We start from the raw sequence: 57,096 nt of genomic DNA on the forward strand, positions 1-57,096 counted from the left end.
GACGCTGGTCCTCTCGACGAAGTTCCGGCCCCTCCTGGTCTGGATCGGCGTCGGCCTCGCCTTCCTGGTGCAGACGTTGGTCGCCGTCGGGCTGGGAAAGGCGGCCTCGTTCCTGCCCGAGACGGTGGTGCACGTCGCGGCGGCCCTGATGTTCCTGGTCGGCGCGATCATCCTGCTGCGCGAGGCGCGCGCCCACGAGGCCGCCGAGGGCGAGGAGGAGGAGGACTACGCAGCCAAGGCCGGTGAGGCGCAGGGCTACAAGGTCATCCTCACCAGCTTCCTCGTGCTCTTCGCCGCCGAGTGGGGCGACCTGTCGCAGCTGCTCACGATCTCGCTGGTCGCGAAGTACGACGACCCGGTCGGCGTCTTCCTCGGCGCGTGGGGCGCCCTGCTCGCCGTCAGCGGCCTCGCGGTCATCGTCGGCCGGGTCCTGATCGCCCGCATCCGGCTCAGCCTGCTGCATTATCTCGGTGCAGGGGTGTGCGTGCTCATGGCATGTTTGACCGTGTGGGAGATGACGCGCTGAGCGCACTGCAGACCGTCCAGGACCGCTTCCGGGAGGTCAACGGGGAGCACCCGATGTCCGAGGCCGACGACGCCTACGCCCGCGAGCACTTCACCCCGGCCACGCCGGAGCAGCTCGCCGACATCGCGGCCGGCCGGCTGCCGCTGCCGGGCTACCTGCTCTCCGACGGCACACCGATGGTCGCCGACGTGTCGGAGAGCATCGAGTCCGCCGGTGGCGTCGAGCACCTGCACGACTGGTTCCTCGCCTTCTGGCCCGACGACCCGGAGACCGCCGAGTCCGAGTGGGCCGCCTTCCTGTCCGGGCAGTACGTCTGCCTGGCGAAGCTCAACCCGATCTCCATCCGCCGCAAGAACCGGATGGTCGAGCAGGCGCAGTCCGCGGTCGACGCCCTGCGCGCCGACCCGCGCGACGAGATCGCCCAGGGCGCGCTCGCGGAGGCCGTCGACGGCGGCCTCGCGGTCACCGGGCTCGACGAGATCCTCGCCCCGATGACCGGCTACGACCGGCTGCGCTTCGGCGGGCCGACGAGTCGCGACCTGTGGGTCGACGCCGTGCGCGCCGAGTTCCACGACCCGCAGCCGCCCGCCCTGCCGATCCGCACCGAGCGGCTCACCCTGCGCCGTACGACCCTCGACGACGCCCCCGCGATGGCGCGCGCGTGGGCCGATCCCGACTTCGCGCGCTTCCTCCTCCAGCCGCCGCAGAACACGGCGGAGGTCACCTTCGCGACCCTCGGCCGCTCCAAGCCGCCGGAGGGTCCGCACCGCTTCCTGGCCCTGGTCATCGAGCACGAGGGCGAGGCCGTCGGCGACGTCATCCTCTTCTTCCAGGGCGCGGGCCACACCTCGGCCGAGATCGGGTGGACCGTGCACCCGACGGCCGCGGGCAAGGGGCTGGCGACCGAGGCCGCCAGGGCGATGCTCGCTCTGGCCTTCGAGCACTACGGCGTACGCCGCGTGGTGGCCAACCTCGACGCCGCCAACGACCGGTCGGCGGCCCTCGCCGAGCGGCTCGGCATGCGCCGCGAGGTGCACCGGCTCGCCGACTTCTGGTCCAAGGGCCGGTGGACCGACTCCTACGAGTACGCGCTGCTGCGGTCCGAGTGGGAGGCTCAGCAGCGCTGAGCCCTCCCTCGGGGCGGTGCGTGAGCCACCTTCCGCCGCCCGCGAATGTGGGTGGGCCACCGCACGACGGGCAGACACCGTGTCGACCGAGCGCGGCGGTGCGTGAGCCACCTTCCACCGCCCGCGAATGTGGGTGGGCCACCGCACGACGGGCAGACACCGTGTCGACCGAGCGCGGCGCTGGGTGAGCCACCTTCCACCGGCCGCGAATGTGGGTGTGCCACCGCCACGGACGACGCAAGCACGGGCCAGAAGTCCTACACGTGTGCCGGCCGGCTCGCGAACTGTCCCCCGAAAGCCGTCCCGTCTAGGCTCACGCCCATGCCTCACAACCATGGCGCGGACAGCGAAGTCGGCACTCTCACCACCGTCATGCTGCATCGGCCCGGCAACGAGCTGAAGCGCCTGACGCCCCGCAACAACGACAAGCTGCTCTTCGACGGCATCCCGTGGGTCAGCCGGGCGCAGGAGGAGCACGACGCCTTCGCGGACACCCTGCGCCAGCGCGGGGTGGAGGTGCTCTACCTCACCGACCTGCTGACCGAGACCCTCGCCAGCGAGGAGGCGCGGGCGCACGCGATCAGCTCCGCGCTCAGTGGCCTGCACCTCGGCGACACCCTGCGCGCCTATCTCGCGGTGGCCCTCGCCGAGGCCTCGCCCGAGGAGCTGACCGGCCTGCTGACCGCCGGCATCCGCAACGACGAGGTCCGCGGCGGCCACGGGCTCGTGACCAGCCTGCTGAGCCCGTACGACTTCCTGATCGACCCGCTGCCCAACCTGCTGTTCACCCGCGACTCCAGCGTGTGGGTGCGCGACCGGGTCGCGATCACCAGCCTGGCCATGCCTGCCCGCAAGCGCGAGACGCAGCTGACCGAGCTGATCTACACCGAGCACCCGCGCTTCGCCGGCCAGACCCAGAAGATCCACGGCTGGCACAACGAGCACGTCGAGGGCGGCGACGTGCTGCTGCTCTCGCCGGGCGTCGTCGCGGTCGGCGTCGGCGAGCGCACGACTCCCGCCGGCGTGGAGCGCCTCGCCCGCCAGGTCTTCCAGGCCGAGCTGGCCCACACGGTCCTCGCGGTGCCGATCGCCCAGGAGCGGGCGACGATGCACCTCGACACCGTGTGCACCATGGTCGACGTCGACAAGGTCGTGATGTATCCCAACGTCGCCCACTCGCTGATGGCCCACGCGGTCACGGTGCGCGAGCGCGGCGAGACCGACACCGACCTGGTCCTCGACGTCGCCGGCGCCGAGCCCTTCCTGGTCGCCGCGGCCAAGGCGATGCAGATCGACACCCTCCACCAGATCGACACCGGCCTCGACCCGGTCACCGCGGAGCGCGAGCAGTGGGACGACGGCAACAACACCCTGGCCCTCGCCCCGCGGGTCGCGGTCGCCTACGAGCGCAACGACGAGACCAACGACCGCCTCGAGGCCGCCGGCATCGAGGTCGTCCGCATCGCCGGCTCCGAGCTCGGGTCGGGTCGCGGCGGACCACGGTGCATGTCCTGCCCGGTCGAGCGCCAGCCGCTCACGACCGACTGACCCATATCCTCAGCGGCTGCGGAGCGTTGATCGGGTCATGACGTCTTCCATCTTCGACGCGCTGTCCCCGGCCGAGGCTGCGCAGGTGCGGGCCGCCGGCACCCAGCTCACCCTGCCGGCGGGCTGGTCGCCGATCGGCGAGCGGACCCCCGCCGACAAGGCCTACATCCTGACCGCGGGCGAGGTGTCCGTGCGCCGTAACGGCACCGAGATCGCCCAGCTCGGTCCGGGCCAGATCATCGGCGAGGCCGCGATCGTCAACCACACCCTGCGCTCGGCCACGATCGTGGCCCTCACCCCGCTCGAGGCCATCCACTTCACCAGCGCGAAGCTGGAGGAGCTGGTGGCTCGCATCCCCGCCTTCGCCGACGCGCTCACCCGCGCCGCGGCCGAGCGCCTCGAGAGCGGTTCGGCACCTGAGTGAGCCCACGTGAGTGAGTCCGACCCGCTCGAGGCGATCGAGGCGTTCCTGCTCGGCAGTCCGCCCACCCTCACCCAGGGCGAGGTGGCCGAACGCGCCGGCGTGCCCCTCGACCTCGCCCGCGACCTGTGGCACCACCTCGGCTTCGCCCACGCCACCGACGACGCGCGGGCCTTCGCCGCGAGCGACGTGGAGGCGCTGCGCCTGAGCGCCGAGCTGGTCAGCATGGGCATCCTCGGTGCCGACTCGCAGGCTGCGCTGGTCCGCACCTGGGGGCGCAGCTTCGCACGGCTGGCGGAGTGGCAGGTCTCGCTGCTGGCCGGCCTCGCCGTCGAGGGCGCGGACCCGGACGAGCGCCTCACCGAGCTGACGACCGGCGTGCTGCCGCGGGTGGAGGCGCTGCAGTCCTACGTCTGGCGTCGGCACCTGACCAGCGCAGCCCACCGCCTGCTCACGACCGGCACGGCGCCCGACGAGCACACGACGGCGGTCTGCTTCGTCGACATCGTCGGCTACACCACCCGGAGCAGGTCCCTCGCCCAGGATGAGCTCATCGACTGGATCGAGCGCTTCGAGCAGGCCGCCACCATCGCCGTCGTCGACCACGGCGGACGGGTGATCAAGACGATCGGCGACGAGATCCTCTTCACCGTCGACGACCCGGTGGCCGCGGCCGAGATCGCGCTCGACCTCACCGAGCGGGGTCTCGACGAGGACGACGACTTCCCGGCCGTCCGGGCCGGGATCGCGTACGGCGCCGTCGTGGCCCGCCTCGGCGACGTCTTCGGGCCGACGGTCAACGTCGCGTCGCGGCTCACCTCCATCGCGCGCCCGGGCACGGTGGTGCTCGACCGCGGTGCCTACGCGGCGCTGTCCGGCGATCAGGACGAACCCGACGAGCAGGAGGAGATCGACACCCCCGACTACCGCTTCCGGCGACTGCGGCGCGTCTCGGTCAAGGGCTACGCCCGCCTCGAGGCGTGGCGGCTGCGACGGGTCAAGGAGTCGCGGGACGACTGACCCGCTACAACGGCAGGCAGATCTGCGAGGGCGGGATCGGCAGCGGGTTGGGGACGCAGACCGGCGTCGGCAGGACGGTCGGGAGGACGGTCGGGACCGGGGTCGTCGGCGTGCCCGTCGGGGTGGGCGAGCCCGTGGTTGGCGTGCCGGTCGGGTTCGGCGTGCCGGTGGTGGTCGGCGTCGCGGTCGGGTTGGCCTTCATGCACTGGTCGTAGGCGGACCGCGCGGAGGTGTACCACTCGAGCTGGAGGCGCAGCTCCTTCTTCGCCTTCCGCAGCTTCCTGGTGGCGGTCCTGACCTGGGCGGGCCGGTCGGCCTTCCTCGCCTTCCTCAGCACCTTCTTCAGGCGGGTGACCGTGCGGCCGGAGTCCTGCGCCGCCTGCGCGGCGTCGGTGAGCTCCTCGGCCTGGGCCTTGCAGGCGGTGCTCACCCTGCCCGAGGACGCGGTGGCGCTGCCCCCCGACCCCACCAGGACGGCGAGCCCGGCGACGGCCAGGACGACCGCGAGGGAGGTGGCGAGGAACGTGCGGAACGGGGTCGTCGACATGCTGCTCCTGGGTCCGGGCGCTCCGGTGCGCGGGTCGGGCACACGCTAGGCGCGGCCACGCGAGTTGGGAAGAGGCTCCGACCACCCGAGAGGGCATGGACGCGGGAGCGATCGTGGTGCACGCTGTCCCGACCATCCCGCCCGTCCGGTCCGGGACCTGAGCTTCGGGGGAAGTCATGGAGCGTTCTCGTCGGGGTCGGGTCCTCACCATCCTCCTGGTCGCCGTGCTGGGACTCGTCTCCCTCACCTCCTCGCCGGCCCTGGCGGCCGACGGCTCCGTCTCGGGAGTCGTCACCGGGACGGGTACGCCGATGGGCGAGGTCAACGTCTCGCTCTACCGCTGGTCCGGCAGCACGTGGGGATGGGTGGCCAACGACTTCACGGATGCGAGCGGGCGCTACGTCTTCGACGGCCGGGCCGCCGGCGACTACCGGGTGGGGGCGGAGCCCTCGGCGCCGTACGTGGAGACGTTCCATCCCGCCGCCGACCTCGTCACGAGCGGGACCACCCTCACCCTGGGTGAGGGCGAGGTCGTCGACGACGCGGACATCGCCCTCCTGCGGGCCGGCACGATCGAGGGCAGGGTCACCGACTCCGCCGGTGACCCGGTCGCGGGGCTGGAGGTGACCGCGACCGACACCAGGGTCGAGACCCGCATCGTCGAGGCCACGACCGACGGGGACGGTCGCTACGTCATCGACGGCCTCACCACCGCCGACTACGTGGTGCAGTTCGCCGGCCACCAGGCTGGGCTGCAGGGCGAGTTCTACCTGGACGCCGGGTCCAGGACCACGGCCACCCCGGTGCACGTCGTGTCCGGTGAGCCGACGCGCGACATCGACGCCGAGCTCACCGAGCCGAGCCGCCTCGACGGCACGGTGCGCGACCGCGACACCGGCGACCCCGTGCCGTACGCCCAGGTCTGGCTGTTCGAGAGGCAGGGCGCCTTCTGGCAGCCGACGAGCATCCGGGCCTACACCGACGCGCAGGGTCGCTACGCGCTCGACGGCGTGTTCGGGACCTACCGGCTCCTCGTCATCGACAGCTACGGCAACACGCACACCAACACCTACTACCCCGAGTCGCTGTCCGTCGATGACGCTGCGGACGTCGTGATCCCCCGGGGCGGCGGGGAAACCGTCGACGTCGCCATGCTCGGCGAGGCCAGGATCACCGGGACCGTCACGGGAGGCGGCGAGTCGGTGGCCGGCGTCCGGGTCGACGTCGACCTCCTGGACGGCGACCGGTGGGTGAGCTGGACCAGCCTCGACGTGGTCGGTGACGGGTCGTACGCCGCCGAGGTCGCCACCCCCGGCACCTACCGGGTCTCGTTCCGCGACCCCCAGCAGCGCTTCGCCCCGCAGTGGTGGGACGGCGCCGACAGCGCGGACACCGCCACGCCGGTCGTCGTCGACGTCGTCGGTGTCGACGCGACCGGGATCGACGCCGATCTCGACCTGCTGCCGGCCCTGACCAACAGCAGCCCACCGGGCATCACCGGTGACCCTGTCGTGGGCCGGACGCTGACCGCCACCACCGGCACGTGGTCGCCGGAGCCAGACCTCGTCCGCTGGGCGTGGCTGTCCGAGGGCGAGCCGATCCCGGGCGCCACCTCAGCGTCGTACGTCCTCCGCACGGCCGACCTCGGCGACCGGCTGAGCGTGCGGGTGACGGTGCGGGCACCGGGCCACCGCCCGACAGCGGTCGACAGCGCGCAGACGAGCGCCGTCGCCGAGGACGTCACACCGACGCCCACGCCGACCGTGACCCCGACGCCGACCGTCACCCCGAACCCGACCATCACCCCGACCCCGACCGCCACACCGACGACGAGCGCGCCGACGACGACCCCGACCGTGCTCCCGACCATCACCCCGGAGCTGCCGGCGCCTCCCGCGACCACCACCCCCCTCACCACCGCGACTGCCGACCCGGTCGCCGAGCCGGTCCATCTGGAGGTCGACACCCGCCCGCGCCTGCGCGGAGCACCCCGCGTGGGTCGCACGCTGCGGGTCACGACGGGCAGGTGGAGCGCCGACACCGCCGACATCTCGTTCAGCTACCGGTGGTTCGTCGACGGACGGCCCCTGCGCCGGCCGTCGCGGCCGCGGCTCGAGGTCGCGCCCCGGTTCGTCGGCGCGAGGATCGCGGTGCGGGTCACGGCCCGGCTGGACGGCGCACCGACGGTGACGCTGCGGACCCGGCCGACGCTGCGCATCGAGGCCTGAGCCCGCTCGCCCCAGAAATTGGAGCGCCCGGCCGATGTTGACGGGGGATACAACAACGGCCGGGCAGAGAGAAAACTACTCCCCAGCAACCTGCGAGACAAGACGCGGGGGGTGCTTCTTCAGCGAATGGTCACCTGACGGTTCGCCAGACCGGCCCGCGCGGACCGCTCGGCGGCACTCAGGTCGCCCGACTGAGACAGCGCCTCGGTCAGGTCGGCGGCGAAGGTGGCCGCCGGCCCCTCGAGCACGTCGGCACCCGTCCCGACCGGCAGGTCCCACACCGGGGCGAGCAGGCCGTGCGCGCGGAACATGCCCACGAAGCGCGACCCCTCGGCCACCGAGTCCTGGCCGGCGGCGTGCAGTCGGGCGAGCGCGCTGAGCAGCTCGTCCTCCTGGTGCGGCATCACCCAGCGCAGGTGCTCCTTCGGACCGACGTTGGTCCAGTACGCCGCCTCGACCCCGCTCAGGCGCACGGTCGGGTTGGCGGCGCCGTTGGCCTCCTCGAGCGCGGCGGCCATGGCGTCGTCCTTCACCTCGACGTCGTCGGCCCAGTAGCCGAAGCCGTCGTGGACGGTGATGTCGAGCGAGTCGTCGGTGATCAGGTCCTGCAGCCGCTTGCCCTCGCCGGGCGGGGAGGTGAGCCCCACGATGCCCGGCTCGGTGGTCGCGATCGCCGCCTCCAGCACCGCGCCGAGGTCGCGTGCCGGGTCGCCGTACTGGTGGGCGACCTGCAGCCCGAGCCAGATCGCGCCGCTGTCGCGGACCATCGCCGGCGCCGCCATCGGCAGCAGCGTGCAGAGCCGGACCTCGCGGTCGGTGCTGGGCACGGTCAGCGGCACGGTCGCCGCGGGGACGAGCTCGCGCAGCGCGATCACGTCGCACTCGCCGGGCAGGCCCTCGAACGGGCGGTTGACGAACACGGGGGCAGCACCGCCGGCGGCGCCGTGGCACGCCTTGTAGCGCTTGCCCGAGCCGCAGGGACAGGGCTGGCGGGGACCGACCTCGCCCTCGGCGGGAGCGGTGTCGCGGGCTTTGGTGCGGGACTTCTTGGCCATGCGGTGAGGCTATCCAACGCTCGCGCGCGCCGCCGCGCCGCGTCCGCTGGTCTGCGTACCCCGACAGCCGGTGGTCCGGTCGCGATGCACCACGACCGTTGACAGTCGATCGAACCCGGTCCTAGCGTGATGGGAATGGTGTTTGTTAGGTCGCTTAACTAATCCTCTCTCTCGGGCCTTGGAGGCCAACATGGAATCGACCCTCAGATCCGTCCGTCCCCTCGCCAACCCGGTCGTCGCCGCGGTCGTCGCGATGCTGGGCACCCTCGCCCTGCTGGTCGCGCTGGTCGCGATGCCACGCGGCGCGATCGAGCCCGCCGGCGCCGCCGTCGCCTGTCCGGCCAAGACGTGGACCGCCAGCGCCGTCTTCGTCGGCGGCGACAAGGTCACCCACGCCGGACACGCCTGGCGCGCCAAGTGGTGGACCCAGGGCGAGACCCCGGGCACGACCGGCGAGTGGGGGGTGTGGGTGGACGAGGGCGCGTGCACCTCCGGCCCGACCACCCCGCCCACCACGCCGCCCACCACCCCGCCCACGACTCCGCCCACGACCCCGCCGACGACCAACCCCCCGACCACGGGCCAGAAGACGGTCGGCTACTTCACCGAGTGGGGCGTGTACGACCGCAACTACGACGTGAAGAACATCGACACGAGCGGCTCGGCCTCACGACTGACGCACATCGTCTACGCCTTCGGCAACGTGCAGAACGGCGCGTGCACCGTCGGTGACTCCTACGCGGCGTACGACAAGTTCCACTCCGCAGCGGAGAGCGTCGACGGCGTCGCGGACACCTGGGACAACGGCGCGCTGCGGGGCAACTTCAACCAGCTGCGCAAGCTCAAGGCGAAGTACCCGAACCTCAAGGTCGTGTGGTCGTTCGGCGGCTGGACCTGGTCCGGTGGCTTCACCCAGGCCGCGCAGAACCCGGCCGCCTTCGCCGACTCCTGCTACAAGCTGGTCAACGACCCGCGCTGGGCCGGCGTCTTCGACGGCATCGACATCGACTGGGAGTATCCCAACGCGTGCGGCCTGTCCTGCGACGCGAGCGGCTCGTCGGCGTACCCCAACCTGATGCGGGCCCTGCGCCAGCGGTTCGGCAACCAGCTCGTCACCTCGGCCATCACGGCCGACGGCACGGCCGGCGGCAAGATCGAGAAGGGCGGCTACCAGACGGCTGCGTCATCGGTCGACTTCTACATGGTGATGAGCTACGACTACTTCGGCGCCTTTGCACCGCAGGGCCCGACCGCCCCGCACTCGCCGCTGACGGACTACCCGGGCATCCCGGTGGCCGGCTTCAACGGCGAGCAGGCGATCAACAAGCTCACCCAGCTCGGGGTGCCGGCCAGCAAGCTGCTGCTCGGCGTCGGCTTCTACGGTCGCGGCTGGACCGGGGTGAGCCAGGCGGCTCCGGGGGGCTCGGCCTCCGGGGCCGCGCCGGGCACCTACGAGCCCGGCATCGAGGACTACGAGGTGCTCGCGCAGCGCTGCCCGCCCACGGGCACGGTGGGCGGCACGGCCTACGCGAAGTGCGGCGACCAGTGGTGGAGCTACGACACCCCGGCCACGCTCCGCACGAAGGCGGCCTGGTCGAGGCAGAAGGGCCTGGGTGGCACCTTCTTCTGGGAGCTGAACGGCGACACCCCTGACGGAGTCCTGATCCGTGCGCTGACCAGCTGATCCCTCGACCCGGGCGAGCGCTCGGGGCAGGCGGGCCCGTGGGTGGGAGACCACCCGCGGGCCCGCGCTGCGTCAGGCGGCCGGACGACCGGACTCAGGCGACCGGACTCAGGCGTCCAGCAGCTCGAGCATGTAGGCCGGCTTGTCGCTGATCACCGCGGTGACGCCGAGGTCGAGGCAGATCTGCAGCTCCTCGGCCGTGTTGACGGTCCACACGTGGATCTCGCGGCCGGCCAGCCGCAGGTGCTTGCCGAGGCCTGGGTGGTCGCGCAGCTCGTCGATGCCGGGGCCGATGATCCAGTCCTTGCCGACGGCTCGCCGCAGCAGCGGCCAGTGGTGGGCCTTCTCGATCAGCATCACCACAGGGAGCTGGGGCGCCATCCGCTGCAACCGTTGCAGGGCGGTGAAGCTGAAGCTCATCACCCGCACCGGCGAGTCGGCGCCCGTCCACCCGAAGTCGGAGAGCAGCTCGACGAGCCGGCGCTCGACCAGGGAGCCGTAGCGCGTCGGGTGCTTGGTCTCGATCGCCATCTCGACCCGGCGCCCTGCGTCGGCGACGGTCTCGAGCAGCTTGCGCAGGGTGAGGACCTTGTCGTCCTCCGGGTCGGAGTCGGCAGCCTCGTCGTCGAGCTCGGCCCACGGGTTCTTCCAGGACGCGAAGTCGAGGGCGTCGAGGTCCTCGAGGTTCATCGTCGAGACGACGCCCCTGGTCGCCGCCGTCCGGCGCAGGTCGCGGTCGTGGACGCACACCAGGTGACCGTCGGCCGTCAGGCGTACGTCGCACTCGAGCGCTCCGGCGCCGACGGCGATCGCCCGCTTGTAGGCCCTGAGTGTGTGCTCGGCGTTCTCGTGGCTGGCGCCCCGGTGCGCGACGACCTGCGGCCTCATGCTGGCAGCGTAGGGCTCCCGGACCGGCTGGTGGTGGAGGCGACCGGCACTGCCCCCGAACTGGTGACGGGCGCCTCGTCGACGTGCAGGTCGCGTCCCCGGGTCTCCGGCAGCAGCCGCGCGCAGAGCAGCGAGAGGATCGCGATCGCCGCGTTGTAGGTCGCGACCCACCACAGCGTCCCGTCGCCCAGCGTGACGAGCCACGCGGCGATGAGCGGGGTGAGGCCGGAGGCGAGGATGCCGGAGACCTGGTAGAGCGTGGACAGGGCGGAGTAGCGGTAGCGCGTGTCGAACAGCTCCGACCAGAACGCGGCGAGCGGGCCGTAGATCACGCCGTACAGCACGCCGAGCCCACCGATGAAGGCGGCGGCGACCGACAGGGTCGTGCCGTGCTGCACGAGCCAGGCGGCGGGGAAGGCGAAGAGCAGGGCAAGCGTCGCTCCGGTCGAGAACACCCGCTTGCGCCCGAGCCGGTCGCTGAGGCCGCCGGCCACCACGACCAGCACCACGCCGAGCGCGGCCCCGACGAGGATCGCGTTGAGGGCGGTCGACTTCTCGATCCCGACGTTCTTCACGGCGTAGGCGAGCAGGTAGACCGAGAAGAGGTTGAACGTGAAGCCCTCGATGAAGCGGGTGCCCATGCCGAGCAGCAGCCGCCGCGGCTGGCGCCGGAACAGCTCCGTCACGGGCAGGGTCGAGATCTCCTTCTCCTCCGCCACGACCTGGAAGGCCGGGGTCTCCATCACGCTCAGCCGGATCCACGCGCCGATGCCGAGCAGCACGATGCTGATCAGGAAGCAGGCGCGCCAGCCCCAGGCGAGGAACGACTCGTCGGGCAGCTGGCTGGCGACGGCGAACGCGCCGCTGGCCAGGAACAACCCACCGGGCACGCCGATGTGGGCGAAGCTGCCGAAGAAGCCACGGCGCTGCGGCGGGGCGAACTCGACGGCGAGCAGCACGGCGCCGCCGTACTCACCCCCGACGCCGATGCCCTGCAGGATCCGCAGGACGACCAGCAGCACCGGCGCCCAGACGCCGATCTGGTCGTACGTCGGCAGCACCCCGATCGCCGCCGTGCCGGCGCCCATGATGAGCAGCGTCCAGATCAGCATCGTCTTGCGCCCGATGCGGTCGCCGAAGTGACCGAAGATCAGCCCGCCGATCGGGCGCGCGATGAAGCCCACCGCGAAGGTGCCGAACGCCGCGAACTGGGCGGCCGGTCCGGAGAGGCCGTTGAAGAACAGCTGGTCGAAGACCAGGCCGGCGGCCGTGCCGTAGAGGAAGAAGTCGTACCACTCGATGGTCGCGCCGACCGCGCTCGCGAGGGCGACGCGACGCGCCTCGCCGGGCGACGGCGTGCGCTGGTCCGCGGCGGGCTCGGTCGCCGCGTGGCGACCGGTGGCGGTGGTGCTCGACATGGGGGCTCCTGGGCAGCGGGCTGCCGGATCGACGACGACGAATCAATCTGCAGTAAACCACTACATTTTGTTCGTGTCGCATCCGGCGTCCGCCGACGGGTCCGTCGGGCTCAGCTCGCGGCGCTGCTCCAGGGCTGGATGAAGTCGTTGCCGGGGATGTCGTGGACGGCCATCGTCAGCTGGCCGGCCAGGGCGCCGTCGAGCTGCTCGCGGACGATGTCGGCGTGCCCGGCGTGGCGGGCGAACTCCTCGACCAGGTGCAGCGCCAGCATCCGGCCGGTGACCGTCGTGGGCTCCATCCGTCCGAACCACGGTGCCGGCGCCTCGACGGCGTCGGCGCCCGGGTCCATCGTGGCAACGGCGTCGACGAGCGCGGCGGTGGCGGCGTCGTACGTCGCGAGGACCTGCTCCAGCGTCTCTTCCTCGGTCAGCGCGAAGCTGCCGTAGAACAAGGCGTAGTCGTCCTCGGTCAGCTCCCACCCGCGCTCGCCGCTGGCGCAGGCCTCGCGGCGCTGCCAGGTCGGCCAGCCGCTGGCGAGGTGCTTGAGGATGCCGCCGATGCTGAGGTCGCTGCGCGCCGGGACCCGGCGCGCCTCCTCCTCGGTCAGGCCGAAGGCGGCGGTCCGGACAGCCTCGACCTGCTCGCGCAGGAAGGTGGCGAGGGCGGCTGCTTCGTCGAGACGGGCGGGCTGGATCATGGTGTGCTCCTGGGGATCTCGCTGGGTCGGTGAGACCACCCTCCCGCCCGAGGCGGACCGTTCGTGTCCGCTAGCCGCGGGCGTACACGACGACGTCCAGGTCGTGCATCACCGAGGTCCGGTCCAGCTCCAGACCGACCTTCTCGGCGACGCGGCGCGACGCCCGGTTGTCGGGTCGGATGATCGCGATCACCCGCTCGACGCCCCGGCTCCGGGCGAAGTCGACGCAGGCCGCGGCCGCCTCGGAGCCGAGGCCCTCGCCCTGGCGGTCGGCCACCACGTGATAGCCGACCTCGAGCTCGTCGACGCCGTCGAGGCGCTGCCAGGTCAGGCCGCAGTCGCCCACGAACCCGCCGTCGTGGTCCTCGATCACCCACAGGCCGAAGCCGTCCCGGGCGTAGCCCCGCCGGCACCACTCGATCCAGGCCAGCGCCTCGTCCCGCGTCTTGGGCCGCGGGTAGTGCGCCATCACCACCGGGTCGCCGAGCAGGCGGGCCATCGCGTCGAGGTCGTCCTCGACCATCCGGCGGAAGGTCAGGCGACGGGTGGGCGGCGGCACGTCGGTCACGGCACCAGTGTCGGTCACCGCTGCTCCGTCATCGCCCAGCGAGGAACCCCGGCAGCCAGTGGTCCTCCCACGCCGGGATCTCCTGCCGCTCGACCGGCGCCCGCTCGGGAGCCGTCGCGGCGACGCGGTAGGTGCCGTCGGCCCGCTCGAGGTAGCGGTAGTTCACCAGCTCACGACGCAGGTAGGCGAAGTCCTCGTGCACCCCGAGCAGCACCTCGTTGACCTGCTTCTCGGAGTAGTCGCGGCCCGGTTCGAAGCGGGTCAGCACCTCGAGCAGCGCGGCCGCCCGCACCTTCCGCTTCGCCGGCACCCGCGCGAGCCGGCCGTCGGTGAAGAGGCGCCGCACCAGCCGTTCCTGCTCGGTGCGCGCAGCGGCGTACGCCGAGGCCTCGCGCGCCTCGATCGCGGCCCGGGCCACCGTGTAGCTCTCGCCGGTGTCGGCCATCCGCGCACGGACGACCCGCTTGAAGTCGCTGTTCCTGGTCACTGCACTCACCTCGACTGCGATGCGTCCCCAGTCCGCCGCCGCAGTGCGTGAGACGTGACGGCTCGATCCACTCGCCCGAGGATCCGCTCCCCTTCGCCACCTCGCCCGGACTGGGGCCGACGCGCAGGCTGGGCGCTGGACGGCGCCGCTGGGAGAAGCGTGCCACGGCGGGTACGGCGACCGCGAACCGGTTTCAGCCGACGTGCTCGCGCAGGTAGCGCCCGAAGTGGGGCACGGTGAACGCAATGCGGCCGCGCTCGCCGGAGTAGATGAGGCCCTTCTTGAGCAGCGCGTCGCGGGCCGGCGAGAGCGACTGCGGCTTCTTGTCCAGCGCCGCGGCGACGTCGGCGGTGGGGACGGCGTCGACGTCCGGGTCGTCGGACGCGGCCGCGACGTCGGCCATCGCCCGGAGGTAGTCGCGCTCCCCCGGCGTCGCCCGCTCGTAGCGCGAGCCGAAGAAGCCGACCGCGAGCTCCGACTCGGCCTCGGGCGTCGCGACCAGCACGTCGTCGAGGGTGATCGGAGAGCGTGGGGCACGGTCCCAGACGGCCTTGCCGTAGGCCTGGATGAAGTAGGGGTAGCCGCCGGTCGCGGTGTGCATCGCGGCCAGCGCCTCGTCGGTGAACGCGGCGTCCTCGTCGGCCGCCGGCGCCGTCAGCGCGCGGTCGGACGCGTCGCGGGCCAGACGGTCGATGCGCTGGTAGCGGAAGAGGCGCTCGGAGTAGGACTTGCTGGCGGACAGCACGGCGGGCAGGTGGGGCAGGCCGGCGCCGACCACGATCACGGGCAGGCCGGTCTGGCTGATCTCGTGGCAGGCCGCGCAGAGGGCGGACACGTCGTCGGGTCCGAGGTCCTGCATCTCGTCGATGAAGATCGCGATCCCCTTGCCGACGTCGGCCGCCAGGCCTCCGAGGTCGGTGAAGAGCTCGACGAGGTCGATCTCGATGTCGCCCGAGTCGGCCCGGCCACGGACGGCCGGCACGTCGATCCCGGGGCTCCACTGGTCCTTGAGCTTCGCGTTGGCGCCGGCGTCGCGGTGGGCGAAGGCCTTGATCACCCCGAGCACGTGGTCGACGCTGTCGGCGTCGGTGTGCCCGAGCTCGCGCACGGCCTGGTGGAGCGCACTGCTCAGCGGGCGGCGCAGTCCCTGGTCGGGGCGGGCCTCGAGCTTGCCGGTCCCCCAGCGCCGACGGACGGCGGCCGAGCGCAGCGCGTTGAGGAGGACGGTCTTGCCGACGCCGCGCAGGCCGGTCAGCACGAGCGATCGCTCGGGCCGGCCCTTGACCACCCGCTCGAGCACCACGTCGAAGGCAGCCAGCTGCTCGTCGCGGCCGGCGAGCTCGGGCGGGCGCTGCCCCGCGCCGGGCGCGTAGGGGTTCCTGATCGGGTCCACGATCAGACGGTATCGGCGGGTCTAGCGAAAACCGTAGATTTGCTCAGCCCGCGTGGTGGTGGTGGAGCGGCATCGTGTCCTCGCGGGAGGCGGCGACGGCGTACGCCGCGTCGAGCCCGCGCCTCAGCATGTCGATCAGCGCCGGGACCTCGTCGACGGCGAGCCGGAACGACCCGCTGCAGACGTTGTCGCGCCACAGCGAGACCACGACCAGGTCGGCGTCGTGGTGCCACGAGACGCGAAGCGCACGGTCGTCGCCGCGGGCGTCGAAGAAGATCGACCCCGTCAGAGGCAACGGTCGGGCGAGAGCCATGCTCCATTCTCCCCGGTGAGTCAAGGTCCGGCGCCCTACACTCGGCGCATGCCCGAGCTGCCCGAGGTGGAAGCCCTGGCCCTCGACCTGAAGGGCCGGCTCCTCGACCGCGCGATCACCCGCATCGACCTGGCGGCCTTCAGCGCCCTCAAGACCTTCGACCCGCCGCTGCACTCGCTGCACGGCACGCTCGTCGAGGACGTCACCCGGCACGGCAAGTTCCTCGACATCACCGCGTCGGGCACCCACCTGATCATGCACCTGGCCCGCGCCGGCTGGGTGCGCTGGCGCGAGGAGGTGCCGGCCCTGCCGGCCAGGCCCAACAGCAAGAACCCGCTCGCCGCGCGGATCGTGATCGACGACGAGGCCGGGCTCGACGTGACCGAGGCCGGCACCAAGAAGAGCCTGGCGATCTACGTCGTCCGCGACCCGCAGGACGTGCCGGGCATCGCGCGCCTCGGGCCGGACCCGCTCGACGACGCCTTCACCATCGACGTGCTCGGCGCCATCCTGCAGTCGGAGGGGCGCAAGCAGATCAAGGGCGTGCTGCGCTACCAGGGCACGATCGCCGGCATCGGCAACGCCTACTCCGACGAGATCCTGCACGCGGCCCGCATGTCGCCGTACAAGCCGTCGAGCAGCATCGAGGGCGACGACCTGCAGACGCTGTTCGACGCGATCAAGGGGACCATCGGCGCCGCCGTCGAGCGCTCGCGCGGGCTGCACGCCAGCGAGCTCAAGGGCGAGAAGAAGACCAACCTCGCCGTCCACGGCCGCACCGGCCAGGCCTGCCCGGTGTGCGGCGACGTCGTGCGCGAGGTGTCCTTCGCCGACTCGAGCCTGCAGTACTGCGCGACGTGCCAGACCGGCGGGAAGCCGCTGGCCGATCGGCGGATGAGCAAGCTGCTGAAGTAGGTCAGCTCGTCGGCGTCGGGGTGCCGGTCGGCACCTCGGGGGCGCCGCAGGTGTCGAGGACGTACTCCTCGAACGACGCCCGCGCCTTCTCCTCGCCCGGTGTCATGTCCTGGTCGATCCTGTCGAAGTCCTCCGCGGTCGAGCCGTCCTTCAGCTCGGCGACCTCGCGGATCATCAGGTCGAAGGCCTCCCGCGCGTCCTCCGGCATGTCCTCGGGCGTGCCGACCTCCTCGAAGTCGCGGCCCCACTTCCGGATGACGTCGAGCGCCTCCTCCTGCGTCGTGCCGGACATGTCCGCGAGGTCGACCAGGAGGCTGTCGTGCTGCGCGCAGAACTCCTTCTCGGAGGCGTCGGTGGGCGAGGCGTCGGAGCACCCGGCCACCGCCAGCCCCAGCACCAGGAGCGACGTGGCGAGCGTGGTCTTCGCTGTCGGCATGGCTCCATGCTGCCCCAGCGACCTCAGCCGAACGCAGTCGGCAGCGGCGCCGAGGCGGCGACACGCAGGCGTTCGAGGTACGCCGCGCGGCTGATCTCCACCACCCCGAGCGTGGCCAGGTGGGGGGTCTGCCACTGCACGTCGAGGGTCCGCCGGTCGGCGTGCTCGTCGCGCAGCAGGTCGACGAGACCCATCAGCGCCACCTTCGAGGCGTCCCGCTCGTGGTGGAACATCGACTCGCCGGCGAACAGGCCGCCGATCGCGACGCCGTAGAGCCCGCCCGCCAGTCGGCCGTCGCGCCAGGTCTCGACGGAGTGCGCCCAGCCGAGGCGGTGCAGCTCGAGGTAGGCCGAGCGCACGTCGCGGGTGATCCAGCCACCCTCGCGGCGCCGGTCGCCGCAGGCGTCGATGACCTGCTCGAAGTCGGCGTCGACGCGGACCTCGAAGTCCCGCGCGGACCGGCGCAACGACTTGGACACGACCATCCCGCCGAGGGGCAGCACCCCGCGGCGTACGGGCGAGAACCAGCCGATCGGGTCGCGGGGCGAGCCGACCGGCATCGGGAAGAGGCCCTGCAGGTAGGCCCAGATCAAGGTGCTCGGCGCGAGGTCGCCGCCCATCGCGACGAGGTCGTCCTCGGGGTCCCACTCGGCCGGCTCCGGGAAGACCCACGGCGACGGGTCGGGCAGGACGGGCATGCAGGCGAACCTATCGCTGGGGACCCGGCTCTAGGCTTGGCGCATGAGTCTCAGGGGCAACGTCGGTCGTGCGCTGGCGCCGAAGATCACCTCGGCCGCGCCCGGCCTGACCACGTCGTTCGTGCGGGAGGCGCTCAACCGGGCCATCGACGGGGTCGGGCCGCTCCCCGGCGCGGCGGCCGCGGCCGACAAGCAGCTCGCGGAGCAGCGCGGCGACGTCGACCGCGCGATCCACGAGGTCATCGAGAACCACGTCCGCTACGCCGGCGCGCAGGGCTTCCTCACCAACGTCGGTGGTCTCGTCACCGCCGCCGTCACCATCCCCGCCAACGTCACCGGCCTGACGCTCGTGCAGTGCCGGATGATCGCGGGCATCGCCCACCTCCGCGGCCACGACCTGGCCGACCCGCGCGTGCGCAACGCGATCCTGACCACGCTCCTCGGCGAGGACTCCGTCGCCACGCTCGTGAAGAAGGGCAAGCTCCCCGCGCCGCCGATGGCGCTGGCGACCGCGCCCGCCCACGACGCCGGGCTCGACAAGATCATCCAGGCCGAGGTCGGCGCCGACCTCGTGGCCCGCGTCGCCGGAAAGCGGCTCGCCGTCACCGTCGGGCGCCGCGTGCCGGTCGTCGGTGGACTCGTCGGCATGGGCGCCGACGGGTTCGCGACGTGGAAGGTGGGGCGCTACGCCGACCGCGAGATCCTCGCCCGCCCGAAGCCTCGGTAGTCACGGCTCCTAGCGGCGGCGCGCCCTGCGGTACGCCGCGAGGGCGACGCGACCCGGTCGGCTGGTCTCCATCGACTGCACGGTCTTCTCGGCCACCGTGCGCCGGGCGAGGTCGAGCTCGCGGCGGGTCTCGTCGAGCTCGCGCGCCAGGTCGGCCTCGACCGTGCGCAGGCGCGAGCCCTCGACGAGCAGCGCCTTGATGACGTCCAGCGCGGGCGGCAGCAGGTCGGCCGCGGGGGCGGAGTCGGGGTCGGTGAACGACTCGGCGGGCTGGCCGACGAGGTCGGCCACGTCGCCCACGACGTCGTACCCCCGCTTCTCGATCTCCTCGACCCACGTCCGCGACAGCTCCTGCACCCACTCCTGCGTGGCCGGCGGGAGACCGAGCCGGGCCGACGTCGTGCGGCGCGACAGCGTCTGGTGGGCGAGCAGCTCGCGCACGAGCGGGCGGTAGTCGGGCGGGTCGACGACGGAGGTGACGCGCTTGTTGATCAGCCGCAGCAGCGCGGTCTCCGGGACGCCCAGCGAGGGGTTGGCGCGGTCGGGGGTGAGGTCGAGCTCGAGCCCGTCGAGGCCGAAGGTGTGGCTGAAGCGGCGCCACAGCTCGTCGGGCGCGGCACCCGGCCGCGGCACCGTCACGAGGTGCACCTGCTCGGGCGGCAGCGTCGCGCCCCAGCGGGACAGGATGTCGGGGATCTCCTGCGCGCCCCAGAACCACGACCCGATCCGGGTGTCGCGCGCGGGGTCGCGGATCATCTCGAGGAAGTGGGTATAGGAGACGAGGCTGCGGTGCTTGACGTTCTCCTGCCACTCCGCCGGGACCTGGCGGACGAGGTCGCGCACCGACACGATCAGGTGCACCTCGACGCCCGTTCCGAACGAGGTCATCGCCCGGTCGATCTGTGTCGGCGAGGCGGTCGAGAGGATCTCGTGGCTGATGATCGAGGTCCCGGGCCATGCACGCACCTCGGCGGCGAGCCGGTCCCACGCACCGACGGCCTGCGTCTCCAGCCCGCCCCACGTCAGGCGCATCAGGTCGAGCGCCGCCAGGAAATGGCCGTCGAACCGGTCCGCCGGATAGAGGATCCCCGCCTCGCGCAGGCCCTCGCGGTTGCGGAACAGCACGTCCTGCAGGTAGGACGTCCCGGTCTTCGGGGTGCCGACGTGGAGCAGGACCTTCTTCCTCACGGCTGCTCCTTCCAGGTGTCGTCGACCAGCATGCGTACGGCGAGGTCGAGCACCGCCTCGTCCGACGCCGGACCGGTTGCCTGGTCCGTCGCCTCGGCGGGGACCAGGACCGCCGGGTCGCCGACGACAGGGTAGCCACCTCGCCGGAGCTGCTGGACCATCCGCTGCGCCGCCGCGCTGACCCACTCGCGGTGCTCCGCGGGCAGGCCGACGGGCGCGTGCCCGGTGGCCGGCATCCGCGGCAGCAGGGTGTGCGTCATCAGGTCGGCACGCTCGTCCGGCGGCACCAGCAGCCCCACCACGGTGGCGATCCGGCGGGCCAGCTCGGCGGCGTCGGCCCCGGGCCGGACGACGGGCGGCAGGCGGCGTACGCCGAGCAGGTCGGGCAGCCGGTCGCGGTCGAGGACGACCTGCACGTCGCGGTGGCGCGGACGGTGCCGGTCGACCACGGCGGGCAGGTCGATGCGCGGCGGCAGCTCGCCGCGCTGCTGCCAGAACCGCAGCCACTCCAGCCAGGCCCCGGAGCCGCGCTCGAAGCACCGGCGCGTCCACACGTCGGCGAGCAGCTCGTCGAGCGGGGCGCCGATCACGAGAGCTCGGGAGCCGGGACCGCCCGGCGGCCGGCCGAGGCCCGCGAGGTGGTCGCGGAGGTGGGCCGCCTCGACCGGGTCGCCGGCGAGGCGGACCGCCCGGTGCCACGGACGCCGCAACCTGCGCGCGGGCGCCGGCACACCGAGGGCGACGACGTCCTCGGCCAGCACGCTGGTCGCGACCCGGACCAGCTCGTGGGCGGGCAGCTGCGCGGGGTCGACCGGTTGAGGCCCGTACGGCGACGCCTCGACCCCCACGAGCGGCAGGTCCGGCTTCCCACGACCCGGGGCCGCGGCCGTGAGCACGCGGTCGGCGAGCGCTGGTCTCGAGGCTCGCTGCGCTCGCACCTCGACCGGCGAGGTCGACGCATTGAGGCGACGCAGCAGCTCGAGCTGCTGGGCGCCGGGCAGCACCCGAGCGCTCGGCGTCGACCCACCGGTCCAGTCGGCCCACGGCGTGGCGCCGCCGTCGCGCAGGTGCGCGACCCAGCCCCACGCACGGGCCGCACCCACGCTGTCCACGGCCAGCGTGCTCAACGCTCGCGCAGCCTGCGGGCCTGGAGGCGGACGCGCCGGCGGATGCTGTCGGGGTCGGTGCGGTCGGCGGCTTCGCGCGTCATCGTGGTGAGAGCGTCGAGGGCCGCGCCGAGCTGGAGCCGGGGGCTGACCGCGTCGGGGTCGCGCCAGCGCTCGTCGGGGCCGGGGCGGCGCGGGCGCAGGTCCTCGACGTCGCCGATCACGTCGACCCCGGAGCCCTTGATCCACTCGATCCAGCGCTCGCCCTCGGCCTCGGCGTAGTCGTAGCGGTGCGGCGGCAGCCGGACCGGGATCGAGTCGCGGTTGGCCAGGACCTGCTGTGCGAGGAGCTGGCGGATCAGTCCGTCGTACGTCGCGTCGCGCCAGATCGGCATGTCGAGGCGGCGGTTGAGCCGGCGGATCAGCTGGGTCTCGGCGATCCCGAGCCCGCGGTTGTCGCGCTCGGAGTCGAGGGGCGCCCAGGAGGGGTCGATGCCGAAGGCCGTGCAGAAGCGCAGCCAGAGCTCGTCGCCGTGCGGACCGCGCTCGTGCGGGACGGTGACGACGTGCACCCGCTCTGGCGGCAGCTTCGCGCCCCAGCTCGACAACACCTCGGGCAGGTCCATCGCCGCGCGGAACCAGGTCTTGCGCCGCTCGACCATGTTGAGGAAACGGTCGAAGGACCACTTGCGGCCCTGCTTGACGCTCTCCTGCCACGCGGCCGGGAGCTGGCGGCCGAGGTCGCGGGCGGAGTAGACGACGTGCACCTCGCTGCCCTCGAGGTCGTTCATGGCCCGGGCGATCTTCTCCGGCTTGGCCGGCGCCAGGATCTCGTGGCTGATGACGACGGTCCCGTCGGCGCGGCGCACGCGCCGGACCATCGTGTCCCAGGCGCCCTCCGCGTGGCCGGGCCGGCCGCCCCAGTCCTGGTCGATCAGGTCGAGCGCGGCGCGGAAGTGGAAGAGGTCGGCGTCCACGAGCCGGTTCTTGGTCGGGAAGTGCACCCCGTGCCCGGCCAGCGTCGAGGAGTTGAGCATCAGCCGGTCCTGCAGGTAGGTCGTCCCGGTCTTCGGGGCGCCGATGTGGAGATAGACGCGGCGGCTCATGCAGGCGATTGTGCCAGCGCGCGCACCACCGCGCTGGGACTGGGCCGCCCGAGGTGGGAGGCCATCCACACGCTCGTCGACACCACGGCGTCGAGATCGACGCCCGTCTCGATCCCGAGGCCGTCCAGCATCCACACCAGGTCCTCGGTGGCGAGGTTGCCGGTGGCGCTCTTGGCGTACGGGCAGCCGCCGAGGCCGCCCGCGCTGGCGTCGTACGTCGTGATGCCCTCCTGGAGGGCGGAGAACGTGTTGGCCAGCGCCTGACCGTAGGTGTCGTGGAAGTGCATCGCGAGATCGTCGACGCGCATCCCCGCCGCGACGAAGCCGCCGATGAGGTCCTTGACGTGGCCGGCCGTGCCGACGCCGATCGTGTCGCCGAGGCTGAGCTGGCTCGCGCCGAGGTCGAAGAGCCGCTTGCCGACGCCGACGACCTGGTCGATCGGGACGGCTCCCTCCCACGGGTCGCCGAAGCACATCGAGACGTAGGCGCGGACGTCCAGGCCGGCGTCGCGGGCGCGCGTGACGGTCGGCTCGAACATCGCGAACTGCTCGTCGAGGGAGCGGTTGAGGTTCTTCTGCGCGAACGTCTCGGTGGCGCTGCCGAAGATGGCGATGTGCTGGAGGCCGAGCTCGAGCGCGCGGTCGAGGCCCCGCTCGTTGGGCACGAGGACCGGCAGGCCGCGACCCGACTCGCCCAGGGCGGTCATGACGTCGGCCGCGTCGGCGAGCTGTGGGACCCACCTGGGGTGCACGAAGCTCGTGGCCTCGACGACCGGCAGCCCGGCGGCCACGAGGCGCTGGATGAACTCGACCTTCACCTCGGTCGAGATCACGCCCTTCTCGTTCTGCAGGCCGTCGCGCGGGCCGACCTCGTAGATCGTGACCTTCGTCGGCATCATTCGGCGGCCTCCACCACGATCAGGGTGGCGCCGAGGGCGACCTGCTGGCCGGCGGCCGCGTTGACCTCGGTGACGGTCCCCGCGAAGGGCGCCTTGAGCGCGAGCTCCATCTTCATCGCCTCCATCACCCCCAGCGTCTCACCCTCGACGACGGCCTGGCCGACGGCGACGTTGACGGCGAGCACGGTGCCCGGCATGGGGGCGACCAGGGTGCCGTCGCCGGCCTCGGGACCGTGGTCGGCGAACGGGTCGGGCCGCTCCCAGACCCACCGCTGCCCGCGGTGCACGACGTCGACGAAGCCACGCTGCACGTTGAGCACGGCGTGCTCGGCGACCCCGTCCACCATCAGGTGGACCGTGTGGTCGGCCGCGGAGACGAGGCGTACGTCGCGGGTCCGGCCGTCGCTCTCGACGCGCCCGCGCGCCCGGTCGACCACCACGAGGTCGTCGCCGAGGACCACGGTCGCGGGCGCGGGGTCCGCGCCCATCCGCCAGCCGTCGGCCTGCCACGGACCCGGGCCGGCCCGGTTGGACATGGTCTCGAGGAGCACCTCGGTCCACGCACCGAAGACTCGCGCGAGCCCGGCGTCCGGCACCGGGACCTCGTGGCGGTCGAGCCACGCCGTGTCGATGGTCGCGTCGCGGAACTCCTCGGAGTCGGCGAGCGCCCGCAGGAAGCCGGTGTTGGTGGTGATGCCGAGGATGGCGGTCTCGTCTAGCGCCGCCACGAGCGCCGTCCGGGCGGCCTCGCGGTCGGGTCCGGTCGCGACCACCTTGCCGAGCATCGGGTCGTAGGAGGTGCTGACCTCCTGCTCGGCCTCGAGCGCGTGGTCGACGCGGACCGTGGTCGGCCACCGGACGATCGAGGTGCGGCCCGCCTGCGGCAGGAAGCCGTGGAAGGAGTCCTCCGCGTAGACGCGCGCCTCGATGGCGTGGCCCTCGAGCGCGACGTCGTCCTGCGCGAAGCCGAGGGGCTCTCCGGTGGCGACGAGCAGTTGGAGCTCGACGAGGTCGACGCGCTCCCCGCGGATCCGCGTGACCTCCTCGGTGACCGGGTGCTCGACCTGGAGCCGAGTGTTCATCTCGAGGAAGTAGAACTCGCCGGTCGCGTTGTCAAGGAGGAACTCGACGGTGCCGGCACCGGTGTAGCCGACCTGCCGGGCCAGGTCGACGCCGGCCGTCGTGATGGCCGCCTGCTGATCGCTCGTCAGCGTCGGTGCCGGCGCCTCCTCGAGCACCTTCTGGTGCCGACGCTGGGTGGAGCAGTCGCGCTCGAAGAAGTGCAGCACGGTGCCGTGGGAGTCGCCCAGGACCTGCACCTCGATGTGGCGGCCCGACTCGACGTACTTCTCGATGAGCAGCGTGTCGTCGCCGAAGGCCTTCGCCGCCTCGCGGGCCGCGGCGGCCATGGCCTCGGGCAGCTCGGCGGCCGTCCGCACGACACGCATGCCCTTGCCGCCACCACCGGCGGCCGCCTTGACCAGCACCGGGTAGGCCAGCGTGGCGGGGTCGTCGTCGAGGGCGTACGCCGGCACGACGGGCACCCCGGCGGTGACGGCGATCTCGCGGGCGGCGTCCTTGCGGCCCATCGCGTCCATCACGTCGGCGCTCGGGCCGACGAGGGTGATGCCGGACTCGGCGAGGGCGCGCGCGAACGGGGCGCGCTCGGAGAGGAACCCGTAGCCGGGGTGGACGTGGCTCGCGCCGCTCTCGCGGGCGGCGGCGACCACCTCGTCGACGTCGAGGTAGGACCCGACGCGGACGGCACGGTCGGCCTCCCGCACGTGCAGGGCGCCGGCGTCGAGGTCGGTGTGGATCGCGACGGTCTGCCAGCCGAGCCGGCGGGCGGTGCGGATGACGCGGCGGGCGATCTCGCCACGGTTGGCGATCATGACTGTGTTCATCTGGTCCATCACATCCGGAAGACGCCGTAGGAGGGCTCGGGCACCGGGACCGCGGAGGTCACCGAGAGCGCCATGCCGAGGATGCGGCGGGTGTCGGCGGGGTCGATCACGCCGTCGTCCCACAGCCGGGCCGAGGAGTAGTAGGGCGAGCCCTGCGTCTCGTACTGCTCGCGGATCGGCGCCTTGAACGCCTCCACCTGCTCGTCGGTCTCCAGGTCGGTGCGCACGGTGGCGAGCACGCCCGCCGCCTGCTCGCCGCCCATCACCGAGATCCGGGCGTTGGGCCACATCCACAGGAAGCGCGGGTCGTAGGCACGACCGTTCATGCCGTAGTTGCCGGCCCCGAACGAGCCCCCGATGACGACGGTGAACTTCGGCACGACGCTGCACGCGACGGCCGTGACGAGCTTGGCGCCGTCGCGCGCGATGCCCTTGTTCTCGTACTCCCGCCCGACCATGAAGCCGGTGATGTTCTGCAGGAAGACCAGCGGGATCTTGCGCTGGTTGCACAGCTCGACGAAGTGCGCGCCCTTGAGCGAGGACTCGCTGAACAGGATGCCGTTGTTGGCGACGATGCCGACCTCGTGGCCGTGGATGCGCGCGAAGCCGCACACCAGCGTCTCGCCGTACAGCTTCTTGAACTCGTGGAACCTGCTGCCGTCGACGACGCGGCGGATCACCTCGCGCACGTCGTAGGGCGTGCGGGTGTCGGTGGGGACGACGTCGTAGAGCGACTCGGGCGGCTCGTGCGGCTCCTCGACGGTCTCCGGGTCGATGCGCGACGGCTCGGGCGGCGGCAGGGTGTCGATGACGCTGCGCAGGATCGCGAGGGCGTGGGCGTCGTCCTCGGCGAGGTGGTCGACGACGCCGGACGTGCGCGCGTGCACGTCACCGCCGCCGAGGTCCTCGGCGCTGACGACCTCGCCGGTCGCAGCCTTCACCAGCGGCGGGCCGCCGAGGAAGATCGTGCCCTGGTTGCGCACGATCACGGTCTCGTCGGACATGGCCGGGACGTAGGCGCCGCCGGCGGTGCACGAGCCCATCACCGCGGCGAGCTGCGGCACGCCCCGGGCGGAGAGGTTGGCCTGGTTGAAGAAGATCCGGCCGAAGTGCTCGCGGTCGGGGAACACCTCGTCCTGCATCGGGAGGAACGCCCCGCCGGAGTCCACCAGCGCGATGCAGGGCAGGCGGTTCTCGGCCGCGACGGTCTGCGCCCGGAGGTGCTTCTTGACCGTCATCGGGTAGTAGGTGCCGCCCTTGACGGTCGCGTCGTTGGCGATCACCATCACCGGCCGCCCGTGCACGAGGCCGATGCCGGTGACGATGCTCGCGGACGGGACGGCGTAGTCGTCGCCGTCCTTGCCAGCTGCGTCCTTGCCGGCTGCGTCCTTTCCATACATGCCGTACGCCGCCAGCGGAGCCAGCTCCAGGAACGGACTGCCCGGGTCGAGCAGCCGGTCGACCCGGTCGCGGACCAGCAGCTTGCCGCGGCCCGTGTGCTTGGCCCGCGCGCTCTCCGACCCGCCCTGCCGGACGATCGCCAGTCGCTCCCGCAGGTCGTCGACGAGCTCGCGCATGGTCGGGGTGGCCGGTGTCTCGTCACTCACACCCGTGAGGTTAGCGATCGTTAACCTCGCGCGTCCAGTGCGAGACGCGCGGCCACGCCTTCCAGGTGTCGGCACACCGCGGCCTCGACCTCCTCGGACGTCAGCAGCGCCTGCCGCGCGGCCCGCGACTGCTCCTCGTCCTCCCGGTCCTCCCGGTCCTCCCCGTCCTCTCCGTCCTCCCCGTCACCCTCGACTGCCAGCCCCGGGACGAGCGCCGTCAGGCCGATGAGGAGCGCCCACAGGTCCGTGCCCTCCTCCGCGACCGCCGCGGCAGGGACGCCGCACTCCTCCAGGACGACCACGCAGAGCTCGCGAAGGCCGCCGAGGTGCGAGGCCACCGCCTCACCGACCCGCCTGTCGTGCCGACCCAGCGCGAGGAAGTCGACCTGCACGCCGACGAGCATGTCCGTGCTCCGGTCGAGTCCGAGGTGGCCGACCAGCAGTCGGGCCGCGCGCTCCGGGGTCAGCGGCTCGGGTGGGACCGGGCTGAGGATCCGGTTGCGTCGGCCGAGGAGGACATTGCGGAAGGCCCAGAGCTGGGCGCGGACGACGAGCTCGTAGGCGCAGGCCAGCATCACGCTCTTCGTGTCGTAGTAGTGGCGCATCAGGCCGACGCTGCAGTGCGCCTCGGCGGCCGCGGCCCGCACCGTCACCGCGGGCATGCCGCCGCGATGCACGAGTCGGACGATGGCCCAGAAGAGGGGTTCGCCCGCCAGGTCACGACCACCACCATTCGCCATGCTCGATGTCTACCCGGGATCGGCGCCGGACGTCGGGCGTCCTCCACAGGTCGACGTGCGTGACACAGGCGTACCGAAAATCTTCGCGCCACCTGAGCTCCGAATGACACAGGTGTGCTGGGATCCCGACACGCTTGTGTCGATCGCCCGCTCGGAGCGCCCGCCGTTTCGGCACATCCGTGTCGATCGCCCGTCCGGAGCGCCCGCCGTCTCGGCACACCTGTGTCATCCGCCGACCCGGTTCGGATCGTGGATCGACACGCCCGTGTCGGGTTAGCGAGCGCTAACCTACGAGCGTGACGCAGACCGAGCCCACGTCGAGCCAGCAGCTGGGTCACACGCCGCGGCGCCAGCAGATCCTCGACATCGCGGCCGACCTGTTCGCCCGGCGCGGCTTCCACGGCGTCTCGGTCGCCGAGCTCGGCGCCGCGTGCGGCATCTCCGGACCGGCGCTCTACAAGCACTTCCCGAGCAAGGACGCGGTGCTGGCCGAGATGCTGGTCTCGATCAGCGAGCGGCTGCTGGCGGAGGGATCCGCCCGGGCCGAGGCATCGGCGGACCCGCGGTCCGCGATCGAGGCCCTCGTCGAGTGGCACATCGAGTTCGCCCTCGGGCACCGCGCGCTGATCGTCGTCCAGGACCGCGACTGGTCGTCGCTCCCGGAGGACGCTCGCGAACGGGTGCGCGGACTGCAGCGGGCGTACGTCGACGTGTGGGCCGACCAGCTCAAGCGGGCGCACCACGGTCTGCGCACCGAGCGCGCCCACGCGATGGCGCACGCCGCCTTCGGGCTCCTCAACTCGACTCCCCACAGCGCGCTGATCCCGGACGGCCAGATGCACGACCTGCTGCGTCGGATGGCACTGGCCGCACTGCTGCCGGAGGCGGATCGATAGGGTCCTCCGCATGAAGCTCAGCTCGAAGTTGGAAAAGGCCTTCAACGCCCAGATCACCCTGGAGTTCCAGGCCTCTCTGGTCTACCGCCAGCTGGCGATCGAGCTCGAGATGATGGACCTCCCCGGGATGGCCGCCTGGCTGCGCCACCAGGCGGACGAGGAGATCGTCCACGCCAACAAGTTCATCGACCACGTCGCCGACCGTGACAACCACCCCGTGATCGGCGCGACGACCGCGCCGCAGGTGAAGGTGCGCTCGGTGCTCGACGCGTTCAAGGCCGCGCTCGCGCACGAGGAGCGGGTCTCGGAGTCGATCCGCAACCTCTACCGCATCGCCGAGTCCGAGGGCGACCTGGACTCCCGCCCGCTCCTGAACTGGTTCATCGAGGAACAGGTCGAGGAGGAGGCGACGGTCAAGGAGATCGTCGGCCGCGTCACCATGATCAAGGACGACGGCCCCGGCCTGCTCCGCCTCGACGAGGAGCTCGGCGCCCGCCCGGTCGCCACCACCGAGGCGAGGACCAAGGGCTGAGCCTCACTCGGCGAGCAGCTTGGCGAGGTCCCGCGCGGCCCGCAGCGCTGCTTCCTCGGCGATCGCGAGGTCGTCGACCGGCTCCGCGGCACCCGCGGGCACGTCCTGATCGGACGACCCGGCCCCCACGTCCGGCCGCGAGAGCGTGAGCGCGTGCAGCCGGGTCAGCAGGTCGTCGCGGGCCAGGCCGCGGAGCTGGAACAGCACGAACGGGTCCCGCTGGACCAGCCAGCCGAGCTGGGTGAGCACCGCCAGCGCGTGCGGGCACGGGTCCAGCCAGGAGTCGCAGCTGCAGGCGGAGCCCAGCTCGCCGCCGTACGGCAACAGCTCGACGCCCGCCTCCTCGACCGCCTCGACGAACGCATGAGGCAGGTCGCCCGACATCAGCGCACCGATCCGCCCGGACTCGGCGGCGATCAGCTCGACGAGCACCTGCTGGTCCGCGGCGGCCAGCACGGGCACGCTGCCGGTCACGGTGCGCGCCTCGTCGCCGTCGAGCACCGCGGCGACGAAGGCGCCCGCGGCCACGGTGATGGCGCCGACGTCGCCAGCCCGCGCGTGCCGCCGACCCTGCTTGAGTTCCGCCGACGCGAACGCCGCCTCCTCGACGGCACGCAGGAAGGCCTTGCTCCACCAGCTGCTCGGGGCCGGGCCGCGTCGGGGCGCGAAGCGCGGGTGGGTGACCCCGCCGGACAGCTCACTCATCGGAGGAGCCGGTCCGGCGCAGCGTGACGAGGTCGCGCAGGTCGTCGTTGCTGAGCTCGGTCAGCGCGGTCTCGCCGGCGGAGAGCACCGAGTCGGCCAGCGACTTCTTGCGCGCGAGCAGCTCGGCGATCTTCTCCTCGATGGTGCCCTGCGTGACGAACCGGTGCACCTGCACGGGCTTGGTCTGCCCGATCCGGTAGGCCCGGTCGGTCGCCTGGTCCTCGACGGCGGGGTTCCACCAGCGGTCGACGTGGATGACGTGGTCGGCGCGGGTCAGGTTGAGCCCGGTCCCGCCGGCCTTGAGCGACAGCAGGAACACCGGGACCTCGCCGCCCTGGAAGCGCGCGACCATGCGCTCGCGCTCGGCGACGGTGGTGCCTCCGTGCAGGAACTGGTGGGTGACGCCGGCTCGGGCGAGGTGCTGCTCGAGCAGGCGGGCCATGGCGACGTACTGCGTGAAGAGCAGCACCGCGCCGTCCTCCGCCAGCACCGTGCCGACCAGCTCGTCGAGCAGGTCGAGCTTCTCCGAGCGCCCGGCCAGCTTGGGGTTCGTCTGCTTCAGGAAGTGGGCGGGGTGGTTGCAGATCTGCTTGAGGCCGGTCAGCAGCTTCAGCACCAGCCCGCGGCGGGTGTCCTCGTCGGCCTCCTCGATGCGGCGCATGCAGTCGCGGACGTAGGTCTCGTAGAGGACGACCTGCTCGCGGGTCAGGCCGAGCAGGTGGTCGGTCTCGGTCTTCGGCGGCAGCTCGGGCGCGATGCCCGGGTCGGACTTGCGCCGACGCAGCAGGAACGGTCCGATCAGGTCGGCGAAGCGCCGCGTCACGGCCGGGTCGACGCCCGCCTCGATCGGCGCGGCCCACACCTTGCGGAAGGCGTTGCGGCTGCCGAGCAGCCCGGGGATCGCCCAGTCGAGGATGGCCCACAGCTCGGTGAGGTTGTTCTCCACGGGCGTGCCGGTCAGCGCCACCCGCGCGGCGCTGGGGATCGTCCGCAGGGCGCGCGAGGTGGACGACTGCGCGTTCTTCACGTGCTGCGCCTCGTCGGCCACGACCAGGTCCCACCGGACCTCGCCGAGCGCTGCCGCGTCGCGGCGCATCGTGCCGTACGTCGTCAGCACGAATCCCTCACGCACCCCGAACAGGCTCCGCGCCGAGCCGTGGAACCGCCGCACCGGCACACCGGGTGCGAACGTGCGGATCTCCGCCTCCCAGTTGCCGAGCAGCGAGGCCGGGCACACGACGAGCGTCGGTCCACCACCGCGGTGGAGGTGCAGCGCGATCACCTGGACGGTCTTGCCCAGCCCCATGTCGTCGGCCAGGCAGGCGCCGAGCCCGAGGTCGGTGAGCTCGGCCAGCCAGGTCAGCCCCTGGCGCTGGTAGTCGCGCAGGGTCGCGGCCAGGCCGGTGGGCACCTCGACCGGCTCGCGCGTGCCGGCCGCCTGCAGACGCTCGCGGACCTTGAGCAGCGAGGCGCCCACGATCGCCTCGTGCTCGACGTCCTCGACCTGCACGACGTTGGTCAGCGTGGCGGCCAGCGCCGCCGCGGGCTGGACGGTGCGGATCATCCGGCGCTTGGCCCGCTTGAGCATGGCGGGGTCGACGACGGTCCAGTTGTCGCGGATCTTGATGATCGGCGTCGCCGCACCGGCGAGCTGGTCCATCTCGTCCTCGGTCAGCGCGTCGCCGTGCAGGGCGAGCTGCCACTGGAACCCGAAGAGCGCGTCGGGTCCGAAGAGGCCGGTCTGCAGCGCCTCCTCGCGCTGGGGGCCCTTGCGGCCGTCGGTGAGCTCGACCTTCGCGGTGACGTCGCGGTCGAGGTGGCGCGGCCACAGCACGTCGACCCCGGCCTCCTTGAGCGCCGTGACGCCGGTGTCGAGCAGGCTGACCAGCTCGTCCGTGTCGAGGGTCAGCTCGTCGGGGACGCGCAGCTCGAGGAACCGCTCGAGCACCGGCCACGCGTCGGCCGCGGCCCGGAGCCCGATGCTGGCGTGCGTGCGGGCCCGGTCGCCGAAGCCGTGGCTCGCGTCGGGCCCGGACTCGGTCCAGAGCAGGGCGGCGTCGCAGACGTGGGCGGGGTTGTCGGAGGCGTGGACCTGGAGGACGAGGCGTACGGCGCCGGCGACCAGCTCCTCCTCGTCCGCCTCGATCCGGAGCGCGACCCCGACGAGCTGCGGCCGGTCGTCGCTCGAGCGCGCCCGGGCCCGGGCCACCCGTTCCTGCAGGCGTCGGGTGAAGTCGGGATCGACGGCGTGCGCCCGCGGCGCCTCGCGGCCGCTCGCGATCGGCGCCCGCCGGGTCGCGACCGGGGCCGCCCGCGGCATGGCGTCGACGACCGCGTCGAGCACGGCCCGCACGATGCCCTCGGCGGTCGCGGCGTCGAGGCCGGCGTGCGCACGCGCGGCCGCGAGCTGGCTGATGCGGTCCTCGTCGACCTGCTCCAGCGCGGCCACCTGCCACGACAGCCCGCTCGGGTCGGGCCCGAACTTGCCGGCCGCCACCAGCCGCATCCCGAGCAGGGCCGCGCCGCTGAGCAGCGCGACGCTGGGGTGGAGGTCGTCGCGGGCGTGGGCCTTGGTCAGCACCGGCAGGGCCCCACGGATGGGCAGCGCGACCGTGCGCCGGTCGTCGGAGAACTCGACGAGCCCGTCCCGGGGAGGTTCACCCGCGCGGAAGCTCGCAGGTCCGGTCACCGGGACAAAGCTCACGCACTACCTCCACACCTCGGTGCCCGACGGCCGAGAGGGTCCGCCTCCGCGGGCACGAAGGAGGCTAACGCCCGGCACCGACGGCGAGTTCCCGAGCGGGCGCTAGCCTCGCCCCCATGAGCATCCTCGACGCCCCCCTCGCCCGCCTCGACGGGACTCCCGGCACCCTGCGCGACCTCACCGGCGGCCAGCCCGCGCTGCTGGTCAACGTGGCGAGCAAGTGCGGCCTGACGCCGCAGTACTCCACCCTCGAGGAGCTGCAGGCGACGTACGCCGACCGCGGCTTCACCGTCGTCGGCCTGCCGTGCAACCAGTTCGGTGGGCAGGAGCCCGGCAGCAGCGAGGAGATCGCGGAGTTCTGCTCGGCGACCTACGGCGTCAGCTTCCCGATGTCGGAGAAGGTCGAGGTCAACGGGGACGGACGCCACGACATCTACGCCGAGCTCGTCGAGACGCCCAACGAGAAGGGCGAGGCCGGCGACGTCCAGTGGAACTTCGAGAAGTTCCTGATCGGCGCCGACGGCCAGGTGGTGGCGCGCTACAACCCGACGATCGCGCCCGACGACGCGCAGATCACCGAGCGGATCGAGTCCCTCCTGGCGTGACCAACAGCACCGCAATATTGATTGGGCCGTTGTCGGCATCGATCAATAAACTCGGCCGGTGACCACCGACATCCAGAGCCAGCCCGGCCAGGTCGATCCCGCCGGCAGCAGCGACAAGCTCGACAAGGGCGTCCTGATGGTCGCCGGGGTCGTCGTCCTCGGCGCCATCATGTCCATCCTCGACATCACGGTCGTCTCCGTGGCGCTCGAGACCTTCCAGCGCGAGTTCGACGCGACCGCGGCCGAGGTCGCGTGGACCATGACCGGCTACACGCTGGCCCTCGCGAGCGTCATCCCGCTCACCGGCTGGGCGGCCGACCGCTTCGGCACCAAGCGGCTCTACCTCCTCGCCGTGCTCCTGTTCACCGCCGGCTCCGTGCTGTGCGCGACGGCCACCACCCTCGAGATGCTGGTGCTGTTCCGCGTCCTGCAGGGCCTCGGCGGCGGCATGCTGATGCCGCTCGGCATGACGATCCTGACCCGGGCCGCCGGCCCGGAGCGCGTCGGTCGCGTCATGGCCGTCCTCGGCATCCCGATGCTGCTCGGCCCGATCTTCGGCCCGATCCTCGGCGGCGCGCTGATCGACGCCGTGTCGTGGCACTGGATCTTCCTGATCAACCTGCCGATCGGCGTCGCGGCGCTGGTCTACGCCTGGATCGTCCTGCCCAAGGACGAGGTCGAGCCCTCCGAGACCTTCGACTGGCTCGGCATGGTGCTCCTCTCGCCGGGTCTGGCCGCCTTCCTGTACGGCGTCAGCTCGATCCCCGAGCACGGCACCGCCATGGCCGGCGAGGTGATGATCCCGATGGTCCTCGGCGTCGTGCTGATCGTCGCGTTCGTGCCGTGGGCGCTCAACCGCCGCAACATCCACCCGCTGGTCGAGCTGCGACTGTTCAAGAACAGGAACATGACCGTCGCGGTGATCGCGATGATGCTGTTCGCGCTGGCCTTCTTCGGCGCCTCGCTGCTGTTCCCGCTCTACTTCATCCAGGTGCGCGGCGAGGACGCCCTCGGTGCCGGCCTGCTGCTGGCCCCGCAGGGCATCGGCGCGATGATCACCATGCCGATCGCCGGGATCCTGGCCGACAAGATCGGTCCCGGCAAGATCGTGCTGGTCGGGATCACCGTCATCACGGTCGGCATGGCGATGTTCACCCAGATCGGTGCGGACACCTCCTACGCCTACATCCTCGGCGCGCTCTTCATCATGGGCCTCGGCATGGGCGGCACGATGATGCCGATCATGACCGCCGCGCTCGCGACGCTGACCGCGCACAACGTGGCCCGCGGGTCGACGCTGCTGAACATCACCCAGCAGGTCGCCGCGTCGATGGGTACGGCGCTGTTCTCGGTGATCCTCACCAACGAGCTCAAGGACAAGCAGTCCGTGACCGTGGCCGGTGCCGTCCAGGCCGCCGGCGACGACCAGAGCGCCCTGGCCGCGGTGCTGCAGAAGTTCGGGATCGCTCCCGACCAGCTCAACTCGGTGCTGGCCCAGGTGCCCGGGGACATGGCCGACTCGTTCGCCACGGTCTTCATCGTCGCCACGGTCCTGGTCGGTTGCTGCCTCATCCCGGCGGCCTTCCTGCCCCGCCGCAAGCTCGAGCCGGTCGACCCGGCCGCGATGATGGGCCACTGACCTCGTCCCTCAGCGAGTAACGCCACCAAACACGCACTCCCGCCCCCACCGATGGGGGCGGGAGTGCTCATTTCGTGGCGTTACCCGGTCCAGCGGAGCGCCGTACGGCGACGTGTGCGAGAAACTTGGCCGAGGCGTGGGGGCTGTCCGCGCTGCTCCTCATCCAGCACGCGCGCAGCGGAGCCCGGTTCGCCGACGGCGAGCTGGTCCTCCTGCGCGACCAGGACCGGCGCCGGTGGGACACCGCCGCGATCTCGGAGGGCGAGCGACTGCTCGAACGGGCGGCCGCCCTGCGGCGCGCAGGCCCCTACCAGCTGCAGGCGGCCATCGCCGCCGTGCACGCGACCGGCCCCTCGTGGGCCGATACGGACTGGCTGCAGATCTCGCTGCTCTACCAGGAGCTCGCCCGCCACGACCGCTCGCCGGTCATCCGCCTCAACCAGGCCATCGCGGACGCCCACGTCGTCGGCCCCGCCGACGCGCTGACCCGCCTCGAGGCCCTCGCCGAGCCGCTCGCCGGCTACCACCTGTTCCACGCCGCTCGCGCCGAGCTGCTCACGCAGCTGGGACGCGACGACGAGGCCGACGCCGCCAACCGTCGCGCCCTGTCCCTGACCACCAACGACGCCGAGCGCCGACTGCTCACGACGCGGCTCCACCGGCGTCCGCTGGACGACGGCTCCTGAGGGCGCACGCTCGCCCGGCGGCTGGGGCTCCGCCGTACGCTCGGATGGTGGCCACCACCTCCGTCCAGCCCGCCCTGCAGGGGCGATTCGCCAGCGAGCTGCCCGAGCTCGCGATCGCCTGGCGTGCCGAGACGACACCGGACCCCGAGCTCGTCGTGCTCAACGAGCCGCTCGCGCGTGAGCTGGGCCTCGACCCGGTGTGGCTGCGCAGTCCCGAGGGAGTCGGGCTGCTGACCGGGACGCTGCTCCCCGAGGACGCGACGCCGGTGGCGCAGGCCTACGCCGGGCACCAGTTCGGCGGATACTCCCCCCGACTCGGCGACGGACGGGCGCTGCTGCTCGGTGAGCTGGTCGGCGCCGACGGTCGCCTGCGCGACCTGCACCTGAAGGGGTCCGGGCGGACACCCTTCTCCCGCGGCGGCGACGGCTTGGCCGGGCTGGGGCCGATGCTGCGCGAGCACGTCGTCAGCGAGGCGATGCACGCCCTCGGCATCCCGACGACGCGGTCGCTGGCCGTCGTCGCGACCGGACGGCCGGTGCAGCGCGACGACCTGCTGCCCGGGGCGGTGCTGGCCCGGGTGGCGAGCAGCCACCTGCGGGTCGGCAGCTTCCAGTACGCCGCGGCGAGCGGCGACCTCGACCTGCTGCGGCGGCTGGTCGACCACGCCATCGCGCGCCACCACCCCGCCGCGGCGCACGCCGACCGTCCCGCCCTGGCCCTGCTCGACGCCGTCATCGCGGCGCAGGCGTCCCTGGTCGCCCGGTGGCTGCTCGTCGGGTTCATCCACGGCGTGATGAACACCGACAACATGACCATCTCCGGCGAGACGATCGACTACGGCCCGTGCGCCTTCATGGACGCCTACGACCCCGCCACGGTCTTCAGCTCGATCGACCACGCGGGCCGCTACGCCTACGCCAGCCAGCCCGCGGTCGCCGAGTGGAACCTCGCCCGGTTCGCCGAGACCCTGCTCCCGCTGATCGAGGACGAGCAGGACGCCGCCGTCGAGCTGGCCACCACCTCGCTGCGAGCCTTCCGCCCCGCGCACGCGGCCGCGATGACCGCCGGGATGCGGGCCAAGCTCGGGCTGCCGGCCGGGCTGGACGACGCGGCGGTGGCGACCCTCGCGAACGACCTGCTCGAGCTCATGCGTGCCGGTCACGTCGACCTCACGACGGCGTTCCGCGCCCTGGGGACGGCCGCGGCCGGCGACGCCGAGCCGTTCCGCGGGCTGTTCCTCGACCTCGAGGGGATCGACCGGTGGCTGGCGACCTGGCGCGCGACCGGTCCGGATCCGGCCCCGATGGCGCGGGCCAACCCGGTCTACGTCCCGCGCAACCACCTCGTCGAGGAGGCACTGGCCGCCGCCACCGCGGGCGACCTCGGTCCGCTCACGACCCTGCTCGACGCCGTCTCCTCGCCGTACGACGAGCGACCCGGCCTCGAGCGGCACGCGCTCCCGGGGCCTGACGACGGGACCTACCAGACCTTCTGCGGCACCTGATCGGGGTCGCGGGACCGGCACCACGACGGGTGTGACGGCCGTCGCGTGGGGAGGCTCACCGGCCCAGACCCCCCTCTCGGTTTGAGACTCGGCGCCGTTCTCGGCACGGTGGACGGCTTGGACGCGGCTCACGCAGACGCGCACCTCCCCCGGACTCCCGCCCCCGTGGAGCCCGGCCGACCGTGCCCGCCACCGAGAGGCCCCCATGACGCTGCACGCAGCCACGAGAACACCCTTCGACCACCCGATCACGACCGGGAGCGTCGTCGAGAGCGACGACATCACCGCCCCCGTCTCCCGCCTGACCCAGGTCGCCCGACGCCGGATCGTCGCGGTCATCGACCCCGTCTGGCCCGAGGGCGAGGACGACCACTCCCGCGCCCCGCTGCCCGTCGTCGAGCGCGCCGCCGAGCTCCTCACCGCGCGGCTCCAGCCCGGCGAGCTGGTCTCGGCCACGCCCGAGGGGCGCCTGCTGCTCCAGCTCCGGCGCGAGGACCGGGCCGCACGGCCCGTGCGCCTGCAGGAGATGGCCTACTTCGCCCTCGAGGTCCTCGACCGCCTCCACCGCACCGGCGGCTTCGCCGACCTCGGCGTCGGCTGGGCCCCCATCACCCGTCAGCAGGACCCGACCGCCGCGGCCGAGGCGGCCACGGAGGCGGCCAGCGAGTCGCTGCGCCAGCGCGACCTGCAGCCCCGCCAGGACGGCGCGCACGTGAAGTCCCGCAACCCGCGCATCTCCTGGTTCAGCGCCAGCCGGCAGGTCGTGTGGGCCACGCTCGGCAGCGTGTTCGTCCCCTTCCTGCTGATGGTCGGGCTCTACCGGCTCGGCATCGACGTGTCGGGCCCGCTCTACTGGACGCTGGTCGGTGCGCTGTCGCTCACGGCCCTCACCATCTGGGCCGAGGTCTCCCACGCCTTCACGCCCCCGCGGGTGCCACCGGCCCCGGAGCAGGACGCACCGCAGGCGACGGCCATCATCGCGGCGTACCTCCCCAACGAGGCCGACACGATCGAGGAGACCCTCGAGCACTTCGTGCACCACGACTACAGCGGCGACCTCCAGGTCGTGCTGGCCTACAACTCGCCGGTGCCGCTGCCCGTCGAGGAGCGGCTCGCCGCCCTCGACCGCGCGCACGAGCGGCTCACGGTGCTGAAGGTCGAGGACTCGACCTCGAAGGCGCAGAACGTCAACTCCGCGCTGCGGATCGCGACCGGCGAGTTCGTCGGGATCTTCGACGCCGACCACCACCCGGCGGACGGGTCGTTCGATCGCGCGTGGCGCTGGATCGCGGCCGGCCACGACGTGGTGCAGGGTCACTGCGTCATCCGCAACGGCGACGACTCGGCGCTGGCCAAGCTGGTCGCGGTCGAGTTCGAGCAGATCTACGCCGTCGCCCACCCGGGCCGTGCGGCCTTCTCCGGCTTCGGCATCTTCGGGGGGTCCAACGGCTACTGGCGCGCCACCGCCCTCGAGCGGATCCGCCTGCGCGGCTCGTTCCTGACCGAGGACATCGAGGCCTCGATGCGCACCCTCGGCGCCGGCGGCAGCCTCGTCAGCGACCCCGGGCTGGTGTCGTACGAGCTGGCCCCCGAGAACGTGCGCTCGCTGTGGAAGCAGCGACTGCGCTGGGCCCAGGGCTGGTTCCAGGTCTCGGTGCGGCACCTGTGGACGCTGCTGAAGCGCCCGCACCTGACGCTGCGCCAGAAGGTCGGCCTCGTCTACCTCCTCGGCTGGCGCGAGGTCTACCCGTGGGTCTCGATGTTCGCCTGGCCGCTGCTGATGTTCCTGGCCTGGCGCGACGGGGGGCTGCGGATGACCTCGCCCCTGTTCGTCCTCATCACCCTGTTCGTGACCGTGTCCGGCCCGCTCCAGACCCTCGCGGCCTACCGCCTCGCGGCCCCCGCGATCCGGCGGCACCGCTCGTGGTTCATGTGGTCCTGCCTGGCCAACCTGCTCGTCTACACCGAGGCCAAGAACCTGGTGAACCGCGTCGCGCACCTCAAGCAGCTGCGCGGCGAGCACCAGTGGGTGGTCACGCCCCGCACCGCCGCGAGCCACGGCTCCTCGCCCACCGATCCCGACTCCGATCCCACCGACTCCGATCCCACCGACTCCGACCAGCGGATGGAGGTTGCCGCATGACGACCCTCACCCAGACCCCACCGGCGTCCGCCGCCGCCCCCGCCGACGGCACGCCCACCGACGGCACGCCCACCGACGGCACCGACCGCCGGATGTTCCCGCTCAACGCCCTGCGCGCCGTCGCGGCGCTCAGCGTCGTGGTCTTCCACGCCTACCAGTACTCCCGCAGCGGTCCCGACGTCCGCTGGCCCTGGGAGGGCCTGCCCCACCAGCTGATGATCGGCACCGAGATGTTCGTGGAGATGTTCTTCGTGCTCTCGGGGCTGGTGCTCTGGCTGCCCGTCGCGCGCGCCATCGCCACCGACCAGGAGACCCGCTCCGGGCGGGCGATGCTGCTGCGGCGTACGGCGAGGTTGCTGCCGCTCTACTGGACGGTGGTCCTCGTCGTCTGGGCGCTGTCCAACCCGTCGCTGCCCGGGCACTGGCAGGACCTGCTGCTCCACCTGACGTTCACGCACGTCTACAGCGACCAGTACATCTTCTGGACCGACGGGCCCGCCTGGACGCTGGCCGTGGAGTTCCACTTCTACCTGTTGGTCGCGCTGTCCTTCCCGGTGTTCCGCTGGGCGCGCAGCCGGTGGCCCGGTTCGCGCACGCGACTCGCCTGCCTGCTCGGGCTGCCCGTCCTGCTGCTGACCGTCGGGCTGGTCTACAACCTGACGACGATCCACCTGACGTCGCCCGACCCGACCAACTGGTCGGTGTGGTTCTCCCCGATGTCGCGGGCCTCGAGCTTCGCGGTCGGGATGCTGCTGGCGGTCGTCAGCGCGTACGGCGTGCGCCTCGCGACCGTGCCGCGTCGGCTCGTCGCCACCGCTGGCGTCGTGACGCTGCTGGCCCTCGTGCTGCTCCGCCCCGAGACGGGCGCGGTCGGGCACTGGTGGCCGACGCTGTACGCCGCCGCGATGTGCGTGGCCCTGGCCAGCATCGTGCTCCACGACGGACCGTGGGCGCGCGGGCTCTCCGAGCCGACGCTGGTCTGGATCGGCGGCCTGGGCTACGGGATCTACCTGGTCCACGAGCCGGTCATGCGGGTCGCCTCCGCGTGGGGGCTGCTGCCCGAGGCCCAGCCGGGGTCGGTGTTCCTGGTGACCGCGGTCGTCGTCGCCGTACCCGCCGTCGTGCTGGCGTGGCTGAGCTCGCGCACCGTCGAGGCGGCCGGCCTGCGGGTCGCGACCCTCGTCGACCGCAACGGGGTGGCGCGGGACTACTACCCGCACCTCCCGCGCGACTGAGCCAGGATCAGGCCTAGGTCTGCGTGCCGAGCGTCAGTGGCAGCACGGCGCTCGCGCCGGCCTCGCGGAGCGCGACGCCGGCGACGGTCAGGGTCCAGCCGCTGACGACGAGGTCGTCGACGAGCAGCACCGGCCCGGCCGGCACGTCGGCCATCAGGTCGTAGCGCCGCTGCACCGCGGCGACGCGCTGCGCCGAGTTGGCGGCACCCCGGCCCGGCTCGATCGACGGGTCGACGATCGCGAACCGGCCCACGATCGGGATCTGCATCACCCGGGACAGGCCGGTCGCGAGGTCGCCGACGAGCTGGGGGCGGGTCGAGGACTCGACGCCCACGATCGCCACCGGTCGCTCGTCCCAGTCGCGCGACCAGTCCTTCATCACGGTGAGCAGGGCGCTCTTCAGCGGGTCGGGCACCGGCCCGTCCTCTGCACCGGCCCGGAAGAGCGCGCGCAGCGCCTGGCCGTGGCCGAGGTCGGTGAGCCGGGCGATCGCCCGGCCCGCGGCCGGGCCGGTCGCGATCTTGCCCTTGAGGTCGAGGCCGAGGTTGGCCAGCGCGGTGGGCCAGAGCTTCCGCGGCTCGATCGCGACGCCGGGCCGCGAGAGCGCCTCACCGGCCTCCGCGACGGCGGCGTCGGAGACGGTGGTCGACAGCGTGAGGCCCCCGCAGTTGTCGCAGCGCCCGCAGTCGACCGCCTCGGGGTCGTCGAGCTGCTCGCGCAGGAACCGCATGCGGCACTCGGTCGAGTCGAGGTAGGCCAGCATGGCGTCCTGCTCGCGCTGCCGCGCCTCGGCGACGCGGGCGTAGCGCTCCGCGTCGTAGGACCACGGCTGCCCGGTCGCGACCCACCCGCCCTGGACCCGGCGCACCGCCCCGTCCACGTCGAGCACCTTGAGCAGGGTCTCGAGGCGGTTGCGGCTGAGCTCGACGTACGTCTCCAGCGCCACCGTGCTCATCGCGCCCGGAGCGTCGCCGAGCACCTCGAGCGTCTGGCGCACGAGCTGCTCGGGCGGGAAGGCGAGGGAGGCGAAGTAGGCCCAGATGTCGCGGTCCTCGAGCTGGGGAAGCAGCACCACGGTCGCGTCGTCCGTGCCGCGGCCGGCGCGGCCGACCTGCTGGTAGTAGGCCACCGGGGACTGCGGGGCGCCGAGGTTGATGACGAACCCGAGCGAGGCGTCGAAGCCCATGCCCAGCGCCGACGTGGCGATCAGCGCCTTGACCCGACCGTCGACGAGGGCCTGCTCGAGCGCCTGCCGCTCGGTGGTGTCGGTCTGGCCGGAGTAGGCCGCGACCTCGTGGCCGCGGTCGCGGAGGTAGGCCGCGACCTCCTGCGTCGCGGCGACGGTCAGGCAGTAGACGATGCCCGAGCCCGGCTGCTCGGCGAGGTGGTCGGCCAGCCACGCGAGCCTCATCTCGGCGGTCTTCAGCCGGACCACCCCGAGGCGCAGGGACTCGCGGTCGAGGGAGCCGCGGAGGACGAGGACGTCCCGGCCGAGCTGCTCGGCGACGTCGTCGGTGACCCGCGCGTTGGCGGTCGCCGTGGTCGCGAGCACCGGGATGCCGGTGGGCAGGGTGTCGAGCAGGGTGCGGATGCGGCGGTAGTCGGGGCGGAAGTCGTGACCCCAGTCGGAGATGCAGTGGGCCTCGTCGACCACGAGCAGCCCGCAGGTCGCGGCCAGCCGCGGCATGACCTCGTCACGGAATCCGGGGTTGTTGAGTCGCTCGGGCGAGACGAGGAGGACGTCCACCTCGCCGGCGTTGATCGCGTCGTTGATCGGCTGCCACTGCTCGATGTTGGTGGAGTTGATGGTGACGGCCCGGATGCCGGCCCGTTCGGCGGCGGCGATCTGGTTGCGCATCAGCGCGAGCAGCGGCGACACGATGACGGTCGGCCCGGCGCCGTGCGAGCGCAGCAGCAGCGTCGCCACGAAGTAGACCGCCGACTTGCCCCAGCCGGTGCGCTGGACGACGAGCGCGCGCCGGGCGTCGACGGCGAGCGCCTCGATGGCCGACCACTGGTCGTCGCGGAGGACGGCGTCGTCGCTGCCCACCAGCGCGCGCAGGTGGCCCTCCGCCTCCTCGCGGGCGGCGGTCCGGGTCTCGGTCGTGGCCGACGTCGTCATGGGCCCATGTCTAACAGGCGCCGCCGACGGCAGCCGCCCTCGGTCCACAGGGTCTGGACGGGATCTGGGTAGTTAAGTGAGGGTTTGTCGGATGTCCGGGTCGCGGCCGACAAACCCTCACTTAACTACCCCGACCATCCGGCTCGGCCCTTCCTCCCGATCCCGCAGCCTGTGGATGACGCGATGCGCGTACGCCGATGCGCGACCACGATGTCGGGATGGAACCCGTGCCCGAGCTGGTCGCCGGGGCGCCGCCTGCGCGGGGGATCGGTCCCCGGGAGGGTCTGGACGCCGGTCTCTTCTGGCCCCGCCGCGCCGGTGACGTCGGTGGGCCGACGGCATGGCAGGTCCGGTCGGCCCGGTGGCGTACGACCGGGTGGGGCCTGTCGGTGCCGGCCGAGGTCCCGCTCACGGCACGCCAGCGCGTCGTCGAGGCGTCGGCGCTGTGGCCCGGCGGCGTCGTCACGGGATGGGCGGCCCTAGCATGGCGGGGCGCCAGGTGGTTCGAGGGGCTGGCGCCCGACGGGTCGCTGCTGCCGGTCGACGTGCACATCGGCGTCGGGCGTGGCCCACGGCGGCAGCACCAGGCGAGGCCGACCCAGGAGAGCGTGCAGCCGTGGGCCGTCGAGCGGGACCACGGCTGTCGGGTGGCGTTGCCCGTCTGGGCGGTCGGCTTCGCGATGCGGCACGCCCCGTCGCTCGTCGAGGCGGTGCGGGTGATCGACATGGCGGCCTACGACGACCTCGTGTCCATCGACGAGGTGGCACGCTGCGCGGCTGCCGTGATGATGACGATGACCGGGGTCCCGCAGCTGCGCGAGGCGTTGCGGCTGGCGTCGGAGAACAGCTGGTCGCCGCAGGAGCCCGTCATGAGGTGCGCGTGGCACCTCGACGCCGGTCGGCCGATGCCGCTCGCGAACCGGCCCGTGTTCGACCGGAACGGACGCCACGTCGGCACGCCCGACCTGCTCGACGTGGAAGCCGGTGTCTACGGCCAGTACGACGGCGCCGCGGTGCACCTCGTGGGCGCCCAGCGCAGCACCGACATCCGTCAGGAGGCGGCCTACCGCGAGCTCGGTCTGGAGGGGGTCACCATGGTGGCCGGCGACCTGGCGGACACGACCGCCTTCGCCCGCCGGCTCGTCGAGGCGTACGCCCGTGCCGCTCGCCGGCCCGCGGCAGAGCGACGGTGGCTCGACGAGCTACCCGCGTGGTGGACGCCCACGGTCACGGTCGCGCAGCGACGCGCACTGGGGGAGGCCGAGCGTCGGCGGCTGCTGGGCTATCGCCGTACGGCTGCCTGACCAGGACGATGGTCGAGCTGGTGAGGTGGCCGGCCGTCCGGCCGGGGTAGTTAAGTGAGAGTTTGTCGGTTTTCGGGGTCGCAGCCGACAAACCCTCACTTAACTCCCCCCCCCCCCCGCCTCGCCGGACATCGGCTCGGGTGGCACAACCGGGGTGGGCCCGCGACCTCACGCCAGCCCGAGCAGCCACGGCGCGACGACGAACGCGGTGGGCAGCACCACGATCCCGACGGCGGCCAGCGAGACGAGGACCGCCTGGACCGGGCGCGGCGGCGCGGCGAGGAGGTCGATCCGGTCGACCAGCTCGGGGGCGGACCCCGCCGCGGAGAGTCCAGCTGACGGCGAGGGCGCACCGGCCAGCCCGACCAGCGCCCGGGCCAGCGGGGCCGAGCCCGTGTCGCGGGCGGCGGCCTTGTCGGCGAGCACCTCGACCAGGATCCGCACCTCGCGCAGCGCCGACGCCGACGACACCCACCGCGGGAACGCCCGGTGCAGCACCGAGAAGGCCTCGAGGACCAGGTCGTGCCGGGCCCGCAGGTGGGCCCGCTCGTGCGCGACGACGGCACTCAGCTCGTCGTCCGAGAGCCGGTCCAGCGCACCCTGGGACACCACGACGCGCGACGTACGCAACGACGGCACGCAGTAGGCCAGTGGTTGCTCGGTCGCGAGCACTGCGAGCCGCCCGCGCTGCTCGGTCACCAGGTCCAGCTGCTCACGGTGGTGGCGGCGCAGGGTCCGCAGCGACGTACCGACCCGGTGCCCCGCGATCCCCAGCCGCACCGCGACCACCGCCGTCACCACCAGCGCGAGCACCGACGGCGTGCTCCAGCCGTGCGACGTCGCCAGCGACAGCCCTGCCCCGAGCGCCGAGAGCACCGCCGCGAGGGCGACGCACTGCCAGAGCAGCATGGTGGCGAGGGGGGTACGCCGCAGCCAGCCCGCCCGCGCCAGCAGCGCCGGCACCGGTCCGGCCAGGGCGACGCCCAGCCCGGCGAGGACGAACGGGGTCGCGTCCATCGGTCCGGGTCAGGACCCCTCGAGCCGCGCGAGCGCGGCCCGCAGCGCGGCGACGTCGGCGTCCGAGGCGTCCTCGACGAAGGCGACCAGCGCCGACTGCCGGTCGTGGCTGCTGAAGTCGTCGAGGGTGTCGCTGAGGAGCTCGGCCACCATCTCGCTGCGGCTCGCGCGCGGGCGGTAGAGGTAGGCCCGGCCGTCCTTGCGCTGGACCACGTGCTGCTTGCGGGCCAGCCGCTCCATCACCGTCATCACGGTCGTGTAGGCGACCTCGCGCGACGGCGCCAGCGCCGCGTGCACCTCGCGGACGGTCAGCCACGCGTCGGCGTCGGCCTCCCACAGCACGTCGAGGACAGCACGTTCGAGATCTCCGTAGGGCACCCCCCAAGTGTACCTACGACGCTTTGCGTACTACAGTCGGTAGTAGGTACTACACAAGGTAGTAGTCAAGGTCGCAGATCGGAACCTGCCCATGGACGTCGTCGACATCGCGCGGATCCAGTTCGGCGTGATCACCGTCTACCACTTCCTCTTCGTGCCGCTGACGATCGGCGGCACCGCCCTGGTCGCACTCCTCGAGACGCTGTGGCTGCGCACGAAGAACCCCGACTACCTCCGGCTGACGAAGTTCTTCGCCAAGCTGCTGCTGATCAACTTCGCCATCGGCGTGGTGACCGGCATCGTGCAGGAGTTCCAGTTCGGGATGAACTGGTCGGACTACTCCCGCTTCGTCGGCGACGTCTTCGGCGCCCCGCTCGCGATCGAGGGGCTGCTCGCCTTCTTCCTCGAGTCGACCTTCCTCGGCCTGTGGATCTTCGGCTGGGACAAGCTGCCGCGCGGGCTGCACAACGCCTGCATGTGGATCGTCCACCTCGGCACCCTGGCCTCGAGCTGGTTCATCCTGGCCGCCAACTCGTGGATGCAGCACCCCGTCGGCTACCGCTTCAACCCCGAGTCGGGCCGCGCCGAGCTGACGGACTTCGCGGCCGTCATGTTCAACAAGGTCCAGCTCGTCACGTTCCCGCACGTCGTCCTGGCGGCGTACATGACCGCGGCGGCCGCCATGGCGGGCGTGAGCGTCTGGCTCTTCGTACGCCGCAGCGCGGACCGCGAGGTCTACCGCCGCTCACTGCGGCTGGGCGCGGCGATCACCCTGCTCGCCGGGCTCGGCGTCGCGATCACCGGCGACCTGCAGGGCAAGGTGATGACCGAGGTGCAGCCGATGAAGATGGCGGCCGCCGAGGGCCTCTACGAGACCGCGGACACCTGCGCCCCCTTCTCGGTCTTCACCGTCGGCACCCCCGACGGCAAGCACGAGAAGTTCGCGGTGACCGTGCCGTGCCTGCTGTCCTTCCTCGGCACCGGGACCTTCGACGGGAAGGTCGAGGGCATCAACGACCTGCGCGAGGAGTACCGCCAGACCTACGGCCAGGACCCGGGCGCGAGCTACTACACGCCCGGTGACTACACGCCGGTCATCCCGGTGACCTACTGGAGCTTCCGCTTCATGATCACGATGGGCTCGCTCGCCGCGGCCGGGTCCGCGCTGCTGCTCTGGGTGACCCGACGTGGCCGGGCGCCGGGCGCGAGGTGGCTGGGCACGCTCGGGATCGGGCTGCCGCTGCTGATGCTCGCCGGCAACTCGTTCGGCTGGATCTTCACCGAGATGGGCCGCCAGCCGTGGGCGGTGTTCGGCCTGATGACCACCGAGCGCGCGGTCTCCCCGGGCGTCTCGGTGGCCGAGGCGGCGACGTCGCTGGTCGTCCTCACCCTGCTCTACGCCGTGCTCGCCGTCATCGAGGTGCGCCTGCTCGGCACCGCCATCCGCAAGGGCCTCGCGCCGTTCGAGGAACCGCCGGACCCCGGCGACCCCGAGCACTCCGACGACGCGCCGCTCGCGTTCGCCTACTGACCACGAAGGAGACTGTCATGGAGCTCACCACCGTCTGGTTCGTCGCCATCGCCTTCTTCTGGGTCGGCTACTTCGCCCTCGAGGGCTTCGACTTCGGCGTCGGGATGCTGCTGCCCGTGCTCGCGAAGGACGAGACCGAGCGACGGGTGCTGATCAACACCATCGGGCCGGTCTGGGACGGCAACGAGGTCTGGCTGCTGGTCGCCGGCGGCATGACCTTCGCGGCCTTCCCGCACTGGTACGCCACGCTCTTCAGCGGCTTCTACCTCCCGCTGCTGCTGATCCTGGTCGCGCTGATCGTGCGCGGTGTCGCCTTCGAGTACCGCCACCAGCGTCACGACGCCCAGTGGGTCGCGCGCTGGGACGCCGCGATCACGTTCGGCTCGCTGCTCCCGGCCGTGCTGTGGGGTGTCGCCTTCGCCAACATCGCCGCGGGCGTGCCGATCGACGCCGACATGGAGTTCACCGGCAGCCTGCTGACGCTGCTCAACCCGTTCGGCCTCCTCGGCGGGCTGGTCACCCTCAGCCTCTTCGTCACCCACGGCGCGACCTTCATCGCCCTCAAGACGGAGGGCGACATCCGGCTGCGCGCACGGGCGCTGGCCTGGCGCAGCGGGATCGTTGCCGCGGTGCTCGCCGTCGTCTTCCTGGCGTGGCTGCAGGCCCGGACGGGCTCGCCGACGTCCGCCCTGGTGTTCGTCGTCGCGGCGCTGCTGCTCGTCGGCGGGGTCGCCGCGGCGTACGCCGGTCGCGAGGGCTGGTCGTTCGCCGGGACCTTCGGGGCGATCGCGCTGGCGGTGACCGGCATCTTCGTGGCGCTCTTCCCCGACGTGCTGCCGTCCTCGACCGACGTCGCGTTCAGCCTCACCACCACCAACGCGTCGGCGACCGACTACTCGCTGACGATCATGACGTGGGCCGCGGCCGTCTTCACGCCGCTGGTGATCGGCTACCAGGCCTGGACCTACTGGGTCTTCCGCAAGCGGATCGGGACCCACCACATCCCGACTCCCCAGCTGGCCTCCAAGTGAAGCCGCTCGACCCGGCGCTCCGGCCGCACCTCGCGCCGGCCCGCGGCGCGCTGGTCGTCGCGACGGCCGCCAGCATCGTGGGCGGGGTGCTCCTGATCGGGCAGGCCTTCGCGATCGCGGCCCTGGTGGTCGGCCTCGCGCGCGGGACGTCGGTGACGACCGCGGCCGTCGCGACGGTCGCAGTGTTCGCACTGCGCGGTCTCACCGGGGTCGTCGTCGACCTGGCGACCGCTCGGGCGGCGGGCAGCGTCTCGACGGCCCTGCGGGGACGCGTGCTGCGGGCGAGCCTGGGCTCGCAGCGGCGTACGGGCGAGGTCGCGGTCCTGCTCACGCGCGGGCTGGCCGCGACCGAGCCGTGGTTCACGCGCTACCTCCCGGCGCTGGTCGTCGCCGCCGTCGTCCCGCTGCTGACGGTCGCGACCATCGCCTGGCTCGACCCGTGGAGCGGGCTGGTCGTGGCCCTCACGGTGCCGCTCGTGCCGGTCTTCGCCGCCCTCGTGGGGATGGCGACGCGCGACCGGGCGGAGAAGCAGTGGCGCCTGCTCCAGTCGCTCTCGGGACACTTCCTCGACGTCGTGCGGGGGCTGCCGACCCTGGTCGCGCACCGTCGCGCGACCGCGCAGGTCGACACCATCCGCGCGGTCACCCACCGGCACCGGATCGCCTCGCTCGCGACCCTGCGCCTGGCGTTCGCGTCGTCGGTCGTGCTCGAGCTGCTCGCGACCTTGTCGGTCGCGCTGGTCGCGGTGTGCGTCGGGCTCCGGCTGGCCCACGGCTCGCTCGACTTCACGACCGCGCTCGTCGTGCTGCTGCTCGCCCCTGAGGCCTACTGGCCCGTGCGCCGCGTCGGGGCTGAGTTCCACGCGGCCGCCGAGGGGGCCGCGGCCTTCGCGTCGGCCGACGTCGCGGTCGCCCCGGTGCCCGTCGAGGCCCCGCGGCTCGACGAGGTCGGCGTCGTGCTCGACGACGTGACGCTCGGCTGGGGCGAGGCCCCCGTCGTGGCCGGGCTCAGCGCGCGCCTCGGGATCGGCCTGACCGCGATCGTCGGACCGTCGGGCTGCGGCAAGTCGACCCTGCTGGCCGCGATCGCCGGCGAGCTCACCCCGACCTCGGGGTCGGTGCGTGTGGCGGGGCTCTCGACCCCCGAGGAGTGGCGACCGTCCGTGGCGTGGTTGCCGCAGCGGCCCTGGCTGGCCGCCGGTTCGATCGCGTCCAACCTGCGCCACGGCGACCCCACCGCCACCGACGCCAGGCTCTGGCGCGCGCTCGAGCGGGTCGACCTCGCCCACGTCGTGCTGACCCTGCCCGACGGGCTCGACACGGAGCTCGGCGAGGACGGTGCCGGGCTGTCCGCGGGCGAACGCGCCCGCCTCGCGCTCGCCCGGGTGCTCGTCAGCGACCGGCCGGTCGTGCTGCTCGACGAACCCACGGCCCACCTCGACCCCGTCACCTCCGACGTGCTCGAGCGCATGGTCGGCGAGCTGGCCCGGTCGCGCACGGTCGTCGTGGTCGCGCACCGGCCGTCGCTGGTCGACCTGGCCGACGAGGTCGTCACGCTGTCACCGCTGCCCGTCGCGCCCTCGGCCCGCCCGGTCGTCGCGTCGGTCCCCGACCCGGTGGCGTGGGAGCCCTCGCGCCGGCGCGAGGTCGGTGCCGTCGCGCTGGGAGCACTTTCCGCCGCGGCCGGCGTCGCGCTGACCGCGACCGCCGGCTGGCTGATCACCCGCGCCTCGGCCCAGCCGCCGGTGCTGACCCTGATGGTCGCGATCGTCGGCGTGCGGGCCTTCGGCCTCGCGCGTCCGGTCCTGAGGTACGCCGAGCGCCTCCTCTCCCACGAGCAGGCCCTCGGCCGCCTGGCGGACCGGCGCGCCGACGTGTACGCCGCGCTCGTGCCGCTGGTCCCCGGTCGACTGGGCGCCGGCCGGCGCCGCGGCGACCTCCTCACCTCGCTGGTCGACGACGTCGACGCGCTGGTCGACGAGCGGGTGCGGGTGCGGGTGCCGTTGTGGGCCGCAGGCACGGTGTCCGCGCTGGCGCTGATCTTCGCCGGCCTCGTCGCGCCGGCGGCGGCGCTCGTCGTGGCCGTGCCCGTCCTCGTGACCGCGCTCGTCGCCCTCCTCGTCGCGCACCGCGCGGCCGGCGTGGAGCGGGCGTACGTCGAAGCGCGGGCCCTGCTCGGCGAGCGGGTCGAGGCCACCCTGACCGATGCCCGCCAGCTCGTGGCCTGGCAGCGCGACGATTCCGCAGTCGCCTCCGTCGTGACCGCGAGCGACGGCCTGGCCGGCCTCGGTCGGCGGGCGGCGTCCACCCCCGCCATAGGGCGCGCGCTGCTCCTCCTCGCCACCGGGTGCTCGGTCGCGCTGATGCCGTCGGTCGCCGGCGGGCTCGCGCCGGCCACCGCGGCCCTGCTGGTGCTGCTGCCGCTGGCGCTGCACGAGGTGCTCGCCCCGGTCGTCGACGCCGTCGTCGCCCGGGCCCGGTGCCGGGCGGCCACGGCGCGGATCGACGAGCTGCTCGCGCGGACGCCGGCCGTCGTCGACCCCCCGTCGCCGATGGGGTGGCCCTCGACGTACCCCACGATCGACGTGCCCGAGGCCTGTCTGCGTCTCGGCCCGGGCGAACGCGTCGGGCTCGTAGGTCCGTCGGGCTCGGGGAAGTCGACCATCGCGGCGCAGCTGGTCCGGTTCCTCGACGGCGAGGTCGCCTTCGACGGGGTGCCCGCCCGCTCGCTCGCGCTCGACGACATCCGCGCCCACGTCGCCCTGGTCGACGACGACCCCTACCTCTTCGCGACCTCGGTCGTGGAGAACGTCCGGCTCGCGCGGCCGTCCGCGACGGACTCCGAGGTGGCTGCCGCCCTCCGGGTCGCGGGCCTCGGGTCGTGGGAGCTGCACACCCTCGTCGGAGCCGGCCACCGCGAGGTGTCGGGCGGCGAGCGCGCACGACTCGGGCTCGCGCGCGCGGTGCTCGGCCGGCAGCCGGTGGTGGTGCTCGACGAGCCGACCGCCCATCTCGACGCGGCCACCGCGGCGGAGGTGACGCGCGACGTGCTGGCCGCGCTGGAGGGCCGCAGCATCGTGTGGATCACGCACGAGCAGGTCGGTCTGTCGTCGATGGACGGCGTGGTGCACCTCGGTGGCCGCGCCCAGGTTGGTAGGTCGCAACCAACCACCTCGATCTGAGGGGCTGCCGGGGCGCGGTAGGTATCTGGTGACCAACTCCGCCGGTCCGGCCCCCGAATCCGGGGGATCCGGTCCGGCCCCCGAATCCGGGGGATCCGGTTGGCAGGTGGATACCTAGCGGCCTCGGTCCACGAAGGCCTCGCCGACCAGCACCGGCACGACCCCGCTGACGTCGAGCCGCGCCGCCGCCTCCACGTCCTCCGCGAACCCGGCCGCGGCGAGCTCGACCCCACCCGCACACCCGGCCAGCGCGGCCGCGAGGTCGGCACGGACCGCGCGGAACGCCTGCTCGGCCACCCGTGCCTCCGGGCTCAGCCCGGTGACCCCGAGGTCGACGAGCCCGGCGAGCACCGCGCCGGCCCCCCACAGGTCCTCGACCGCCGGGCGCAGGGTGTCGTCGTCCCACCGCTCGCCGGCCGGCACGACCGCGCAGGACGCTCCCTCGCGCATGCGCGCAGCGACGTACGCCGAGACCGCGGACGCGTTGCGCAGGCTGCCGGCCACCACCTCCGAGCCGCCGTCGGCCAGCGCGAAGGAGATGGTCGAGCCGTTGGGCGAGGGCAGCACGATCCGGGTGATGCCCTCGACCTGCGCCATCGCGGCCGGCGACAGGCTGACGGTCCCGGCCTGCTCGCGCGCCTCGAGGCGACCGACGGCGAGGACGGCGTCGCGCTCCGCGGCGTACGACGCTGCCCGCTCGTCCCTCCACCGGAACGGCAGCACGGTGATGCCGCGCTCGACCGCGACGGACACGGTCGTGGTGAACGAGAGGACGTCGACCACGACGGTGACATCGGCGGCGACGGCTGCGGCGCCGGTCGGGCCCCACTCCATGCGGACGGCGTGGGACGACTGGTCGTGACCTGGCTTCACGGGCTCATGGTCGCAGCCGGGCGGTATCACGCGGTTCCTTTGCCTTCTCTTTACCTTCATGGGTCGCCGCAGGGCGGCCGTCCACCGGGGGGTGAGGGCGCATGGCGTTGAGTGATCTGGTGCTGGAGGGCGGCGGGGTGAAGGGCGCCGGGCTCGCCGGTGCGGTGCACGTGCTCGCGGGGCACTACGACTTCCACCGCGTCGCCGGCACGTCGGCCGGCGCGATCGTGGCCTCGCTCGTCGCGGCGGGACTCAGCGACGAGCTCGAGGCGCTGACCATCGACACCGATTTCACCGACTTCCTCGACGAGGGCGCGGCCGGCCGCTTCCTGGGGCCGCTGGGCAACGGCATCGACCTCCTCGCGCGCGAAGGGATCCACCGCGGCCGCACCCTGCACCGCTGGATCCGTGACACCCTGGCCCGCGCCGGCGTGGAGACCTGGGGCGACCTGCGCCTGCCCGGCGCGACGTCGCGGACACCGATCGAGCACCGCTACCGGCTGGTGGTGATCGTCTCCGACGTCTCCCGCGGCCGCATGCTGCGCCTGCCCTGGGACTATCAGCCGCTGCTCGGCATCTCGCCCGACGCGATGCCGGTCGCGGACGCCGTCCGGGCCTCCGCCTCGATCCCGTTCTTCTTCCGGCCGTGGCGGCTACCGGTCGACCCCGCGCTGACGGACGGCCGCCGCGAGATCGTCCTCACCGACGGCGGGATGCTCTCCAACTACCCGATCGACCTGTTCGACGACGAGCCCGGCCACCCGACGTTCGGGATCAAGCTGTCGGCCCGGCTGCCGCTGTGCGATCAGCGCTGGCACGACGCCGACGACCCGCTGTCGCTGGCCAAGGCGCTGGTCGCGACGATGACCAACGCACACGACCAGGTCCACGTCGACCGGCCCTCGGTCACCTCGCGCACCGTGTTCGTCGAGACCAGCGGCGTGCGCTCCACCGACTTCCGCCTCAGCTGCGCGGCCAAGCGCGGGCTCTTCGACAACGGCGTCGAGGCAGCCTCGCGGTTCCTGCGGACGTGGGACTTCGAGGAGTGGCGCCGGACCTACGCCGCCGCTGCCCTCCAGCAGCGGGCGCTGGCCGGCGCGGTGTAGCCGCTACCGGACAGTCGGGCTGCCTGGGAGGGTCATAGACCGCCGTACGGTCCGGTAGCTCACGCTCCGTCGATCGATTCGAGCCACATCGCATCCTGCTCGCGCTCGCTGAGCCACGTCTCGTTGTCCTCGTCCAGCGGGGCGAGCCGCCAGCGCCGGTCGGCCGGCGAGTCGGACCGCGAGCGAGCACGTACGGCGCGCAGCCGGTCGACCAGGCTGTCGAGCTCGCGGGCCTGCCGACCTGTGACACGGCAGACCTCCAACCCGGACTGACGCAGCGCCTCCTCCTTGGTGATGTCCCAGGACTGCCGGCCGGCGTCGCGGTGGTCGGCACCGTCGACCTCGATGACGGTCCCGGACTCCGGGTCGAGAAGATCGACCTCGCCGATGCGCACTCCGTCGGCGGTGAGCACGACCCGGTTGACCAGGAGTCGGGAGTAGCCCGCGTCCTCCTCGGCCGTGGTCCGCACCCGCACCTCGAGCGGTGACCGCACCCGGCCCCGGGCCCGGGTCAGGGCCCAGGCCACCACCGTGGACCGACGCGCGGAGGGATGGGACGACGCGTAGCACGCATCCGCTCCAGCGACGTGATCCGGGCGGCGAGGGCCGACTCCAGGGCAACCAGCGCCTCGCGTCGTCCGTGCTGGCGCATCTCGTCGAAGACCGCGCGTTCGGGCCGAGCCACCCGGGCGCCGTACCGCTGCCACACCTCCCACTCGGGACAACGCTCGAAGGACACGTTGACGGAGCTCGCGCGGCGCACCGCGCCCCGCGGGCCGACCACGACAGCCACGGGCAGCGGGGTCGTGCCGTCAGGCCCCAGTCCGTCGAACCAGGCCGCCCCGAGCAGCCGGCACGCCGCCCATCCGGTCACCACCCCGCCGCTCGGCAGCCGTGCCGCCACCTCGACGATCCGCTGCTCGACGAGCGCCCGGTCGGTCCCGGCGGGCACGTAGCGGCCGGTCGAGGTGCGCTCCCACTGACCGCCGCGGGCTCGTGCGGGGGTGAGGAGCATCGGTGGGTCGCTGGGGAAGACCTTGCTCCCGACCCGGGTCGGGTGCACGACGGCGACGCGCGGGGCGATCGGGTCCCAACGGTGCCTGGCCATCGCACCAGCGTGCCGGGATCTCCCTCAGCGCGCGCCGGCTCATCCACAGGCCGCCGCTACCGGACAGGCACGCTGGTCTCCAGCGGAAAAGTCAGCCGTACGGTCCGGTAGCGCGGCGCCACCGCCTGACTCACCAGATGCGCACGCGCTCCGCGGGGTCGATCCACAGGGCGTCGTCGGCGGAGGTCTCGAACGCCTCGTGGAACTCGTCGAGGTTGCGCACGATGTTGGCGCGGAACTCCGGCGGCGAGTGCGGGTCGATGGTCAGGAACTGCAGGTCCTGCTCCTTGCGACGCTTGGTGCGCCAGCAGTAGGCCCAGTTCATGAACAGCGACCGGCGGTCCTCGACGGAGGCCTCGCCACCCTCGGCGATCACGAACGCCTTGTGGCCGATGGTCAGGCCGCCCAGGTCGCCGATGTTCTCGCCGACGGTGAGCTCGCCGTTGACCTTCTCGCCGGGCAGGTTGCGCGGCTCGAAGCCGTCGTACTGCTCGATCAGGGCCTTGGTCTTGACCTCGAAGGCGGACTTGTCGTCGGCCGTCCACCAGTCGTTGAGGTTGCCCGCGCCGTCGTACTGCGCGCCCTGGTCGTCGAAGCCGTGGCCGATCTCGTGGCCGATGACGGCGCCGATGCCGCCGTAGTTCTCGGCCGCGAGCGCGTCGGGGCTGAAGAACGGCTTCTGCAGGATCCCGGCCGGGAAGCAGATCTCGTTGGTGCCGGGGTTGTAGTAGGCGTTGACGGTCTGCGGCAGCATGAACCACTCGTCGCGGTCGACCGGGGAGCCGATCTTGCGCAGCTCGCGGTCGGTCTCGAACGCCGACGCGGCGGCGACGTTGCCCATCAGGTCGCCGGGGGTCACGACCAGGTCGGAGTAGTCGCGGAACCTGTCGGGGTAGCCGATCTTGGGCCGGAACGTGTCGAGCTTGTCGTAGGCCCGCTGCTTGGTCTCCTCGCCCATCCAGTCCAGCGCCTCGATCGAGACACGGTAGGCCTTGAGCAGGTTGGCGACCAGGTCGTCCATCATCGCCTTGGACTCCGGCGGGAAGTGCCGGGCGACGTACTCGCGACCGACGGCCTCGCCGAGCGCGCCCTCGACGAGGGAGACGCCGCGCTTCCAGCGCTCGCGCAGCTCGGGGGTGCCGTTGAGGGTGCGGCCGTAGAAGTCGAAGTTGGTCTCGACGAAGTCGCCGGGGAGGTACGCCGCGGCGCTGCGCAGCACGTGCGTGAGCAGCCACGACTTCCACGCCTCGAGCGGCACCTCGTCCAGGACGGTGGACAGGTGCGCGAGGTAGGACGGCTGGCGGACGCAGGACTCGGCGATCGTCTGGTCGTTGCCACCGAGGTTGGTGATGTAGGCGTCCCAGTCGAAGGAGGGCGCGAGCGCCTTCAGCTCCTCGAGGGTGGTGAGGTTGTAGGTCTTCTGGACGTCGCGGGTCTCCGCGCGCTCCCAGTGCCCGGCCGCCAGCTTCGTGTCGATGTCGAGGACCGTCGCGGCCGCGTCGGCGGCGTCCGGCACGTCGGCCAGCTCGAGCAGGCGGGTGAGGTAGGCGACGTACTTCTCCCGCACCTCCGCGAACTTCTCGTCGCGGTAGTAGCTCTCGTCGGGCAGGCCGAGGCCGCCCTGCGTGATGTGGAAGAGGTAGCGGTCGGAGTTGCGGTCGTCGGTGTCGACGTACGACCCGAACAGGCCCGCCCCGCCGATGCGCTCGAACTCGCCGAGGAACGCGGCCAGGTCGCGGACGTCGCGCAGGCCGGCGACGGCGGCGATCAGCGGCTGGATCGGGCGGGTGCCCAGCTTCTCGATCTTCTCCTCGTCCATGAAGGAGGCGAAGAGGTCGCCGATCTTGCGGCCCTCGTCATCCAGCTCGGCGGCGGGGGTGTTGGCGATCGAGGTGATGATGTCGCGCACCTGCGACTCGGCGACGTCGGCGAGCTGCACGAAGGGGCCCCAGCTCGAGCGGTCGCTGGGGATCTCGGTCTCGTCGAGCCAGCGGCCGTTGACGTGGCCGAAGAGGTCGTCCTGCGGACGGATGTCGGGGTTCATGCCCGGGCGGGCGTCATCGAGGATGCTCACGGGTCCGACCATATCCGCCGGGCGTACGGCGGTCGCCTGCGTTCGCCGTCAGCGGATCCTGACGACCGACTTGCCCAGCGTCCGGCGCTCGTCCATGTCGGTGAGCGCCCGCCCGAAGCCGTCCATGTCGTACGTCGCACCGATCGGCGGCCTCACGACGCCGGCCTCGATCATGGGCAGGAGCTCGCGCCACTGCTGCTGCATGAAGTCCTGCCGCGTCATCGCGTAGGCGCCCCACCCGACGCCCCGCACGTCGATGTTGTTGAGCAGCAGCCGGTTGACCTTGACCTCGGGGATGCCCTGGCCGGCGGTGAAGCCGACGACGAGCAGCCGCCCGTTCTCGGCGAGGCTGCGCAGCGAGTCGGTGAACAGGTCGCCGCCCACGACGTCGAGGACGATGTCGACGCCCCGGCCGCCGGTGAGCTCCTTGACGGCGTCCTTGAAGCCGTCCACGAGCACCGCCTCGTCGGCGCCGGCGGCACGGGCGACCGCCGCCTTCTCCTCGGTGCTGACGACGGCGATGGTGCGTGCGCCGTACCCCTTCGCGACCTGGATCGTCGCCGTCCCGACGCCGCCGGCGGCGCCGTGGACGAGCACGGTGTCGCCCTCGCGGATGCCGCCGCGGTCCTTGAGCGCGAACTGCGCGGTGAGGTAGTTCATCGGCAGCGCGGCGCCCTCGTCAAAGGTCAGGGCGTCGGGCAGCGGGAAGGTCCAGGCCTTCGGGGAGGCGACCCGCTCGGCTGCGTTGCCCCAGCCCGCGACACCGGCGACGCGCTGGCCGGTCGCGAGCTCGCTGCTGCCCGGGTCGAGGACGACGCCCGCGAAGTCGACACCGAGGTTGAAAGGCGGCTCCGGCTTCATCTGGTACTCCCCGCGGCTCAGCAGCAGGTCGGGGAACGACACCCCGACGCTGTGCACCTCGACGAGCACGTCGTCGGCGCCGGGCGTCGGCTCGGGGACGTCGTTGACCTTCAGGTCGTCGGGTCCGGTGGTCGTCTCGACTTGTACGGCGCGCATGGCCCCGAGGCTAGCGGGATGCCCCGCTCCCACATGCCTCGCCCGTTGTCGGTGCTCCCCGGCACAATGCAGACATGGGAGACCCGATCACCGACCAGGTGCAGGACACCGTCGGCGACCAGGTCGTCGGGCGCCGCCTCCCCCGCGCGCTGACGCCGTTCCGCACCCCGGCCTACCGCTGGCTCGCGGTGGCCCTGTCCGCCAGCTCGTTCGCGAGCGGCGTGTGGATCGTGGCGCTGGTGTGGGAGGTGATCCGCCTCGGCGGCGGTCCCGGCCAGCTCTCGACCGTGATGACCGCCAGCGCCGTCGGCGTGCTGGTCCCGGCCCTCCTCGCCGGCGTCGTGGCCGACCGCGTCCCGCAGAAGCTGATCCTGCTCGTGGTCGCGCTGGTCGAGCTCGTGGCGATGACCCTGGTCGCCTTCCTGTCCAGCGCCGACCTGAACGCGGTGTGGATCC

Annotated in this window: 51 protein-coding genes (2 of these 51 only partly in view); 23 read left to right on the plus strand and 28 right to left on the minus strand. The window is 72.6% G+C overall.

Annotation, left to right across the window (positions count from 1 at the left end):
• The 5 genes from C7S10_RS04615 to C7S10_RS04635 form a co-directional block, all read left to right on the plus strand.
• Positions 1 to 526, plus strand: the 3' portion of a protein-coding gene (locus C7S10_RS04615) for a TMEM165/GDT1 family protein (protein ID WP_108343158.1). The gene continues 74 nt to the left of window position 1, outside the view; only the last 526 of its 600 coding nucleotides appear in the window; its start codon lies off the left edge, out of view; its stop codon occupies positions 524 to 526.
• A complete protein-coding gene (locus C7S10_RS22125) occupies positions 496 to 1,653 on the plus strand; it encodes a GNAT family N-acetyltransferase (protein ID WP_165807043.1) in 1,158 nt (385 codons plus the stop codon). The genes C7S10_RS04615 and C7S10_RS22125 overlap by 31 nt, the downstream gene beginning before the upstream one ends.
• Positions 1,654 to 1,974: 321 nt before the next feature.
• A complete protein-coding gene (locus C7S10_RS04625) occupies positions 1,975 to 3,201 on the plus strand; it encodes an arginine deiminase (protein WP_108343159.1) in 1,227 nt (408 codons plus the stop codon).
• Between the two features lie 37 nt (positions 3,202 to 3,238).
• Positions 3,239 to 3,625, plus strand: coding sequence for a Crp/Fnr family transcriptional regulator (locus C7S10_RS04630; RefSeq protein ID WP_108343160.1), 387 nt, complete (start codon positions 3,239 to 3,241; stop codon positions 3,623 to 3,625).
• Positions 3,626 to 3,631: 6 nt separating this feature from the next.
• The gene (locus C7S10_RS04635; protein WP_243395199.1) at positions 3,632 to 4,642 is read left to right on the plus strand and encodes an adenylate/guanylate cyclase domain-containing protein; all 1,011 of its coding nucleotides are present in this window, start codon (positions 3,632 to 3,634) and stop codon (positions 4,640 to 4,642) included.
• Between the two features lie 4 nt (positions 4,643 to 4,646).
• Here C7S10_RS04635 and C7S10_RS04640 read toward each other — a convergent pair whose 3' ends face one another.
• Complete coding sequence (locus tag C7S10_RS04640; RefSeq protein ID WP_108343161.1) at positions 4,647 to 5,189, minus strand: hypothetical protein; 543 nt, start codon at positions 5,187 to 5,189, stop codon at positions 4,647 to 4,649.
• 176 nt (positions 5,190 to 5,365) lie between these two features.
• Here C7S10_RS04640 and C7S10_RS04645 point away from each other — a divergent pair, with 176 nt between their 5' ends.
• Complete coding sequence (locus C7S10_RS04645) at positions 5,366 to 7,417, plus strand: carboxypeptidase regulatory-like domain-containing protein (protein WP_108343162.1); 2,052 nt, start codon at positions 5,366 to 5,368, stop codon at positions 7,415 to 7,417.
• A gap of 119 nt (positions 7,418 to 7,536) precedes the next feature.
• Here the strand turns inward: C7S10_RS04645 and C7S10_RS04650 are convergent, their stop codons facing one another.
• On the minus strand, positions 7,537 to 8,472 hold the full coding sequence (locus C7S10_RS04650; RefSeq protein ID WP_108343163.1) for a DUF5926 family protein: 936 nt from the start codon (positions 8,470 to 8,472) through the stop codon (positions 7,537 to 7,539).
• A 190-nt stretch (positions 8,473 to 8,662) separates the two neighbouring features.
• On the opposite strand from C7S10_RS04650, the gene C7S10_RS04655 reads away from it, so the two are divergent.
• Positions 8,663 to 10,156, plus strand: a complete 1,494-nt coding sequence (locus C7S10_RS04655; protein ID WP_207769223.1) for a glycosyl hydrolase family 18 protein — start codon at positions 8,663 to 8,665, stop codon at positions 10,154 to 10,156.
• Between the two features lie 108 nt (positions 10,157 to 10,264).
• On the opposite strand, the gene C7S10_RS04660 is transcribed toward C7S10_RS04655, so the two are convergent.
• The 7 genes from C7S10_RS04660 to C7S10_RS04690 form a co-directional block, all read right to left on the minus strand.
• Positions 10,265 to 11,044: a glycerophosphodiester phosphodiesterase gene (locus C7S10_RS04660; RefSeq protein WP_108343164.1), complete on the minus strand. Its 780-nt coding sequence runs from the start codon at positions 11,042 to 11,044 to the stop codon at positions 10,265 to 10,267.
• The gene (locus C7S10_RS04665; protein WP_108343165.1) at positions 11,041 to 12,462 is read right to left on the minus strand and encodes an MFS transporter; all 1,422 of its coding nucleotides are present in this window, start codon (positions 12,460 to 12,462) and stop codon (positions 11,041 to 11,043) included. The genes C7S10_RS04660 and C7S10_RS04665 overlap by 4 nt, the downstream gene beginning before the upstream one ends.
• A 110-nt stretch (positions 12,463 to 12,572) precedes the next feature.
• Complete coding sequence (locus C7S10_RS04670; protein WP_108343166.1) at positions 12,573 to 13,160, minus strand: mycothiol transferase; 588 nt, start codon at positions 13,158 to 13,160, stop codon at positions 12,573 to 12,575.
• 70 nt (positions 13,161 to 13,230) lie between these two features.
• A complete protein-coding gene (locus C7S10_RS04675; RefSeq protein WP_243395200.1) occupies positions 13,231 to 13,728 on the minus strand; it encodes a GNAT family N-acetyltransferase in 498 nt (165 codons plus the stop codon).
• A 28-nt stretch (positions 13,729 to 13,756) separates the two neighbouring features.
• Positions 13,757 to 14,215, minus strand: coding sequence for a DUF2087 domain-containing protein (locus C7S10_RS04680; protein ID WP_108343167.1), 459 nt, complete (start codon positions 14,213 to 14,215; stop codon positions 13,757 to 13,759).
• 193 nt (positions 14,216 to 14,408) lie between these two features.
• Positions 14,409 to 15,608, minus strand: coding sequence for an ATP-binding protein (locus tag C7S10_RS04685; protein WP_108343168.1), 1,200 nt, complete (start codon positions 15,606 to 15,608; stop codon positions 14,409 to 14,411).
• 43 nt (positions 15,609 to 15,651) lie between these two features.
• The gene (locus C7S10_RS04690; RefSeq protein ID WP_108343169.1) at positions 15,652 to 15,921 is read right to left on the minus strand and encodes a hypothetical protein; all 270 of its coding nucleotides are present in this window, start codon (positions 15,919 to 15,921) and stop codon (positions 15,652 to 15,654) included.
• A gap of 48 nt (positions 15,922 to 15,969) precedes the next feature.
• On the opposite strand from C7S10_RS04690, the gene C7S10_RS04695 reads away from it, so the two are divergent.
• Positions 15,970 to 16,836 (plus strand): DNA-formamidopyrimidine glycosylase family protein, encoded by an 867-nt coding sequence (locus tag C7S10_RS04695; RefSeq protein ID WP_108343170.1) that lies wholly within the window; start codon positions 15,970 to 15,972, stop codon positions 16,834 to 16,836.
• A gap of 1 nt (position 16,837) precedes the next feature.
• Here the strand turns inward: C7S10_RS04695 and C7S10_RS04700 are convergent, their stop codons facing one another.
• Positions 16,838 to 17,272 (minus strand): hypothetical protein, encoded by a 435-nt coding sequence (locus tag C7S10_RS04700; protein WP_108343171.1) that lies wholly within the window; start codon positions 17,270 to 17,272, stop codon positions 16,838 to 16,840.
• A gap of 23 nt (positions 17,273 to 17,295) precedes the next feature.
• On the minus strand, positions 17,296 to 17,970 hold the full coding sequence (gene aat / locus C7S10_RS04705) for a leucyl/phenylalanyl-tRNA--protein transferase (protein WP_108343172.1): 675 nt from the start codon (positions 17,968 to 17,970) through the stop codon (positions 17,296 to 17,298).
• Between the two features lie 43 nt (positions 17,971 to 18,013).
• On the opposite strand from aat, the gene C7S10_RS04710 reads away from it, so the two are divergent.
• Positions 18,014 to 18,697, plus strand: a complete 684-nt coding sequence (locus C7S10_RS04710) for an EcsC family protein (protein WP_108343173.1) — start codon at positions 18,014 to 18,016, stop codon at positions 18,695 to 18,697.
• A 9-nt stretch (positions 18,698 to 18,706) separates the two neighbouring features.
• Here C7S10_RS04710 and C7S10_RS04715 read toward each other — a convergent pair whose 3' ends face one another.
• From C7S10_RS04715 to C7S10_RS04745, 7 genes are read right to left on the minus strand one after another with little or no spacing between them, the layout of a single operon-like run.
• Positions 18,707 to 19,885 (minus strand): hypothetical protein, encoded by a 1,179-nt coding sequence (locus C7S10_RS04715; protein WP_108343174.1) that lies wholly within the window; start codon positions 19,883 to 19,885, stop codon positions 18,707 to 18,709.
• Positions 19,882 to 21,012: a hypothetical protein gene (locus tag C7S10_RS04720; protein WP_133176425.1), complete on the minus strand. Its 1,131-nt coding sequence runs from the start codon at positions 21,010 to 21,012 to the stop codon at positions 19,882 to 19,884. The genes C7S10_RS04715 and C7S10_RS04720 overlap by 4 nt, the downstream gene beginning before the upstream one ends.
• Complete coding sequence (locus tag C7S10_RS04725; protein WP_108343176.1) at positions 21,009 to 22,097, minus strand: hypothetical protein; 1,089 nt, start codon at positions 22,095 to 22,097, stop codon at positions 21,009 to 21,011. The genes C7S10_RS04720 and C7S10_RS04725 overlap by 4 nt, the downstream gene beginning before the upstream one ends.
• Positions 22,094 to 22,996, minus strand: coding sequence for a hydroxymethylglutaryl-CoA lyase (locus tag C7S10_RS04730; protein ID WP_108343177.1), 903 nt, complete (start codon positions 22,994 to 22,996; stop codon positions 22,094 to 22,096). Before C7S10_RS04730 ends, C7S10_RS04725 begins: the two co-directional genes overlap by 4 nt.
• Positions 22,993 to 24,900 (minus strand): ATP-binding protein, encoded by a 1,908-nt coding sequence (locus C7S10_RS04735; protein ID WP_243395201.1) that lies wholly within the window; start codon positions 24,898 to 24,900, stop codon positions 22,993 to 22,995. Before C7S10_RS04735 ends, C7S10_RS04730 begins: the two co-directional genes overlap by 4 nt.
• 8 nt (positions 24,901 to 24,908) lie before the next feature.
• Positions 24,909 to 26,507, minus strand: coding sequence for a carboxyl transferase domain-containing protein (locus tag C7S10_RS04740; protein WP_279303155.1), 1,599 nt, complete (start codon positions 26,505 to 26,507; stop codon positions 24,909 to 24,911).
• Between the two features lie 20 nt (positions 26,508 to 26,527).
• On the minus strand, positions 26,528 to 27,247 hold the full coding sequence (locus C7S10_RS04745) for a TetR/AcrR family transcriptional regulator (protein ID WP_108343179.1): 720 nt from the start codon (positions 27,245 to 27,247) through the stop codon (positions 26,528 to 26,530).
• 296 nt (positions 27,248 to 27,543) lie between these two features.
• Between C7S10_RS04745 and C7S10_RS04750 the strand changes: the two genes are divergently transcribed.
• On the plus strand, positions 27,544 to 28,143 hold the full coding sequence (locus C7S10_RS04750) for an SACE_7040 family transcriptional regulator (protein ID WP_243395202.1): 600 nt from the start codon (positions 27,544 to 27,546) through the stop codon (positions 28,141 to 28,143).
• A gap of 10 nt (positions 28,144 to 28,153) precedes the next feature.
• On the plus strand, positions 28,154 to 28,675 hold the full coding sequence (locus tag C7S10_RS04755) for a ferritin (RefSeq protein ID WP_108343180.1): 522 nt from the start codon (positions 28,154 to 28,156) through the stop codon (positions 28,673 to 28,675).
• Between the two features lie 3 nt (positions 28,676 to 28,678).
• Here C7S10_RS04755 and C7S10_RS04760 read toward each other — a convergent pair whose 3' ends face one another.
• Positions 28,679 to 29,380, minus strand: coding sequence for an SWIM zinc finger family protein (locus C7S10_RS04760; protein WP_243395203.1), 702 nt, complete (start codon positions 29,378 to 29,380; stop codon positions 28,679 to 28,681).
• Complete coding sequence (locus tag C7S10_RS04765) at positions 29,373 to 32,069, minus strand: DEAD/DEAH box helicase (protein WP_243395204.1); 2,697 nt, start codon at positions 32,067 to 32,069, stop codon at positions 29,373 to 29,375. Before C7S10_RS04765 ends, C7S10_RS04760 begins: the two co-directional genes overlap by 8 nt.
• 131 nt (positions 32,070 to 32,200) lie before the next feature.
• Here C7S10_RS04765 and C7S10_RS04770 point away from each other — a divergent pair, with 131 nt between their 5' ends.
• From C7S10_RS04770 to C7S10_RS04795, 6 genes are all read left to right on the plus strand, one after another.
• Complete coding sequence (locus C7S10_RS04770; RefSeq protein ID WP_108343182.1) at positions 32,201 to 32,689, plus strand: glutathione peroxidase; 489 nt, start codon at positions 32,201 to 32,203, stop codon at positions 32,687 to 32,689.
• Positions 32,690 to 32,747: 58 nt separating this feature from the next.
• Positions 32,748 to 34,328: a DHA2 family efflux MFS transporter permease subunit gene (locus C7S10_RS04775; protein WP_243395205.1), complete on the plus strand. Its 1,581-nt coding sequence runs from the start codon at positions 32,748 to 32,750 to the stop codon at positions 34,326 to 34,328.
• A gap of 125 nt (positions 34,329 to 34,453) precedes the next feature.
• The gene (locus tag C7S10_RS04780; protein ID WP_108343183.1) at positions 34,454 to 35,014 is read left to right on the plus strand and encodes a DUF6596 domain-containing protein; all 561 of its coding nucleotides are present in this window, start codon (positions 34,454 to 34,456) and stop codon (positions 35,012 to 35,014) included.
• Between the two features lie 44 nt (positions 35,015 to 35,058).
• Positions 35,059 to 36,519, plus strand: coding sequence for a protein adenylyltransferase SelO (locus C7S10_RS04785; RefSeq protein ID WP_108343184.1), 1,461 nt, complete (start codon positions 35,059 to 35,061; stop codon positions 36,517 to 36,519).
• 205 nt (positions 36,520 to 36,724) lie between these two features.
• Positions 36,725 to 38,662 carry a glycosyltransferase family 2 protein gene (locus C7S10_RS04790; protein WP_108343185.1) on the plus strand — a complete coding sequence of 646 codons (1,938 nt, stop codon included), beginning with the start codon at positions 36,725 to 36,727 and terminating at the stop codon, positions 38,660 to 38,662.
• On the plus strand, positions 38,659 to 39,897 hold the full coding sequence (locus tag C7S10_RS04795; RefSeq protein ID WP_108343186.1) for an acyltransferase family protein: 1,239 nt from the start codon (positions 38,659 to 38,661) through the stop codon (positions 39,895 to 39,897). The genes C7S10_RS04790 and C7S10_RS04795 overlap by 4 nt, the downstream gene beginning before the upstream one ends.
• A 13-nt stretch (positions 39,898 to 39,910) precedes the next feature.
• Here the strand turns inward: C7S10_RS04795 and C7S10_RS04800 are convergent, their stop codons facing one another.
• Entirely contained in the window at positions 39,911 to 42,019 is a 2,109-nt protein-coding gene (locus tag C7S10_RS04800; RefSeq protein WP_108343187.1) for a RecQ family ATP-dependent DNA helicase, read from the minus strand.
• A gap of 218 nt (positions 42,020 to 42,237) precedes the next feature.
• Between C7S10_RS04800 and C7S10_RS04805 the strand changes: the two genes are divergently transcribed.
• Entirely contained in the window at positions 42,238 to 43,323 is a 1,086-nt protein-coding gene (locus C7S10_RS04805; RefSeq protein ID WP_108343188.1) for a hypothetical protein, read from the plus strand.
• Between the two features lie 168 nt (positions 43,324 to 43,491).
• On the opposite strand, the gene C7S10_RS04810 is transcribed toward C7S10_RS04805, so the two are convergent.
• Both C7S10_RS04810 and C7S10_RS04815 read right to left on the minus strand, forming a co-directional pair.
• A complete protein-coding gene (locus C7S10_RS04810; RefSeq protein WP_108343189.1) occupies positions 43,492 to 44,340 on the minus strand; it encodes a M56 family metallopeptidase in 849 nt (282 codons plus the stop codon).
• Between the two features lie 9 nt (positions 44,341 to 44,349).
• Entirely contained in the window at positions 44,350 to 44,718 is a 369-nt protein-coding gene (locus C7S10_RS04815; RefSeq protein ID WP_108343190.1) for a BlaI/MecI/CopY family transcriptional regulator, read from the minus strand.
• Positions 44,719 to 44,809: 91 nt separating this feature from the next.
• Between C7S10_RS04815 and C7S10_RS04820 the strand changes: the two genes are divergently transcribed.
• The 3 genes from C7S10_RS04820 to cydD are packed head-to-tail and all read left to right on the plus strand — an operon-like array spanning position 44,810 to position 50,462.
• On the plus strand, positions 44,810 to 46,249 hold the full coding sequence (locus C7S10_RS04820) for a cytochrome ubiquinol oxidase subunit I (protein ID WP_108343191.1): 1,440 nt from the start codon (positions 44,810 to 44,812) through the stop codon (positions 46,247 to 46,249).
• A gap of 17 nt (positions 46,250 to 46,266) precedes the next feature.
• The gene (gene cydB, locus C7S10_RS04825) at positions 46,267 to 47,280 is read left to right on the plus strand and encodes a cytochrome d ubiquinol oxidase subunit II (RefSeq protein WP_108343192.1); all 1,014 of its coding nucleotides are present in this window, start codon (positions 46,267 to 46,269) and stop codon (positions 47,278 to 47,280) included.
• Complete coding sequence (cydD, locus tag C7S10_RS04830; protein ID WP_108343193.1) at positions 47,277 to 50,462, plus strand: thiol reductant ABC exporter subunit CydD; 3,186 nt, start codon at positions 47,277 to 47,279, stop codon at positions 50,460 to 50,462. Before cydB ends, cydD begins: the two co-directional genes overlap by 4 nt.
• Positions 50,463 to 50,576: 114 nt before the next feature.
• Here cydD and C7S10_RS04835 read toward each other — a convergent pair whose 3' ends face one another.
• The gene (locus C7S10_RS04835) at positions 50,577 to 51,335 is read right to left on the minus strand and encodes a 2-phosphosulfolactate phosphatase (protein ID WP_243395207.1); all 759 of its coding nucleotides are present in this window, start codon (positions 51,333 to 51,335) and stop codon (positions 50,577 to 50,579) included.
• A gap of 101 nt (positions 51,336 to 51,436) precedes the next feature.
• Here C7S10_RS04835 and C7S10_RS04840 point away from each other — a divergent pair, with 101 nt between their 5' ends.
• Complete coding sequence (locus C7S10_RS04840) at positions 51,437 to 52,441, plus strand: patatin-like phospholipase family protein (protein ID WP_108343195.1); 1,005 nt, start codon at positions 51,437 to 51,439, stop codon at positions 52,439 to 52,441.
• A 59-nt stretch (positions 52,442 to 52,500) separates the two neighbouring features.
• Here the strand turns inward: C7S10_RS04840 and C7S10_RS04845 are convergent, their stop codons facing one another.
• The 4 genes from C7S10_RS04845 to C7S10_RS04860 form a co-directional block, all read right to left on the minus strand.
• Complete coding sequence (locus C7S10_RS04845) at positions 52,501 to 52,968, minus strand: hypothetical protein (RefSeq protein ID WP_133176427.1); 468 nt, start codon at positions 52,966 to 52,968, stop codon at positions 52,501 to 52,503.
• Entirely contained in the window at positions 52,953 to 53,549 is a 597-nt protein-coding gene (locus tag C7S10_RS04850) for a hypothetical protein (protein WP_108343197.1), read from the minus strand. The genes C7S10_RS04845 and C7S10_RS04850 overlap by 16 nt, the downstream gene beginning before the upstream one ends.
• Before the next feature lie 130 nt (positions 53,550 to 53,679).
• On the minus strand, positions 53,680 to 55,623 hold the full coding sequence (locus C7S10_RS04855; RefSeq protein WP_108343344.1) for a M13 family metallopeptidase: 1,944 nt from the start codon (positions 55,621 to 55,623) through the stop codon (positions 53,680 to 53,682).
• Between the two features lie 48 nt (positions 55,624 to 55,671).
• Complete coding sequence (locus C7S10_RS04860) at positions 55,672 to 56,640, minus strand: NADPH:quinone oxidoreductase family protein (RefSeq protein WP_108343198.1); 969 nt, start codon at positions 56,638 to 56,640, stop codon at positions 55,672 to 55,674.
• 74 nt (positions 56,641 to 56,714) lie between these two features.
• On the opposite strand from C7S10_RS04860, the gene C7S10_RS04865 reads away from it, so the two are divergent.
• Positions 56,715 to 57,096, plus strand: the start of a protein-coding gene (locus C7S10_RS04865) for an MFS transporter (protein ID WP_108343199.1). It continues 938 nt past the right edge of the window; only the first 382 of its 1,320 coding nucleotides appear in the window; its start codon is at positions 56,715 to 56,717; its stop codon lies off the right edge, out of view.

This window comes from Nocardioides currus (assembly GCF_003057875.1).
In the GTDB taxonomy this organism is placed as follows: Bacteria; Actinomycetota; Actinomycetes; order Propionibacteriales; family Nocardioidaceae; genus Nocardioides; species Nocardioides currus.

Bases quoted from the DNA above. Each gene is read 5' to 3' on its own strand.
- C7S10_RS04860 (WP_108343198.1), bottom strand. From the start codon at position 56,640: ATGCGCGCCGTACAAGTCGAGACGACCACCGGACCCGACGACCTGAAG.
- C7S10_RS04640 (WP_108343161.1), bottom strand. From the start codon at position 5,189: ATGTCGACGACCCCGTTCCGCACGTTCCTCGCCACCTCCCTCGCGGTC.
- C7S10_RS04645 (WP_108343162.1), top strand. From the start codon at position 5,366: ATGGAGCGTTCTCGTCGGGGTCGGGTCCTCACCATCCTCCTGGTCGCC.
- C7S10_RS04795 (WP_108343186.1), top strand. From the start codon at position 38,659: ATGACGACCCTCACCCAGACCCCACCGGCGTCCGCCGCCGCCCCCGCC.
- C7S10_RS04770 (WP_108343182.1), top strand. From the start codon at position 32,201: ATGAGCATCCTCGACGCCCCCCTCGCCCGCCTCGACGGGACTCCCGGC.
- C7S10_RS22125 (WP_165807043.1), top strand. From the start codon at position 496: ATGTTTGACCGTGTGGGAGATGACGCGCTGAGCGCACTGCAGACCGTC.
- C7S10_RS04850 (WP_108343197.1), bottom strand. From the start codon at position 53,549: ATGGCCAGGCACCGTTGGGACCCGATCGCCCCGCGCGTCGCCGTCGTG.
- C7S10_RS04650 (WP_108343163.1), bottom strand. From the start codon at position 8,472: ATGGCCAAGAAGTCCCGCACCAAAGCCCGCGACACCGCTCCCGCCGAG.
- C7S10_RS04655 (WP_207769223.1), top strand. From the start codon at position 8,663: ATGGAATCGACCCTCAGATCCGTCCGTCCCCTCGCCAACCCGGTCGTC.
- C7S10_RS04785 (WP_108343184.1), top strand. From the start codon at position 35,059: ATGGTGGCCACCACCTCCGTCCAGCCCGCCCTGCAGGGGCGATTCGCC.
- C7S10_RS04730 (WP_108343177.1), bottom strand. From the start codon at position 22,996: ATGATGCCGACGAAGGTCACGATCTACGAGGTCGGCCCGCGCGACGGC.
- C7S10_RS04840 (WP_108343195.1), top strand. From the start codon at position 51,437: ATGGCGTTGAGTGATCTGGTGCTGGAGGGCGGCGGGGTGAAGGGCGCC.
- C7S10_RS04660 (WP_108343164.1), bottom strand. From the start codon at position 11,044: ATGAGGCCGCAGGTCGTCGCGCACCGGGGCGCCAGCCACGAGAACGCC.
- C7S10_RS04745 (WP_108343179.1), bottom strand. From the start codon at position 27,247: ATGGCGAATGGTGGTGGTCGTGACCTGGCGGGCGAACCCCTCTTCTGG.
- C7S10_RS04760 (WP_243395203.1), bottom strand. From the start codon at position 29,380: ATGAGTGAGCTGTCCGGCGGGGTCACCCACCCGCGCTTCGCGCCCCGA.
- C7S10_RS04670 (WP_108343166.1), bottom strand. From the start codon at position 13,160: ATGATCCAGCCCGCCCGTCTCGACGAAGCAGCCGCCCTCGCCACCTTC.
- C7S10_RS04625 (WP_108343159.1), top strand. From the start codon at position 1,975: ATGCCTCACAACCATGGCGCGGACAGCGAAGTCGGCACTCTCACCACC.
- C7S10_RS04755 (WP_108343180.1), top strand. From the start codon at position 28,154: ATGAAGCTCAGCTCGAAGTTGGAAAAGGCCTTCAACGCCCAGATCACC.
- C7S10_RS04630 (WP_108343160.1), top strand. From the start codon at position 3,239: ATGACGTCTTCCATCTTCGACGCGCTGTCCCCGGCCGAGGCTGCGCAG.
- C7S10_RS04710 (WP_108343173.1), top strand. From the start codon at position 18,014: ATGAGTCTCAGGGGCAACGTCGGTCGTGCGCTGGCGCCGAAGATCACC.
- C7S10_RS04695 (WP_108343170.1), top strand. From the start codon at position 15,970: ATGCCCGAGCTGCCCGAGGTGGAAGCCCTGGCCCTCGACCTGAAGGGC.
- C7S10_RS04790 (WP_108343185.1), top strand. From the start codon at position 36,725: ATGACGCTGCACGCAGCCACGAGAACACCCTTCGACCACCCGATCACG.
- C7S10_RS04700 (WP_108343171.1), bottom strand. From the start codon at position 17,272: ATGCCGACAGCGAAGACCACGCTCGCCACGTCGCTCCTGGTGCTGGGG.
- C7S10_RS04810 (WP_108343189.1), bottom strand. From the start codon at position 44,340: ATGGACGCGACCCCGTTCGTCCTCGCCGGGCTGGGCGTCGCCCTGGCC.
- aat (WP_108343172.1), bottom strand. From the start codon at position 17,970: ATGCCCGTCCTGCCCGACCCGTCGCCGTGGGTCTTCCCGGAGCCGGCC.
- C7S10_RS04800 (WP_108343187.1), bottom strand. From the start codon at position 42,019: ATGACGACGTCGGCCACGACCGAGACCCGGACCGCCGCCCGCGAGGAG.
- C7S10_RS04820 (WP_108343191.1), top strand. From the start codon at position 44,810: ATGGACGTCGTCGACATCGCGCGGATCCAGTTCGGCGTGATCACCGTC.
- C7S10_RS04805 (WP_108343188.1), top strand. From the start codon at position 42,238: ATGGAACCCGTGCCCGAGCTGGTCGCCGGGGCGCCGCCTGCGCGGGGG.
- cydB (WP_108343192.1), top strand. From the start codon at position 46,267: ATGGAGCTCACCACCGTCTGGTTCGTCGCCATCGCCTTCTTCTGGGTC.
- C7S10_RS04690 (WP_108343169.1), bottom strand. From the start codon at position 15,921: ATGGCTCTCGCCCGACCGTTGCCTCTGACGGGGTCGATCTTCTTCGAC.
- C7S10_RS04725 (WP_108343176.1), bottom strand. From the start codon at position 22,097: ATGAGCCGCCGCGTCTATCTCCACATCGGCGCCCCGAAGACCGGGACG.
- C7S10_RS04665 (WP_108343165.1), bottom strand. From the start codon at position 12,462: ATGTCGAGCACCACCGCCACCGGTCGCCACGCGGCGACCGAGCCCGCC.
- C7S10_RS04735 (WP_243395201.1), bottom strand. From the start codon at position 24,900: ATGAACACAGTCATGATCGCCAACCGTGGCGAGATCGCCCGCCGCGTC.